The organism is Streptomyces sp. NPDC043853, assembly GCF_056436025.1.
Window position 1 is genome coordinate 1 of record NZ_JBWKDJ010000002.1, and the last position, 57429, is coordinate 57429.

A 57429-nucleotide genomic window follows, 5' to 3' on the forward strand; every position below is an offset into this window, starting at 1 on the left:
GTCGAGCAGGGCGAGTTTCCCCGAGCGGTGCGGGATGCGGGGCCGGTCCTCCTTCAGGAACTGCGCGGGATGGTTGCAGATCTGCTTCAGCGAGGCCAGCAACTTCATGATCATCCCGCGGCGTTCCATGCCTTCGCTGGTCTCGATCACCGCCATGGCCTCCTCCACCGCCGCCTGGTACAGCGAGGCCTGCTCGCGGGTGAGGGACACCGGGTGGTCCGTCTCCGTCTTCGGCGGGAGCTCGGGGACGATGCCGGGGTCGGACTTCCTGCGGCGCAGCAGGAACGGCCGGACCAGCGCGGCCAGACGGGCCACGGCCTCCTCGTTGCCGCCGTCCTCCTGCTGCTGCTGTTCCACGGCGCGGGCGTGCCGGGCCCGGAACGCGGTGAGCGGTCCGAGCAGGCCGGGGGTCGTCCAGTCGAGCAGGGCCCACAGCTCGGAGAGGTTGTTCTCCACGGGCGTGCCGGTCAGGGCCACCCGGGCCGGTGCGGGGATGGTGCGCAGTGCCCTGGCGGTAGCCGAGTGCGGGTTCTTGATGTGCTGGGCCTCGTCCGCGACCACCATGCCCCAGGTCTGGTCGGCCAGCCGGGCGGCTCCGGCGCGCATCGTCCCGTAGGTGGTGAGGACGAAACCGCCGGTGAGACCGGAGAGGGTGCGTCCGGCCCCGTGGTAGCGGCGCACCGGGACTCCGGGCGCGAACTTCTCGATCTCCCGCTGCCAGTTGCCGAGCAGGGAGGCGGGGCAGATGACCAGGGTCGGCGCGGGGTGGTCCCGGTGCAGGTGGAGGGCGATCAGGGTGACGGTCTTGCCCAGGCCCATGTCGTCGGCGAGACAGCCGCCGAGGCCGAGCGAGGTCATCCGGTCCAGCCAGGCCAGGCCGCGCAGCTGGTAGTCGCGCAGGGTCGCCTTGAGGCCGGGGGGCGGGGGCAGCGGGGCGAGTTCACCGGTGAGCCGGTCGCGGAGGGCGGCGAGCGCGCCGACCGGGACGGCGGGCACCGGCTCCGCTTCACCGGGGACCTCGGCGGTGCCGCCGAGGGCTACGGCCAGCGCGTCCACCGGGTCCAGCAGGCCGAGTTCGCGCTTGCGCGCCTTGCGGACGAGCTCCGGGTCGACCCGGACCCACTGGTCGCGCAGCCGCACGACCGGGCGGTGGGCCTGCGCGAGCGCGTCCATCTCGCCGGGGGTGAGCCGGTCGCCGCCGAGGGCGAGCTCCCAGGAGAAGGCGAAGAGGCCGGCGGCGTCGAAGAACGCGGTGCCGTCGGTGGCGGAGCCGGGCGCGGCCGGCCGTACGACGGCGGTCGCGGTCAGCGTACGGGCGAGCTCGCGGGGCCAGTGCACCACGACTCCGGCGGCGGCCAGGCGGGTGGCGGCCACGCCGAGGAGGTCTTCGAGTTCGCGATCGGAGAGCGGCAGCAGGTCGGGCACGGGCCGGTCGAGCAGGCGGAGCAGGGGCGGCCAGGTCCGGGCGGCGCGGCGCAGCGCGAGCACGGCGTCGATCCGGGCGCGCGGGCCGAAGCCGGCCGCGGCGGTGCCCGCCCACAGCCGGGCGGCGTCGGTGACCAGCGTCGGGTCGGCGAGGCTGTGCACCTGCACCACGGCGGCGCCCGCGTGACGGGTGTCCTCCTCCCCGGGGTCCGGTGTGTCGAACAGCAGGTACGAGGACAGGTCGAGCCGCAGCGAGATCCCGACTCCGGCGTCGGAGCCGGCCGCGACCTGCGCCGCCCACTCCTGTATCCCCGGCACCTGCTGCGGTTCGGCGGCGGCGAACGGCCGGCCGAGGGCGAAGGGGGCGGCCGGGGTCCGCGGGAGGGTGTCGGCGACGGCGTCGAGGAAGGCCCGGACCAGGGCCTCCGGCTCGGGAAGCTGGAGGGGGCGCCGGCCGGGCAGCGGGGTCGCGTACCCCTCGTGGGGGAGGGCGGCGGCGACGGCACGCAGATGGGCCATGTCCTCGGCGTCCAGCGGGCCGGCCCGCCAGGCGTCGTACCCCTCGGGGGTGAGGCCGGGCAGCAGCCGGCCCCGGGCGGTGAGCGCGAGGGCCTGCCGGGCGGCGGTGCCCCAGCAGCGGGTCGCCGGGTGGGCGGCGGGGTCCTGCGGGGCGGCGGCGAGCACGGGCAGTGCGTCGGCGAGGCCGAGCACGACGGCGGCCACCTCGCGGCTCCGCACCCCGGCCGCGCCGTGCGGCCGGACCACGGTGAGCAGCTCGGACGCACCGGGTCCGTCGGGTCCCTCGGGCCAGGGCTCCCCGTCGGGCGCCCAGAAGGCGACCCGGCCCTGCCGGGGCACCGCGGCGGGCAGGAACACCGCGGCCCGCCGCCGCAGCGAGGCGCCCGACGGCGGAAGCCCGGACCCGGTACGCGGCGAGGCCGGCGACCCGGCCCGGACGGCGGAACCGGGCAGCAGCGAAGCCCGGACGGCGGCGTCGGTCATCTCGGGCTCCCTTCTCCGGCTTCTCCGGTCTCCGGTACGGCGGCTCATCGGGTGGGTACGGCGGCTCGGCGAGGCGTCCCCGCCGCCGCTCGGGCCGACGCGACGACACGGCGGCCGTCACTCTCTGCGAGTCTAGTTCGGGCCACTGACAATGCGATTGACCTGCGGAAACGCGATAACGGGGTCACTCGCGCGACCAGCGGCCGAGCTCGGCCGCATAGCCGTAGCGCGGGCGGCCGCCGGAGGCGCTGGTGCGCAGGGGGCGGCCGTCGTCGTCGATCCGGGTCAGGCCCGGACCGGCCGGGCCGGTCCAGCGGATCTCGGCGTACCACTCGCAGTCGCAGCCCGAGGTGGCCGCCTCGATCCGCAGGACGACCGGGTCGGTGGCGGAGACCCGGAGGGGGAAGGCGGGCGCCGGGACCGGGTGTTCGCCGTCGTGGCCCGCGGCCGGGCGGGCCACCGGCCGCGGGGCGTCGAGGTTGACGGTGAACGCGGCCGGGGTGAGCGCGCCGCCGCAGCCCGGCGACATCAGGTGGACGTTCCACGACGGCGGCGTGCGCCGGGCAGTGACCCGTACGTCGACGCCCTCGATGACGATCGCCTCGCTGCCGGTGCCGTGCAGGGTGGCCTCGACGATCTGCTGCCCGGCGTGCACGGCACCCTGGGCCGCGGCCCAGCCGGGCGCGTCCGCTTCGACGGGCGGGGGCGGCACCGATTCGGGGCGCCGGCCGAGCAGGTACGCGTGGTCACAGCCGTTCGCCCAGACGTGCGAGCGTACGGCGGCACGGAGCCTCGGTGCGCTGCCGGCCGCGGGCGAGGAGGAACGCGGGCCCGGCGCGGGCGCGGTGGAGGTTCCGGTCTCCGGGCCGGCGGCAGACCCGCCCGGTGCGGACGCAGTGGGGCCGGGACCCGGGCTCGTGGTGGGGCCTGGACTGCCGCCGGCGTGCTGACTCGGGCCCGGGACGGGAGCGGTCGGCCTCGGCCCGCCGGCTCCCCCGCTCGCCCCCGCCCGCGGGGAGGGGGCGACCACGCTGCCGCCGGCCGTCCCGTCGGCACCCTCCTGCCCCAGGGGTCCGGCCACGGCCAGTCCGGTGACGGCCATGGCGACCGCCGCGACCCCCGTCACCGCGCCGGCGATCGCCCGACGCCTCCGGTACCAACGGTCTGCGGGGCTGTGGCCCGCGGCGGGCCCGGCCACCAGGGCCACGGCAGGCTCCGACTCCCGGCCCGCCCCGCCCTCGCCCCCCGGACCCGCCCCGGCGCTCCCCGACGTTCCCTCGGGGACCTGCCCGCGCGCAGGGTGCCGCTCCGCCCCCTGGGTCTCAGCCGCCGTGGGCGCAGCGGGCCCGTGGTCCACGGCCGGGAACCGGTCGCCGTCCAAGGACGCCTCCGGGACTTCGGCGGGACCGACCTCCGCAGCGCACTCCGGGCCGGTGGCCGGCAACGGCGCCGGCTCCGCTCCGCGCGACGCCTCCGCGCACTGTCCCTCCCCGGACGCTCCCCCGGGCCCGGGCCCGGGCCCGCACTCGGACTCGGGCTCCGGCTCGGGCTCCGGCTCCGGCTCCGGCTCGGGCTCCGGCTCCGGCTCCGGCTCCGGCTCCGGCTCCGGCCCCGGCCCCGGCTCCGGCTCGGGCCTCGTACCCGGCGCCGGCTCCGCCGTCGGGCCGGAGCCCACCCCGGAGGAAGCCGCGCTGCCGGCCGGAGCAGGGTCGGCGTGACCGGTCGGCGCCGGGGTTCCAGCCGGTGTCGCGCCCCGGCCGGCGCCGGGCTCCGCGGCGTGGGGCGCCGCGCGGCGTCGTGCGTCCGCCAGCAGCCACGCCCGGTGGAGTTCCAGCGCCTCCGCCGCCGTGGCCCCGCACGCGCGGGCGAACCGGTCCACCGCCGCGAACTCCGCGGGGAGCGCCTCGCCCTTGCAGTAGCGGTGCAGGGTGGACGTACTGGTGTGCAATGTGCGCGCGAGCGTCCCGTAGCTCAGCCCGGAACGCTCCTTCAGCTCCCGCAGCAGCCGCGCGAACCGCTCCGATTCGCCCCTGCCCGCCGTTCCCCCGGTCCCGCCCAACGCGCCCTCCCCCGCTCCCCGTCCCGCGGCGCCGTTCCACCCCGGGACGTTCCCCCAGGTGAAAGCACCAACTGCCGTTCCAGTGTCCCGGATGCGGCTCGATCCGTCGCCCGCCATCATGCGCCTGGGGAAAGCTGTTCTCGCTCCGGTACGACACCGGGCCGCACTCATGACAACGGGGAGAACGACCATGCTCAAGCGCCTCACCGCGACCCTCACCACCGCCCTCGCGGCCGCCGCCGCCCTGGCCCTCACCGCCTCGGCGACCGCCACCGCCGCGCCCACGGCCCCCGGCTTCATCGTCGGCAAGGACCTGCCGCCCCACCCCGGCTCCGCCTGGTACACCGGCAAGGTCACCAAGGGCCTGCCGGAGTGGCCGGTGTTCTGCCTGGAGGGGGCTCTCCCGAAGGCGAACACCTGGCACCGCACCTTCGGCACCGAGTTCGACACGGGCGCCCTGCAGATCTCGGTCCGTGCCGCCTCCGACGGGGCGGCTGCCAAGCTGGCCGCCGCCCTGGAGAAGAAGGTGGCCGGCTGCGCCGCCGACTGGCTGCGGGCACACCCCGGCGGTACCGCCTCCTGGCAGGACTACGGGAAGATCAAGGTCGAGGAGGGGGCGCACGTCTACGGGGTGCACACCTCCATCCCGGAGTCCGAGCCGGGCGTGAACCTGTTCGGCGTCGGCCGCGACGGCTCCACCGTGACCGTCGTGAAGTGGAGCCAGATGGGCCACCTGTCGGACGCCCCGGTCCCGGCCTTCAGGAAGACCACGACCAGCGCGGTCAACAAGCTCAACCCGTGATGCCCTGAGCCGGGCGGATCCCGTGATCCCCTGGCTCCCCGGTCCGGTGGGACCATGGAGCCAGGGGCCGCTCCAGGAGGCGAGGTCCATGCGTACCGGGAACGAGCCGGTGACCGCCCGCAGCCCGCTGCGCCTGCGGTTCTGGCTCGGGATGTGGGGGCTGCTCTGGGCTGTCGGCGGGACGGTCCTCTTCTCGCTGGCCGACCACCCCGGCTGGGCCGCCGCCTGCGCGGTGCTGTCGGTGATCGTGGTCGTGGACCTGTCCATGGTCGTGCACCACATCCACCAGGGCCCGCACTACCAGCCCGGCCCGGACATCCCCCCGTACGAACCTCCGAGGGCGAGGGGCTGACTGCCGGGCCGGGGGCCGCCTCACCCCTCGAACGCCGCCGCCTCCAGGTACTCCGGCTGGGGGTCCAGGGCCGCGGCCAGCCGGAAGTGCTTGCGCGCGGGCCCGTCCCGGCCCGCCCGCTGGTGGGTGCGGGCGAGCGCGAAGTGCGCGAACGCGTTGTCCGGCTCCCGCTCCAGCACCAGCTCGAACTCCAACACCGCGTGCCGCAGCTGGGCCGCCGCGAAGAAGGCGCGGGCCCGCAGCAGCCGGGCCGCCGTGTTCTCCGGGTGGGCCGCGATGACCGAGTCGAGCAGCCGTACCGCGCCCCGCGGGTCGCGGGCGGCCAGCAGCTGTTCGGCGGCACGGTAGTCGATCACGTGTGTCTCGGGGCTGGCCGACGCTCCGCGCGACGAGCCGATCGACGCACCGGTCGAGGACCCGTTCGCCCCGGCGTCCGACGGGTCGCCGGAGGACGGGTCATGCCGGGAGGGGTCGTGCGAGGACGGGTCCGGCGAGGACGGGTCCGTAGGCTTGGACACGGGCGGGCTCCTTCCCTCTACCGCGCGTACAACGGCTCCGCACCGACCGCTATTCCATGCACACGTCAGGTCGCCCCGCCGGGCCGCACCACCGGAGAGCGCCCTCGCCGCGGACGACGCCTTCCTCGGACGACCCGCTCAGCGGAACCCGCTCAGCCTCGCTCGCCCGCCGCCCGCCCGGTCAGCTCGTCCCACACCGCGCGGACCTGCGGCTCCAGCGCCTCCAGCGGCCCGTCGTTGTCGATCACGAGCGTGGCAACGGCCAGTCGCTGCTCCCGCGTGGCCTGTGCCGCCATCCGGGCCCGCGCCTCGTCCTCGGCCATGCCGCGCAGGCCGGTCAGCCGGGCGAGCTGCGTCCCGGGCGCCGCGTCCACCACGACCACCAGGTCGTACAGCTGCGCCAGCCCGTTCTCCGCGAGCAGTGGTACGTCGTGCACGACGATCGCGTCGGCTCCCGCGGCGGCCTCCAGTTCGGCCGAACGGGCACCCACCAGCGGGTGGACGATCGCGTTCAGGACGGCGAGCTTCTCCGGGTCGGTGAACACGATCGAGCCCAGTTTGGGCCGGTCCAGGGCGCCTTCCGGGGTCAGTACGGACTCCCCGAACGCCTCGACCACCGCCCGCAGTCCGGGGGTTCCCGGTTCCACGACCTCGCGCGCGATCCGGTCCGCGTCGACGACGACCGCCCCGTACCCCGCCAGCAGCCGAGAGACCTCGCTCTTGCCGGCCCCTATTCCACCCGTCAGACCAACGGTCAGCATGCCGACGCCTCCAGCTCTCATCCCCGCTGCCGCGGGGAGCAATGGCCGGCTCCGATTCCGCCGGTCAGCCCCACTGGAGCATCGCGCACAGTGCGCGGACCACGGCCGGACGTGCTGCTGCCCCGGACCAGATTAACGGATCAAGCGTCGCCCTCGCGCTCCGCGAGGAACCGCTCGAACTCGCGCCCCAGCTCCTCCGCGGAGGGGATGTCCGCGGGCTCCGCGATCATGTTGCCCCTGCTCTCCGCCCCGGCGGCCGCGTCGTACTGGTGCTCCAGGCCCTGCACCAGCGCGACGAGCTCCTCGTCGCCCTCGCGGATCTGCCGGTCGATCTCCGTCTGGGTGCGGTGGGCCTCGGTGCGCAGCGCGTGCGCGACGCCGGGCAGCACCAGCCCGGTGGCCGCGGTGATGGCCTCCAGGGCGGTCAGGGCCGCGTCCGGGTAGGGGGAGCGCGCGATGTAGTGCGGCACGTGCGCGGCGACACCGAGTACGTCGTGGCCGGCCTGGGCGAGCCGGAACTCCAGCAGCGATTCGGCGCTGCCGGGGACCTGGGCCTCGTCGAAGGGGCTGCGGTGGCCGGGCATCAGGTCGGTGCGGTTGCCGTGCGGGGTGATGCCGACCGGCCGGGTGTGGGGGACGCCCATGGGGATGCCGTGGAAGTTCACGGACAGCCGGACGCCGAGCCGCTCCACGATCTGCCGGACGGCGAGGGCGAAGCGTTCCCATTCGACGTCCGGCTCGGGGCCGGACAGCAGCAGGAAGGGTGCTCCGGTGGCGTCCTGGACGAGCCGGACCTCCAGCTTGGGTGCCTCGAAGTCGGTCCACCGGTCGCGCTTGAAGGTGAGCAGCGGGCGGCGGGCCCGGTAGTCGACCAGCCGGTCGGCGTCGAAGCGGGCCACGAGCTGGTTCGGGAGGGTGTCCAGGAGCCCCTCGACGATCTGCTCGCCGGTCTCGCCGGCGTCGATGTACCCCTCGAAGTGGTAGAGCATGACCAGCCCGGCCGAGTCCTGGGCGAGCGCAAGGTCGACCACTGCCAGGCCCTTCTCGTCCCACTCGTACAAACCCTGGGGATCCAGCACCGTCACCACTCCTCCTCGACGCGTTCTCTGATCAAGAACACCCGGGAGGGCCTGAACCATTCCCCGTTCGACGCGCCCGACACGAAAGCGTCATGTCCGCAGGCCGGGCAGCTCCCGCCGCCCGCGCGACCGGGCACCCGCGCGACCGCGCCCGGAACGTGCGGAAGGCCCGCCCCCCGAAGGGGACGGGCCTTACCGTTTCAGCTCTGCTCACGCCGGGGGCGTGATGCGCGCTGCGATCAGCTCTGGCCGCCGGCCAGCTTCTCGCGGAGCGCGGCCAGGGCCTCGTCCGAGGCGAGCGCACCGGCGCTGTCGTCCGACTCCGAGGAGTACGAACCGCCGGAGACGGCACCGGCACCGGCGGCCGGGGCGGCGTCGCCACCCTCGGCAGCGGCAGCGGCGTCGGCCTCGCGGGACTTGATGACCTGCGCCTGGTGCTGCTCGAAGCGAACCTGCGCCTCGGCGTACTGGCGCTCCCACTCCTCGCGCTGCTTCTCGAAGCCCTCGAGCCAGTCGTTGGTCTCGGGGTCGAAGCCCTCGGGGTAGATGTAGTTGCCCTGGTCGTCGTAGGACGCGGCCATGCCGTACAGGGTCGGGTCGAACTCGACCGACGCCGGGTCGGCACCGAAGGACTCGTTGGCCTGCTTCAGGGACAGCGAGATCCGGCGACGCTCGAGGTCGATGTCGATGACCTTGACGAAGATCTCGTCGTTGACCTGGACGACCTGCTCCGGGATCTCCACGTGGCGCTCGGCCAGCTCGGAGATGTGGACCAGACCCTCGATGCCCTCGTCCACGCGGACGAACGCACCGAACGGAACCAGCTTCGTGACCTTACCCGGGACGACCTGGCCGATCTGGTGGGTACGGGCGAACTGCTGCCACGGGTCCTCCTGGGTCGCCTTCAGCGACAGGGAGACACGCTCGCGGTCCATGTCGACGTCGAGGACCTCGACGGTGACTTCCTGGCCGACCTCGACAACCTCGGACGGGTGGTCGATGTGCTTCCAGGACAGCTCGGAGACGTGGACCAGACCGTCGACGCCACCCAGGTCCACGAAGGCACCGAAGTTGACGATCGAGGAGACGACGCCGGAGCGGACCTGACCCTTCTGCAGGGTGGTGAGGAACGTCTGGCGAACCTCGGACTGGGTCTGCTCGAGCCAGGCGCGGCGGGACAGGACCACGTTGTTGCGGTTCTTGTCCAGCTCGATGATCTTCGCCTCGAGCTCCTTGCCCACGTAGGGCTGGAGGTCGCGGACACGGCGCATCTCGACCAGGGAGGCCGGGAGGAAGCCGCGGAGGCCGATGTCGAGGATGAGACCACCCTTGACGACCTCGATGACGGTACCGGTGACGATGCCGTCCTCTTCCTTGATCTTCTCGATGGTGCCCCAGGCACGCTCGTACTGGGCGCGCTTCTTCGAGAGGATCAGGCGGCCTTCCTTGTCCTCCTTCTGGAGGACAAGGGCCTCGATCTCGTCGCCGACCTTGACGACCTCGTTCGGGTCGACGTCGTGCTTGATCGAGAGCTCGCGGCTCGGGATGACGCCTTCGGTCTTGTAACCGATGTCGAGCAGGACCTCGTCCCGGTCGACCTTCACGATGACGCCGTCGACGATGTCGCCGTCGTTGAAGTACTTGATCGTCTCGTCGATCGCGGCGAGGAAGGCTTCCTCGTTACCGATGTCGTTGACCGCAACCTGCGGAGTGGTGGCGGTGGTCTCGGTGCTGCTCGTCATGTGGGAAAGGGCTCCGGTTACGGACAGAAGGTCGTAGGTACTGCAACGCCGGGAGCCCTTATCGCCTCTGATACGCCGGACAGCCAAGGAGACCCCGATACCACCGGAATCCGGCGGGGGCCTCGAAAACCGAGGGGACTGCAACAGATGCGAGCGCAGCCTGCTAGGTCTGAGGAGCACAGGCTCGCAGCGCAACTTGTAGCATACGGGGGCAGCCGGACCGGGTCAATGCGCGAAGGCGCACACCGGGGGCGGAACGTCGCATACCCGGCACAACTCGTGGGTGGATGACCGCCACTGCCCCTCCGGAGCTGTTCCGCAGACTACGACGATGGGCCCCATGAACCAAGAGGACTACGCCCCCGAAGACGCGTACGACACGCACGAGGACGCCGAGGCCACCCGGCGTGACGCGGGGGACGCGGAGAGCAGCCGGGCCAGCCGCGGCTGGTGGGACCGCAACGCCGACGAGTACCAGAGCGAACACGGAGCGTTCCTCGGCGACGACCGGTTCGTCTGGGGCCCCGAGGGCCTGGACGAGGTCGACGCCGCCCTGCTCGGCCCGCGCGAGGGCCTCCGCGGCAAGGACGTGCTGGAGATCGGCGCCGGCGCGGCCCAGTGCGCCCGCTGGCTCGCCGCGCAGGGCGCCCGCGCGGTCGCCCTGGACCTCTCGCACCGCCAGCTCCAGCACGCCCTGCGCATCGACGGGGGCGCGGTCCCGCTGGTCGAGGCGGACGCCGGGGCGCTGCCCTTCCTGGACGGCTCCTTCGACCTGGCCTGTTCCGCGTACGGGGCGGTCCCCTTCGTGGCCGACCCGGTGCGCGTGATGCGCGAGGTCCACCGGGTGCTGCGGCCCGGCGGCCGCTGGGTCTTCTCCGTCACCCACCCCCTGCGCTGGGCGTTCCCCGACGAGCCCGGCCCCGAGGGGCTCTCCGTCTCCGCCTCCTACTTCGACCGCACGCCGTACGTCGAGCAGGACGAGCAGGGCCGCGCGGTCTACGTGGAGCACCACCGGACGATCGGCGACCGGGTCCGCGACGTGGTCGCGGGCGGGTTCCGGCTGCTCGACCTGGTGGAGCCGGAGTGGCCGGCCTGGAACAGCCAGGAGTGGGGCGGCTGGTCCCCGCTGCGCGGCAATCTGATCCCCGGCACGGCGATCTTCGTCTGCGAGAGGGACTGACCCCGAGGTGATCCGTTCCGCCGCCCTGGAGGCGCTGCCCGTACGCGAGGCCGTACCCGCCCTCACCGCGGCGCTGGCCGCGCACGGCACCGCGGTGCTGTGCGCCCCGCCCGGCACCGGCAAGACCACGCTGGTGCCGCTGGTCCTGGCCGGACTCGCCGGCGGGGGCCCGAGGCGCCGGGTCGTGGTGGCCGAGCCCCGGCGGATCGCGGCCCGGGCGGCGGCCCGCCGGATGGCCTGGCTGCTCGGCGAGCCCGTCGGCGCCTCGGTCGGCTTCACCGTGCGCGGGGAACGCGTCGTCGGCCCGGACTGCGCGGTGGAGGTGGTCACCACGGGTGTGCTGCTGCAGCGCCTGCAGCGGGACCAGGAGCTGGCCGGCACCGATGTGGTGATCCTCGACGAGTGCCACGAACGGCACCTGGACGCGGACACCGTGGCGGCCTTCCTGCTGGACGTACGGCAGACCCTGCGCCCGGAGCTGCACCTGGTCGCGGCGTCCGCGACCACCGACGCGGAGGGCTGGGCGCGGCTGCTCGGCGGCGCACCGGTGGTGGAGGCGGCAGGGGTCTCGCACCCGGTCGAGGTGGTGTGGGCCCCGCCGGCCCGCCCGGTGCGGCCACCGCACGGCATGAGGGTGGATCCCGGGCTGCTGACGCACGTGGCCTCGGTGACCGGGCGGGCGCTCGCGGAGCGGTCGGGGGACGTGCTGGTGTTCCTCCCGGGGGTCGGGGAGATCGCCCGGGTGGCCGGGCAGCTGGCCGGTGTGGACGTGGAGGTGCTGCAGATCCACGGGCGGGCCCCGGCCGCGGTGCAGGACTCCGTGCTGGCGGGCGGCACCGGCCGGCGGCGGGTCGTGCTGGCGACGGCCGTGGCGGAGTCCTCGCTGACCGTGCCGGGCGTCCGGGTCGTGGTGGACGCGGGTCTGGCCCGCGAGCCGCGGGTGGACCACGCGCGGGGGCTGGGCTCGCTGACGACCGTACGGGCGTCCCGCGCGGCGGCGCGGCAGCGGGCGGGCCGGGCCGGGCGCGAGGCGCCGGGCACGGTCTACCGCTGCTGGGCGGAGGCCGAACACGGCCGCCTGCCGGCCTTCCCCTCCCCCGAGATCAAGATCGCCGACCTGGCGGCCTTCGCACTGCAGGCGGCGTGCTGGGGCGACCCGCACGCGTCGGGCCTGGCCCTGCTGGACCCGCCGCCCGCCGGGGCGATGACGGCGGCGCGGGAGGTGCTGGCGGCGGTGGGAGCCGTCGACGGCACGGGCCGGGCCACCGGGCGCGGGCAGCGGATGTCCCGGCTGGGCCTGCACCCGCGGCTGGCCCGCGCCCTGCTGGACGGGCCGCCGGGGGCGGCGGAGGTGGTGGCGCTGCTGAGCGAGGAACCGCCGCGGGAGTACGGGGACGACCTGGCCGCCGCCTGGCGCACGGCCCGCCGCGGCGGCGACGCGTACGCGTCCCGCTGGCGCACCGAGTCCGCCCGGCTGCGGCGGGCGCTGGGCGCCCCGGCGGGAACGGATGCCGCTGCGCCGGGCCGTTCCCTGTCCGACGACGCCGTCGCGGGGCTCGTCGCGGCCCTGGCCTTCCCCGAGCGGGTGGCCCGGGCCAAGGGCGAGGGCGCGTACCTCATGGCGAACGGAACCGGAGCCGAGCTCCGTGAGGGGTCCGCGCTGCGGCACAGCGGCTGGCTGGCCGTCGCGGTCGCCGACCGCCCCTCGCACTCGGCCTCCGCCCGGATCCGCCTGGCCGCCGTCACCGACGAGCAGACCGCGCGCGAAGCCGCCGCCCATCTGCTGGCCGCAGGAGAGGAGGTGCGCTGGGAGGCCGGTGACGTCCTCGCCCGCGAGGTCGAGCGCCTCGGAGCGGTCGAGCTGACCGCCCGCCCGCTGCGCGACCCCGATCCGGGGCTGCTGCGCGAGGCCCTGCTGGAGGGCCTGCGCCGCGAGGGGCTCGGGCTGCTGCGCTGGACCCCCGACGCGACCGGGCTCCGCGCCCGCCTCGGCTTCCTGCACCGCACGCTGGGCGGCGACTGGCCCGACGTATCGGACGGGGCGCTGTCGGCGCGGGCCGCGGACTGGCTGGAGCCGGAGCTGTCCCGGGCCCGGCGCCGCGCCGACCTCGGCCGGATCGACGCCGGACAGGCACTGACCCGGCTGCTGCCGTGGGCGACCGGCGAGGCCGCCCGCCTCGACGAGCTCGCCCCCGAGCGGATCGAGGTGCCGTCCGGTTCCCGGATCCGGGTGGACTACACCGAAGGGCAGCCGGTGCTGGCGGTGAAGCTGCAGGAGCTGTTCGGACTGGCCCGGACCCCGCGGCTGGCCGGCGTACCGGTGCTCGTGCACCTGCTGTCGCCGGCCGGGCGGCCGGCCGCGGTCACCGCGGACCTGGCCTCGTTCTGGCGGGACGGCTACCGGGCCGTACGGGCCGAGCTGCGCGGCCGCTACCCGAAGCACCCGTGGCCGGAGGACCCGGCGACCGCCGAGCCCACCCGGCACACCAACGCCCGGCTCAGGCGGGGATGACCTCCGGGGCCGGGGTGCCGGTGCCCTCCGGGGCCCGCGGGCGCCGGCCCCGCGCTTCCAGCCACAGGGCCAGTCCGAACAGTACGAGCCCGGTGGCGCCGAGGCCGATCGGCGCGTAGGTGTGCAGGGCGAGCACCTTGGTGCGGTTCGCGGAGACCAGGTCCGCGGTGTGCCGGATGTAGTCCTCGCGCATCTTCACGTGCCCGGAGAAGGCGGTGAGCTTGCCGCCTTCCGCGGCGGCGGCGATGCCCCCGCGCATCTCCTGTTCCATGATCTGCTCGCCGTTGACCGGTGCCCCGGTGACCGGGTCGACCCAGAACATCCGCTTGGCGGTGTACCAGAGGGTGGTGCCCGTGGTCGCCTCGATGGTCGCCGGGTCGATGCCCTCGATCGGCATCTTCTTGGGCATGGGGACCTTGGTCCACGGCACGGTCTGCTCGAAGTAGTAGACGTCCATGCCGCGGAACTTCCGCGGGCCCACGTAGTGGATGGGCGCGGAGGTCCGGGTCTGGGCGTCGAAGTAGAGGTAGTCGCGGGGCTCGGTGAAGAAGGGGAACTTGAACTCGATGCCCTCGCGCTTGACCGGGTCCCCGTCGACCATCTCGCCGGTGGCGTGCACGGGCGCCTGGGTGTGCGCGTCGAAGATGTACCGCTCGGGGATCTGGGACACCATCTTCCCGTCCGGACCGGCGACGTAGGAGAGGGCGTCCCAGACGACCACGTCCTTGCCGGCGCTCGCCTCGATCTCGCGGGAGGCCTCCACGTTGCCCTTGAGGGTCTGGACGATGGTGACCTTGTCGACCTTCTTGGGCTGCATGCCGCCGGTGTAGTCGAGCAGGATCGCGCCCTTCGCCTCCAGGACCACCTCCTGGTACTGGCTCGGCGGGATCTTGGCGAGCCGTGGGTACGCGTACCAGCGGAGCAGTGGGGCGAGGGCGGTGCAGAACACCGCGAGGGCGAGGAGGACGAGTCCGGCTCTGCGTCGCACGGTCGGTGCCTCCTCTACTTTCCGGGTGCGGTGGGCGCGGTGGTGAGCAGCGGTTTGGGTGAGGTCCGGCCTTCCGGCACTCCCGCCGCCGTGATGGCGAGGACGAGGGCCAGCGCGGCGGCCAGCCCGATGGCGGCGGCGACGAGTGCGCGCATGCCGGTGCCTCCGGAATCTGATGTGGCGTCAGGTTCGGGGCACCGTAGCAACGGGCGGGTGAGATGAGAACCGTCTCGGCCCGTCTTGCCGGGCAGGTGGGTGGTCTGTTCCGATGGCGTCGGCTCGACGGAGGATGATCGGATTGCACGTCTACTGGGACCCGGTGCCGACGGCTCGGCGACTCGTCGGGAAGAAGCCCGTGCTGGAGGTGTTCACGGGAGTCTGGGCCGAACGGAACTGGCGCAACGTGCCGGGTCCGTTCTACGGCGCGGACACGGACTCGATGATGCTGGGCCGGGTGGACGCGCCGCGCCACGTCGCCTACGACGACGACTTCGGCGGCGGCTTCGGCAGGGAGTTCGTCTACCGCCAGCCCACCGACGAGGCGGAGACCGCCGACCTGGTGTCAGCCGCCCGGCTGGAGCTCTACAGCGCGTACGGCTGGGACGGGGACGACCACTGGACCCCCGGCACCGTACGGGAGTGGTGGCACAACCGGGGCCGGGTCCGCGAGTGGGCCCTGGCCATGGCGGCCGACTGGGGCGCCGATGAGCATCCCGGGTGGGGACACAATGCGGATCCCCGGTTCCGGGGGCACTACCAGGACGCCGCCCGGGGCCATCTGGACTTCGTGGCCTACCTGGACGACGGACTGGAGGGGTACCTCCGCGGCTATGTCTTCTGGCTGGACCAGCGGCGGGCCCCCCGGGAACGGGAGGCCCTGCCGGTGCTCTGACCCGCGGTCCGTGTCGCTAGGGGGTTCCCGTGGCGGTGGCGGTCGGCGACGGGGACGCCGAGGCGTCGCGGGTGGGCGGCTTCGCGGTGGCGCCGGGCGTCGCGGCGGGGGTGGGGGTCGGAGTGGGCTTCGGCTTCTGGGTCGGCTTCGGCTTCTCCGTCGGGGGCGGCGTCGGCTTGGGGGTCGGCGTAGGGGTGGGCTTCGGCGTGGGGGTCGGCTTCGGCGTGGGCGTGGGCTTGGGGGTGGGCGTCGGCTTCGGCGTGGGCTTCGGCTTCGGCTTCGGCTTCGGCGTGGGCGTGGGCGTCGGCTTCGGCGTGGGCTTCGGAGACGGGGTGGGGGTCGGCGTCGGCTTGGGAGTCGGCTTCGGCTTCCCCGGCTCGGGCTTCTCAGGCTTCCCGGGCTTCTGCGGCTGCTCCCCGCCGGGCCGGTTCGGGACCTCGTGCGCGCCGTTGCCGTAGTACGCGAACCAGGACCTGACCGTGGCGAGGTACTCGGAGGAGTGGTTGTAGGACAGGATCGCCCGGTTCAGGTCGCCGCCGTCCCTGAGGTCCCGGCTGCCGGCGCACAGATAGCGTCCGGCGGCCAGGGCCGCGTCGTACACGTTGTTGGGGTTCCGGCGGCCGTCGCCGTCCGCGTCCTGCCCCCAGCCCGCCCAGGTCGACGGGATGAACTGCATCGGGCCGACCGCCCGGTCGTACACGGGGTCGCCGTCGTACGCGCCGTCGTCGGTGTCGGAGATGTTCGCGAACCCGTTGCCGTTGAGGACGGGCCCGAGGATCGGGGTGAGGGTGGTGCCGCCGGCGTCCACCCGGCCGCCACGGGCCTGACCGGACTCCACCTTGCCGATCGCCGCGAGCAGTTGCCAGCGCAGTCCGCAGCCCGGATCGGTCGCCGCGACCTTCTGCTCCGCCTTCAGGTACGCCGCGAGCACGGTCGCCGGTATGCCGCGGGCGCCGCCCGCCACCAGCGCCGTGGGGGGCTGCGGAGCAGGGATGGCCGTCGGCACGGGTGCGGGTGTCGCGGACGGGGTGGGGGCGGGGGACGGCTGCCCCTGCCCTGGAGCGGGGACCACGGGCTCGGGGGTGACCAGGGGCGGCAGTTCGGTGAAGTACACCGAGTCGCCGCCGGCGCCCGAGCCGGTGCCGGAGCCGGCCGGTGCGGGCGCCCCGGCCGAGGGGCCGGGGCCGGCCGCACCGGCCGCGCGTATCCGGTCGCCGGGACCGGCGGGGCCCTGCGAGGCCGTCACCGCGGCCACCACGAGCGCCGACACCACGGCGGCCGCGCCACCCCGGCGGAACCTGCGCCCGTACCGAGCCGTCCTGGTCATTGGTGAACCCCTCCCCATCGGCGTCCGCGTGACTTTATGTCAACAAGGCGACAGACGAAACGCTGTGGCTCCGGGCGTTCACCGTTTGTCCACGACTCGGAGCGCCCCCGGCACCCCGGGCCGATCCGTCAAGTGGGAAAGTGGCCCGATGCCGTTCACTCTCAGCCATGCCGCCGCCGTACTCCCTGGTATCCGGAGGGACGGCGGCGGCCGGGGGCCGTTCCTCGCCTCCGCACTGGTCATGGGTTCCTTCGCCCCGGACATGACCTATTTCGCGGCGAGCGTGGTCCCCGGAGCGATGGAGTACGGCTCGGCCACCCACTCCCTCACCGGCGTGCTCTCGGTCGACGCCCTCATCACGGCCGTTCTGGTCGGCTGCTGGCTGCTGTTGCGCGAGCCCCTGGCGGCACTGCTGCCTGCGGCCTGGCGCTGCCGGGTGTACGCCCTGGCCCTCGGGGCGGGACGGCCGGGCGCCGCCGAGCGGCCGACGGCGGCGCGGGCGGCCGGCGCGTTCTACCTGTCGGCGGTCGTCGGGTCCCTCACGCACGTGGCGTGGGACAGCTTCACCCACCTGGACCGGTACGGGACGAACACCTGGCCCTGGCTCTCCTCGTACTACGGACCCTTCCCCCTCTACACCTACCTGCAGTACGGGAGTTCCGCGCTGGCGGCGGGCGCGCTGCTGTGGTTCCTGGGGACGGCTCTGCGCCGGCTCCCCGCCGGACCCGCCCCCGCGGCCGTGCCGGTGCTCGACCGTGCCGAACGGTGGGGCGCAATCGCACTGATCACCGGATGCGTCGCGATCGGCACGACGGTTCGGCTGGTTCGCCTGTTCGCGAAGTTCGCCGACCGGGTCCACAACCCGCTCGACGTCGTCCCGACGGTCTGCTTCGGCGCGGGCAGCGGGCTGATTGCGGGGCTCGTCCTGTACGCCGTGCTGCTGCGGCTGTGGCTGCGGTTCCGGCCCGGCACACGGAAGCCCGCCACCACCGGAGTGCGGTAGGGGCGGGCTTCCCGGCCGGGGACGCCGGCGGGTCAGTGCGCGGCGGACTCCCAGTCCGGGCCGACGCCCACCGACACGTCCAGCGGGGCACGCAGCTCGACGGCGGCCGCCATCTCGCGGCGGACCAGCTCTTCCACGCGCTCCCGCTCGCCCGGGGCGATCTCCAGCACGATTTCGTCGTGGACCTGCAGCAGCATCCGCGAGGTCAGCCCGGCCTCGGCCAGCGCCTTGTCCACCCGCAGCATCGCGACCTTGACGATGTCCGCGGCGGTGCCCTGGATCGGGGCGTTCAGCGCCATCCGCTCGGCGGCCTCGCGGCGCTGCCGGTTGTCGCTGTTGAGGTCCGGGAGGTACCGGCGGCGGCCGAACACCGTGGCCGTGTACCCGGTGGCGCGGGCCTCGTCGACGACCCGCTGCAGGTAGTCCCGGACACCGCCGAACCGCTCGAAGAACGTCTCCATCAGGCCGCGCGCCTCGGCGGGCTCGATGTTCAGCTGCTGCGAGAGACCGAACGCGGACAGCCCGTACGCCAGCCCGTACGACATCGCCTTGATCTTGCGGCGCATCTCGGCGTCGACCGCGGACCGCTCCACGCCGAACACCTGGGAGGCGACGGTGGTGTGCAGGTCCTCACCGGACAGGAAGGCCTCGATCAGCCCCTCGTCCTCCGACAGGTGGGCCATCACGCGCAGTTCGATCTGACTGTAGTCGGCGGTCATCAGCGACTCGAAGCCCTCGCCGACGACGAACCCGCGGCGGATGGCCCGGCCCTCGTCCGTGCGCACCGGCACGTTCTGCAGGTTGGGGTCGGTGGAGGACAGCCGGCCGGTGGCGGCCGTGGTCTGGCTGAAGGTGGTGTGCACCCGGCCGTCCGCGGCGATCGTCTTGACCAGGCCCTCCACGGTCACCCGCAGCTTGGCCTGCTCCCGGTGCCGGAGCATGATCACGGGCAGTTCGTGCTCGGTCTGGGTGGCCAGCCAGGCCAGCGCGTCCGCGTCCGTGGTGTAGCCGGTCTTGGTCTTCTTCGTCTTCGGCAGGTTCAGCTCGGCGAAGAACACCTCCTGGAGCTGCTTGGGCGAGCCCAGGTTGAACTCGTGCCCGACCGCCGCGTGGGCCTCCTTGACCGCCTGCTGCACGGCACCCGCGAACTGCTGCTCCATGGCCTCCAGGTGGTCCCGGTCGGCGGCGATGCCGTACCGCTCCATCCGGGCCAGCAGCTCCGACGTCGGCAGCTCCATGTCCTGGAGCAGCGCGGTCGCGCCGACCGCCTCCAGCTTCTCCGTGAACGCCTCGCCCAGGTCGAGGACGGCACGGGCCTGCGCCATCAGCGCCTCCGCCTCGGCGGTCTCGTCCGCGCCGAAGGCCAGCTGCCCGTCCGCCGCCGGCGGCGCCAGCTCACGGCCCAGGTACTCCACCGAGAGCACGTCCAGCGCGAAGGACCGGCGGCCCGGCTTGACCAGGTACGCCGCCAGTGCCGTGTCCATGGTCACGCCCGCCGGAACCGTCCAGCCGTGCTCGGGGAAGACCCGCCACAGGTTCTTGGCGTTGTGCACCGTCTTGGGCCGGTCCGGGTCGGCCAGCCACGCGGTGAACGCCTTCTCGTCGGCCTCGTCGAGCTCGGACGGCTGGAACCAGGCCGCGGCGCCGTCGGCCGCGGCCAGCGCGACCTCGCTCACGCTGCCCTGGCCCAGGGCCCACGCGTCGACGGTGGACAGGCCCAGCGGGCCGCCCGCGTGCGCTTCGAGCCAGGGGCCCAGCTCCCCGGCGGCCAGCACCGACCCGTCCAGCTCCACCCCGGCCGCCGGAGCCGGCGCCGCGGCCTCCTCCGCACCCGGGTCCACGGCCAGCAGCCGCTCCCGCAGCGAGGCGTTGCGGATCTCCAGCACGTCCAGCACGCCGGTCAGCGCGGACCGGTCGTACGGCTTGCGCTCCAGGTCCGCGGGGCCCCTGCCGAGCTCCACGTCCTTGACCATCTCGGTCAGGACCCGGTTCATCTTCACCGCGTCCAGGTGGTCGCGCAGGTTCTGCCCGGCCTTGCCCTTGACCTCCTCGACCCGCTCCACCAGCTCCGCGAACGAACCGAACTGGTTGATCCACTTCGCGGCCGTCTTCTCACCGACGCCAGGGATGCCCGGCAGGTTGTCCGACGGGTCGCCGCGCAGCGCCGCGAAGTCCGGGTACTGCCGCGGGGTGAGCCCGTACTTCTCCTCGACCTTCTCCGGCGTGAACCGGGTCAGCTCCGAGACGCCCTTCGTCGGGTACAGCACCGTGGTGTGCTCGGACACGAGCTGGAAGGAGTCCCGGTCACCTGTGACGATCAGCACCTCGTACCCGAGCGCCTCCGCCTGCGTGGCCAGCGTGGCGATCACGTCGTCGGCCTCGAAGCCCTCCACCGCGAACCGGGGCACGGCCATGGTGTCCAGCAGCTCGCCGATCAGCTCCACCTGCCCCTTGAACTCGTCGGGGGTCTTCGACCGGTTCGCCTTGTACTCCGGGAACTCCTGGGACCGCCAGGTCTTCCGCGAGACGTCGAAGGCCACGGCGAAGTGCGTGGGCGCCTCGTCGCGCAGCGTGTTCGCCAGCATCGACGCGAAGCCGTAGATGGCGTTGGTCGTCTGGCCGCTCGCGGTCGTGAAGTTCTCCGCGGGCAGCGCGAAGAACGCCCGGTACGCCAGGGAGTGCCCGTCCATGAGCATCAGGCGCGGGCGGTCCACTGCCTTGCCCGCAGGGTCTTTGTCTTCGGTCTTCTTCGATGCTGTCTCTGCCACGCCTCCGATCCTAGGCGGCCCCACCGACAAAACCGGCGTCGGCGATTTCCACCGGCCGTGACACCATCTGGGGAGCACGTATCGCGCAGCAGCTCGAAGGAGAGCGACGCCATGGCGACCAAGCCGCCCACAGGTGACCCGGTCCAGGACGCACCGCAGGTCGCGCCCCCCAAGAACGCCGCCGCCGGCCTGCCCGCCATCGGCCACAGCCTGCGCATCGCGCACGCGCAGATGGGCGTCCTGCGCACCGCGCAGACCCTCCTCAAGGTCAACCAGAAGGAAGGCTTCGACTGCCCCGGCTGCGCCTGGCCCGAAGGCGACAAGCGGCACACCGCCGAGTTCTGCGAGAACGGCGCCAAGGCGGTCGCCGAGGAAGCCACCCTGCGCCGGGTCACCCCCGCCTTCTTCGCCGAGCACCCGCTCTCCGACCTCGCGGCCCGCTCCGGCTACTGGCTCGGCCAGCAGGGCCGCATCACCCAGCCCATGCTCCTGGAACGCGGCGACGGACCCGGGGACGACCGCCGGTACGAGCCGGTCACCTGGGACCGCGCCTTCTCGATCATCGCGGAGGAGCTGAACGCCCTCGGCTCCCCCGACGAGGCCCTCTTCTACACCTCCGGCCGCACCAGCAACGAGGCCGCGTTCCTCTTCCAGCTGTTCGCCCGCGAGTACGGCACCAACAACCTGCCCGACTGCTCCAACATGTGCCACGAGTCCTCGGGCTCCGCGCTCACCGAGACCATCGGCATCGGCAAGGGCAGCGTCCACCTGGAAGACCTCCACCAGGCCGACCTGATCATCGTCGCCGGGCAGAACCCCGGTACGAACCACCCGCGCATGCTCTCCGCCCTGGAGAAGGCCAAGGCCGCGGGCGCGAAGATCATCGCGGTGAACCCGCTGTCCGAGGCCGGCACGACCCGCTTCAAGAACCCGCAGACCCCGCTCGGCATGCTCCGCGGCACCCCGCTCAGCGACCTCTTCCTGCAGATCCGCATCGGCGGCGACCAGGCCCTCTTCCGCCTCCTCAACAAGCTCGTCCTGGAGACGCAGGGCGCCGTGGACGAGGAGTTCGTACGGGACCACACCCACGGCTTCGAGGAGTTCGCGGCCGCCGCGAAGACCGCCGACTGGGACGAGACCCTCACCGCCACCGGCCTGGCCCGCCCCGACATCGAGCGCGCCCTGGCGATGATCCTCGCCTCCAGGCGCACCATCGTCTGCTGGGCCATGGGCCTCACCCAGCACAAGCACGCCGTCGCCACCATCCGCGAGGTCGTCAACCTGCTGCTGCTCCGCGGGGCCATCGGCCGGCCCGGCGCCGGCGTCTGCCCGGTCCGCGGCCACTCCAACGTCCAGGGCGACCGCACCATGGGGATCTTCGAACGCCCCGCACCGGCCTTCCTCGACGCCCTCGACGCGGAATTCCAGATCACCTCGCCCCGGCACCACGGCCTCGACGTGGTCCGCTCCATCGAGGCGCTCCGCGACGGCCGCGCCAAGGTGCTCTTCGCCATGGGCGGCAACTTCGTCGGTGCCACCCCCGACACCGAGGTCACCGAGGCCGCGATCCGCAAGGCCTCCCTCACCGTCCACGTGTCCACCAAGCTCAACCGCTCCCACGCGGTCACCGGCCGGCGCGCCCTGATCCTGCCCACCCTGGGCCGCACCGACAAGGACATACAGGCCTCCGGCAAGCAGTTCGTCACCGTCGAGGACTCCATGGGCATGGTGCACGCCTCCCGCGGCAACCTCCCCCCGGCCTCCCCGCACCTGCTCTCCGAGCCCGCGATCGTGGCCCGGATGGCCCGCGCCGTGCTCGGCACGGCCTCGAAGACCCCGTGGGAGGAGTTCGAGGGCGACTACGCCGCCATCCGCGACCGGATCTCCCGCGTGGTCCCCGGCTTCGAGGACTTCAACCGGCGCGTCGCCCGCCCCGGCGGCTTCACCCTCCCGCACGCCCCGCGCGACGAACGCCGCTTCCCGACAAAGACCGGCAAGGCGAACTTCACGGCCGCCCCGGTGGAGTACCCGCACGTCCCCGAGGGCCGGCTGCTGCTGCAGACCCTGCGCAGCCACGACCAGTACAACACCACCATCTACGGGCTCGACGACCGCTACCGCGGCATCACCGGCGGCCGCCGCGTGGTCCTGGTCAACCCGGCCGACGCGGCGCACCTCGGACTTGCCGACGGCTCGTACACGGACCTGGTGAGCGAGTGGAAGGACGGCGTGGAGCGGCGCGCGCCCGGCTTCCGGGTGGTGCACTACCCCACGGCCCGCGGCTGCGCCGCCGCCTACTACCCGGAGACGAACGTGCTGGTGCCGCTGGACTCCACGGCGGACGTCAGCAACACCCCGGCCAGCAAGTCCGTGATCGTCCGCTTCGAACCGACCCCCGAGCAAGCGCTCGCTCAGTAGGCTGATAGGAAGTGTGTTAACGAGCGTTGACTCAGGTCGCGGCTCACCGCGCCCCGCGACCGGGGCGCGGCGCGGCCCACTTCCCAGAACGGAGACGGCCCATGGGCGAGCAGCACGCGGTGAAGTTCCCGCAGGAGGTCCTCGACGAGTACACGGCCCTGGGCATCGACCTGCCCTCGCTGTTCTCGGCCGGACACCTCGGCGAGCGCATGGACATCCGCATCCTGGAGGCCGCGGCCGACAAGGTCGTGGGCACCATGCCCGTCGAGGGCAACACCCAGCCCTACGGACTCCTGCACGGCGGCGCCTCCGCCGTCCTGGCCGAGACCCTCGGCTCGGTGGGCGCCATGCTGCACGGCGGCCACACCAAGGTCGCCGTCGGCGTCGACCTGAACTGCACCCACCACCGCGGGGTCCGCTCCGGCCTGGTCACCGGCACCGCCACCCCGGTCCACCGCGGCCGCTCCACCGCCACGTACGAGATCGTCATCACCGACGAGGCGGGCAAGCGGGTCTGCACCGCGCGCCTGACCTGCCTGCTGCGCGAGATCGGCGACGGGGCGGCCGTCAGGGCCGGCGCCTGACGGCCACGCCCCTGCGCCCGCACACCCGCGCCCGTACGCCCCCGAGGGGCCGATTCCGGAGACCGCCCGGAATCGGCCCCTCCGGCACGATCCGCCCCAGGACGGTTGTGTCACCGAAGGTGACCACCTACCGTCCCCTCCATGGGGACATCGCCGCACGCTCCCGCCCGGCACCTGGCCTCCGCGGCCCTCGCCCTGCTGGCGCTGTCCGGTTGCTCCTCTTCCGCCCCGACCGCACGGCCCTCCTCGGCCACCCCCGCACCCACTCCTCCCTCGCCCGTCGAAACGTGCACAACTCTCGTTTCCTACTGGGCGAAAGAGACCCTCAAGGGCACCTACTGGTCCGGTCTGGACTGGGAGCAGAAGGGCCTCTCGAACGAGCAGTACGCGATCCACGAGGACGCGGTGGCCGCCGGCCGCGCCGAGGAGCGAACTGCCGGACGGGACAAGGCACTTGAGCTGATCGACCGGTTCACGGCGGAACGCTGCCGGGAGCGGCGCGGGGCGACCGGCAGCTCCGAGAACTGGCGACCGCCGAACTGACCCGACTCTCCGGATTCCCGAGCGCGCTGTCCGCCTTCCGGGCGCCCGGCCGCCCGCGGCCAAGCCGCAGGTGGGAGCGGTTTCAGCCCCCACCGTCGCGTTCAAGCCACCCAATCGATCATGAAGCACGCACTGCGGAATCATTACTCACAGTAATGCCAACAGGTGCGGAATCCCCCATTTCCGCCCGTCACGACCCACTCGGCGAAATCAATCGGACACATCCAGCCACCACGGGCGGAATTCGATCACAGACAGGACCATCAACACTCCAAGCCCCTTAGCGGAACAGGTAATTCTCAGAATGTGGTCACTCACCCCCGCCACTAAATGTCCGTTCTGCCCCCACTCCCGGCACGCATTCTTGGCCTTGGCATAACAAGACAGTCACATCCTCCTTTCCCCGCTCCCCGCGCTCGCCACCTCGGGCCTAGAGTCACGGCCAGTCACCGCGCCGCCGGGCGCGTCTCAGCACGGCCGTGTACCTCCCCCAGGTGCGGCCCGGCGACTAAACGGCACCTCACATCAGAGGAGGGCCGCGCCAGGGAAAGGATTAATCGTGCGCAACCGTTCACTGCTCGTCCTCACCACCGTGATCACCACGGGAGCACTGACCCTCACTGCCTGCGGTTCGCGCGACGAGGGCGGCAACAAGAACAATGGCGACAGCGGCAAGACCGTCGTCGTCATCGGTGTCGACGCCCCTCTGACCGGCTCGCTTTCCGCCCTCGGCCAGGGCATCAAGAACTCCGTCGACCTCGCGGCCAAGACGGCCAACAAGAACAACGAGGTCCCGGGCATCGAATTCAAGGTCGAAGCCCTCGACGACCAGGCAGTTCCTGCCTCCGGCCAGGCGAACGCCACCAAACTCGTTGGCAACAAGGAAGTTCTCGGCGTCGTCGGCCCGCTGAACTCCGGCGTGGCCCAGCAGATGCAGGGCGTCTTCGCCTCCGCCAACCTCGCCCAGGTCTCCCCGGCCAACACCAACCCCGCCCTCTCCCAGGGCGACAACTGGGGCAAGGGCGAGTTCAAGCGCCCCTTCAAGACCTACTTCCGCACCGCCGCCACCGACGTGGTCCAGGGCAAGTTCGCCGCCCAGTACCTCTACAACGACGCCGGCAAGCGCAAGGTCTTCGTCGTCGACGACAAGCAGACCTACGGCGCCGGCCTCGCGGCCATCTTCTCCGACGAGTTCAAGAAGCTCGGCGGCCAGATCGCCGACACCGACCACGTCACGGTCAAGGAGACCGACTTCTCCTCCACCGCCGACAAGGTCAAGTCCTCGGGCGCCGACGCCGTCTACTTCGGCGGCCAGTACCCCGAGGGCGGCCTGCTCTCCGACCAGATCAAGAAGACCGGCGCCAAGATCCCCACCATGGGTGGCGACGGCATCTACGACCCGGCCTTCATCAGCGCCTCCGCCGAGGCCAACGACGGTGACCTGGCCACCTCGATCGGCTACCCGGTCGAGAAGCTCGACACCGCCAAGAAGTTCATCGCCGACTACAACGCCGGCGGCTACAAGGACCCGTACGCGGCCTACGGCGGCTACTCCTACGACGCCGGCTGGGCCGTCGTCCAGGCCGTCAAGGCCGTCGTCGCCGCCAACGGCGGCAAGCTGCCCACCGACGCCCGCGCCAAGGTCGTCGAGGCCCTCGGCAAGGTCAGCTTCGACGGCGTGACCGGCAAGGTCGCCTTCGACGAGTTCGGCGACACCACCAACAAGCAGCTCACGGTCTACAAGGTCGAGGGCGGCAAGTGGATCGACGTCAAGAGCGACACCGTCAAGTAACACCGACGGACGGCAGGCCGGCCCCCGCCGGCCCCGCCACCCGCTCCTCGCGCTCCACCCCTGACTGACCAAAGAAACATGCCGCGCGAGGGCGCAAACAGCGCCCTCGCGCGGAGTCTTATCCGACACGCTCATCGGAGGCCCTGCGGTGCACGAACTGCCGCAACAGCTGGCCAACGGCCTTGCCCTTGGTGCCCTTTACGGCCTTGTCGCCATCGGGTACACCATGGTCTACGGCATCGTCCAGCTCATCAACTTCGCCCACGGCGAGATCTTCATGATCGGGGGCTTCGGCGCCCTCACCACCTACATATGGCTTCCTGAAGGAACCCCGCTCCTGGTGGCGATCCCGCTCATGATCATCGGTGGCGCGATCGCCTCCGTAGCCGTCGCAACCGCAGCCGAGCGCTTCGCTTACCGCCCGCTGCGCGGCGCCCCCAAGCTCGCCCCCCTCATCACCGCGATCGGCCTCTCGATCGCCCTCCAGCAGCTCATCTGGGGCTTCTACCCGAACGCCAAGGACAAGCGCAGCTTCCCCGAGTTCACCGGCGAAGCCTTCAAGATCACCGACAGCCTGATGATCCAGCGCGCGGACCTGTTCATCCTCGTCCTCGCCCCGCTGTGCATGCTCGGCCTCGGCATGTTCGTCTCCAAGAGCCGCAGCGGCCGCGCCATGCAGGCCACCGCGCAGGACCCCGACACCGCCAAGCTCATGGGCATCAACACCGACCGCATCATCGTCATGGCCTTCGCCATCGGTGCCGCGTTCGCCGCCGTCGCAGCCGTCGCCTACGGCCTCGAGCGCGGCCAGATCGGCTTCGAGATGGGCTTCATCCTCGGCCTCAAGGCCTTCACCGCGGCCGTCCTCGGCGGCATCGGCAACATCTACGGCGCCATGGTCGGCGGACTCGTCCTCGGCATCGCCGAATCCCTCTCCATCGCCTACATCGAAGAGATCCCCGGCATGGATCAGCTCGGTGGCGGCGCCTGGTCCAACGTCTGGGCCTTCGTACTCCTCATCCTCGTGCTCCTCGTGCGGCCCCAGGGCCTCCTCGGCGAGCGCGTCGCGGATAGGGCGTGAGAACCATGAGCGACACCACCTACGAGGCAGCCACCGAGACCACCTCGTCCGGCAAGCCCACCGCACTGCTCTACACGATCCTCGGCGGCAGCATCGCCACCGCGATCAGTGCCTTCCTCGCCTGGACCTGGACCACCGACTTCCCCGGCAACCTCACGATCTACGGCTACCCCGCCCCCCTCCAGGTCCTCACCCTGGTCGGCGCGATCGTCACCGCCGCCTTCGCCCTCTCCGCGCTCGGCATCAAGGGATTCGGCTGGCTCACCCCCACCGGCGCCCGCCAGGCCACCTGGTTCATGGCACTGGGCACCTTCGCCACCACCCTCTACACCGCGATCTCGATCATCGTCGAGCTCGGCGCCCTCGTGGACCTCGAGCCCGGCGCAGGCTTCGCCGTCGTCGCCGCCGCCATCCCCGCGATCGCCGCGTACCAGCTGCCCGACGACACCCGCAAGGCCGCCCCGGCCAAGAAGCTGCCGTCCTGGGCCGAAATCCTCGTCATCACCGCGGTCTTCGCCCTCGGCCTGTACGTCGTCACCTTCGGCATCGACACCGACGACAAAGAGCCCCAGCTCTTCATCGCCTACCTGATCCTGATCGTCTTCTCCACCCTGGCCGTCTTCAAGTCCGGCCTCGCCGACCGCCTCTCGGCGATCACCGCCAACAACCGCCAGGTCACCGTCACGGCCACCCTCGCCGCGGCGATCGCCTTCCCGTTCATCCAGCAGAGCGGCGACACCTACACGCTGATCGCGGTCAACATCCTGATCTTCGCGACCGTCGCCCTCGGCCTGAACATCGTCGTCGGCCTCGCCGGCCTCCTCGACCTCGGCTACGTCGCCTTCCTCGGCGTCGGCGCCTACACCGCAGCCCTGGTCTCCGGAGCCGCCTCCTCCGCCTTCGGCGTACAGTTCCCCTTCTGGGCAGCCGTACTCACCGGCATGGCAGCCTCCCTCGTCTTCGGCGTCGTCATCGGAGCGCCCACCCTGCGCCTCCGCGGCGACTACCTCGCCATCGTCACCCTCGGCTTCGGAGAAATCTTCCGCATCGCCATGGGCAACCTCGACGGCACCTCCGGCCCGAAGATCACCAACGGCCCCAACGGCATCCCGAACATCCCGCAGCTCGAGTTCTTCGGCTACAACTTCGGCGAGCCCCACACCATCCTCGGTGTCACCCTCGGCGCCTACGCCAACTACTACCTCCTGATGATCCTGGTCATGGCCCTGGTCATCGTCGTCTTCGCCCGCGCCCAGAACAGCCGCATCGGCCGCGCCTGGGTCGCCATCCGCGAGGACGAGACCGCCGCCACCGCCATGGGCATCAACGGCTTCCGCGTCAAGCTCATCGCCTTCGCCCTCGGCGCCGCGCTCGCCGGCCTCGCCGGCACCGTCCAGGCCCACGTCAACACCACGGTCGTCCCCGAGAACTACGTCTTCGCCGGCCCCGTGCCGCCGAACTCCGCGTTCCTCCTCGCCGCGGTCATCCTCGGCGGCATGGGCACCATCCGCGGCCCCATCCTCGGCTCCGCACTCCTCTTCCTCATCCCGGCCAAGCTGCAGTTCCTCCAGGACTACCAGCTCCTCGGCTTCGGCCTCGCCCTGATCCTCCTCATGCGCTTCCGCCCCGAGGGCCTCATCGCCAACAAGCGCGCGAAGCTCGAGTACCACGACGACACCGCCGACCAGGCCCCCACCGGCCCGGCAACGGCCAAGGCGGGTGCGTAACCATGACCACCACCACCGACACCACCACGGGCACGGGCACCACCGTCCTCGAAGCCAGCGGCGTCACGATGCGCTTCGGCGGCCTCACCGCCGTCAAGGGCGTCGACCTCAAGGTCAACGCGGGCGAGATCGTCGGCCTCATCGGCCCCAACGGCGCCGGCAAGACCACCTTCTTCAACTGCCTCACCGGCCTGTACGTGCCCACCGAAGGCACCGTCAGCTACAAGGGCACGGTCCTGCCGCCCAAGCCCCACCTGGTCACCCAGGCCGGCATCGCGCGCACCTTCCAGAACATCCGGCTCTTCCACAACATGACCGTGCTGGAGAACGTCCTCGTCGGACGCCACACCCGCACCAAGGAAGGCCTCTGGTCCGCCCTCCTGCGCGGCCCCGGCTTCAAGAAGGCCGAAGCCGCCAGCGAGGCCCGCGCCATGGAACTCCTCGAGTTCATCGGCCTGGAGCACAAGGCCCAGCACCTGGCGAAGAACCTTCCGTACGGCGAGCAGCGCAAGCTGGAAATCGCCCGCGCCCTCGCCAGCGACCCCGGCCTCATCCTCCTGGACGAGCCCACCGCCGGCATGAACCCCCAGGAAACCCGGGCCGCCGAAGAGCTCATCTTCGCCATCCGCGACATGGGCGTCGCCGTCCTCGTCATCGAGCACGACATGCGCTTCATCTTCAACCTCTGCGACCGCGTCGCCTGCCTCGTCCAGGGCCAGAAGCTCATCGAAGGCAGCGCCTCCGAGGTCCAGGGCGACGAGCGCGTCATCGCCGCCTACCTCGGCACCCCCTTCGAGGGCGCGCCCGGCGAGGAGGAGGCCGCCGAGGTCGAGGCGGCCGAGGCCCACGCGGCCGAGGCCGTGGCCGCGGCAGCGGAGGCTGAGGCCGCTGAGGCCGAGGCTGAGCCCGAGGCCGCTGAGGCTGAGGCCACCGACGCCGACGCCGCCGACGAGGCTGAGGCTGAGGCCGAGGCCCCCGAGGCCGACGCCCCGGAAACCCCCGCCGAGGAAGCCGCCACCCCGGCCGCCGACGAAGCGGACAGCACCACCAGCACCACCAGCACGGAAGGAGAGGCCAAGTGACCGCACTGCTCAAGGTCGAGGACCTCAAGGTCGCCTACGGCAAGATCGAGGCCGTCAAGGGAATCTCCTTCGAGGTCAACGAGGGCGAAATCGTCTGCCTCGTCGGCACCAACGGCGCCGGCAAGACCACCACCCTCCGCACCCTCTCCGGCCTCATCAAGCCCAAGGCCGGCAGCATCACCTTCGACGGCAAGCCGATCAACACCGTGCCGGCCCACAAGATCGTCTCCCTGGGCCTCGCCCACTCCCCCGAGGGACGACACATCTTCCCCCGGCTGTCGATCGCCGAGAACCTCCAGCTCGGAGCGTTCCTGCGGAGCGACAAGGACGGCATCGAGAAGGACATCCAGCGCGCCTACGACATGTTCCCCATCCTGGGCGAACGCCGTAAGCAGGCCGCCGGAACCCTCTCCGGCGGCGAGCAGCAGATGCTGGCCATGGGCCGCGCGCTCATGTCCCAGCCGAAGCTCCTCATGCTGGACGAGCCCTCCATGGGCCTCTCCCCGCTGATGATGCAGAAGATCATGGCCACGGTCGCCGAGCTCAAGGCGTCCGGCACCACGATCCTGCTCGTCGAGCAGAACGCCCAGGCGGCGCTCTCCCTGGCCGACCAGGCGCACGTGATGGAGATCGGCAAGATCGTCCTCTCGGGCACCGGCCAGGACCTCCTCCACAACGAGGACGTCCGCAAGGCGTACCTCGGCGAGGACTGACCCCTCGCCCACACACGGAAGGGCCCGCCTCCCTCGGGGGAGGCGGGCCCTTCGGCATGTGCGTGGGCGGTTACTGCTGCTTGTTGGCAGCGTTCTTCTTCTCCTCGGCGTCCTCGATGACCGCCTCGGCGACCTGCTGCATGGACATCCGCCGGTCCATGGAGGTCTTCTGGATCCACCGGAACGCGGCCGGCTCGGTCAGCCCGTACTGCGTCTGCAGCACGCTCTTCGCCCGGTCCACCAGCTTCCGCGTCTCCAGCCGCTGCGAGAGGTCCGCGACCTCCTTCTCCAACGCCTTCAGCTCCGAGAACCGCGACACCGCCATCTCGATGGCCGGCACCACGTCGCTCTTGCTGAACGGCTTCACCAGGTACGCCATGGCCCCGGCGTCCCGAGCCCGCTCGACCAGCTCGCGCTGCGAGAACGCGGTCAGCATCAGCACCGGGGCGATGGACTCCTGGGCGATCTTCTCGGCCGCGGAGATGCCGTCCAGGACGGGCATCTTCACGTCCAGGATCACCAGGTCCGGCTGGTGCTCCCGGGCCAGCTCGACGGCCGTCTGCCCGTCCCCGGCCTCACCGACGACGGTGTACCCCTCCTCCTCCAGCATCTCTTTCAGGTCGAGCCGGATGAGCGCCTCGTCCTCGGCGATGACGACCCGGGTCGTCAGCGGGGGAACATGCGACTGGTCGGCGTCGGGGTTCGGCGTCTCGGGGGCGGTCACGGGGGCTCCTCGTTGCGGGGCATAACTGCTCCCCTGAGCCTACCGAGCTCCTGTAAGGTGGTGGCACACAGGGTTCACGCGAACCTTCGTTTCCTAGGCCCCAGTACTCCAACTGGTCAGAGAGGCCGCTCTCAAACAGCGGACAGTGTGGGTTCGAATCCCACCTGGGGCACCTTTCCTTGAATTCCATGGTCGCAGCCGAATGGCCGCCATTCGTCAATTTGAGCGAACACACCGCCAAACGGTGCACGCAACGGCAAAAACTTCCTCAGCGTCGTGCTCATGTACGACCTGCAGACCCGCCAACTCGCACTGAGACTGCTCTCAGAAGGCCGCAGTCTGAATTCCGTGAGCAGGGAAACCGGAATATCCCGTGCCTCCATCCGCTCCTGGCGGCTCAGGCTTGAGCCCCTCCCTCGCATGCGGAACAGTCCCTGTTCGCACCCTGGCGACACGCCGTCGTACGCCTATCTCCTCGGCCTCTACCTAGGCGACGGCTGCATCAGCCCCCATCCGAACGGCGGCCAGCAGCTGCGCATCGCGTGCGCCGACGCCTGGCCCGGGCTCATCGACCTGTGCCGCGCGGCGATCCGGGCCGTGCGGCCCGTGGACTCGGTGTACGTGCTCCAGAAGCCTGGCTGCGTCGCCGTGACCAGCTACGGACGGCACTGGACGTGCATGTTCCCGCAACACGGCCCGGGCAAGAAACACGAGCGGCGCATCGTCCTGGAACCTTGGCAGCAGGAGATCGTCGACGCGCATCCGTGGGACTTCGTCCGAGGACTGATCCACTCCGACGGCTGCCGGATCACCAACTGGACCGTCCGCAACGGCAGGCGCTACGAGTACCCGCGATATTTCTTCACCAACAAGTCCGAGGACATCAAGCGGCTCCTGACCGACACCCTGGACAGGCTCGGCGTCGAGTGGGCCCACTCGAACGCAAACAACAACGTGTCTGTCGCTCGGAAGGCGTCCGTCGCGCTCATGGATGCCCATGTCGGGGAGAAGTTCTGAGCCCTAGGGGAGGTCGGAGTCGCCGCCCAGGTTGTGCACGATGCGGCGCAGGACGTTGAGGGCATCGGCGTAGTCGGCGGGGTCGATGCCCTCGTGCATGCGGGTGTGGACGGCGGCGTTGCGGGAGCGGGCGCGCTCTCGGCCGGCTTCGCCTTCCTCGGTGAGGGTAAGGGTGCCGTCGGGGGCTTCGGTGGTCCAGCCTCGGGTGGCGAGGTCGGCGTAGATCGCTTCGAAGTCGTGGTTCTGGTCGTCGAAGCGGGTGAGTTTGGCGGTGAGGGCGGGGCGGGTCCAGGTGCCGGGGGCGCCGGCGAGGTGGTTGAGGGTCCACCAGTGGGGCTGGGTGAGGTCTTCTTCGGCGAGGGCGGCACGGAGGCCGCCGACGGCGAGGCGGTACGTTTCGCCGCTCCAGTAGCCGATGGGCTGGGCGGCGAGCTCGTCCTGGGAGTAGTCCTTGATCGTCATGGTGTGAACGGTACGAGCTCAAGTGTGGTTGAGGTCAATGCCGTTCGGTGGAGGCTGCCATGAGGCCGTGCAGCACGGTGGTGGCGTGCGCTTCGGCGTCGGTGGGGTCGAGGGGGGCGTGGCCGGTGAGGAGTCGGTACCAGAAGGGGCCGAAGACGAGGTCGGTGGCGTGGGTGAGGTCGGTGGACGGGGGGATTTCCCCGCGGGTGATGGCGCGGGTGAGGAGGTTGGTGACGATGTCGCGGCGGGTGGCGATCCAGGCGCGGAAGGGTTGGGCGAAGGCGGGGTCGAGTTGGGCTTCGGCCATGAGGCCGGTGAGGGCTTTGGTGCGGGTGGGGTTGTTGCCGATGCGGTAGAGGTCGGTGAGGAAGGTGGTGAGGTCGCCGGCGAGGGTGCCGGTGTCGGGTTCGGGGACGCGGGTGGCGGTTTGGTGGGCGTAGGCGTCCATGACGAGGTCGGGCTTGGACTTCCACCAGCGGTAGATGGTGCTTTTGGCGACGCCGGAGCGTTTGGCGACGCCTTCGATGGTGAGGGGGCCGTAGCCGTTCTCGATGAGGAGTGCGGTGGTGGCTTCGAGGACGGAGTGGTGGGCGTCTTCGTTGCGGTTGCGGCCCCCGGTGCGGGGCCGGCTGGGTGGGGTCTCCGGGTTGGTTGACACGGGATCACGATAGTCCTAGCCTCAAATCGAAACGCTGCGTAGCGTTTCGATTGGTCGAGACGGCGGAAGACTCCTGCTGTCGAGTCTTTGGGGGGATGAGTCATGGGCAAGGTCGTGATCAACCACGGGTACGGGATGTCCGGTGGCGAGCACTGGTACGGATCCGTGGCGGGTGAGCTGTCGGCGGAGGGGCACGAGGTGCGGGTGCCGGACTTCCCGGAGCCGTTCGCGCCGGAAGCGGACGTTTGGCTGAAGGGTCTGCGTGCGGAGACCGAGGGTGCGCAGGCCGGGGAGACGGTGCTGGTGGGGCACAGCCTGGGCGGGGTGAATGTGCTGCGGTTGCTGCAGCAGCACGACACGGAGGCCGAGGGTCCGTTCGCGGGGGTGGTGTTCGTGGCGTCGATGTCCGGGGAGGTGGGGTACGACGCGCTGGCGGCGTTCTTCGAGCCGGAGTTCGACTGGGTGCGGATCCGTGCGGCGGCGCGGGAGTTCCGGGTGTTGCATGCCGCGGATGACCCGGTGACGGGTGGTCGGACGGCTGAGCATGTGATGCGGTTCGTGACGGAGTTGGGTGCGACGGCGACGGTGACGGCGGCGGGCGGGCATTTCCCGAGTACGGGTGAGAGCCGGTTGGAGCTGCCCGAGGCGCTGCGTCTCATACGTGAGGTGCTGTAGCGGGCCGCTGGGGTCCCGTGACCCTGGCCTTTCGCGGTCCCGGCCCCGCCTGGTGCGGTGTTGCCGCGGTGCGGGGCCGGAGGCTGTGGCCTGTTGGGCCGGTTGCGGTGAGGCGGGGGTCAGCGGAGGGGGTCGCCGATGTGGTGGACGCGGACGAGGTTGGTGGAGCCGGGGACGCCGGGCGGGGAGCCGGCGGTGATGACGACGGTGTCGCCGGGGGCGCAGCGGCCGATGCGGAGGAGTTCTTCGTCGACTTGGGCGACCATGGCGTCGGTGGAGTCGACGTGGGGGCCGAGGAAGGTTTCGACGCCCCAGGTGAGGTTGAGTTGGGAGCGGGTGGAGGGGTCGGGGGTGAAGGCGAGGAGGGGGATGGGTGAGCGGTAGCGGGAGAGTCGGCGGACGGTGTCGCCGCTCTGGGTGAAGGCGACGAGGAATTTGGCGCCGAGGAAGTCGCCCATTTCGGCGGCTGCGCGGGCGACTGCGCCGCCTTGGGTGCGGGGCTTGTTGCGTTCGGTGAGTGGGGGGAGGCCCTTGGCGAGGATGTCTTCTTCGGCGGCTTCGACGATGCGGGACATGGTGCGGACGGTTTCGATGGGGTGTTTGCCGACGCTGGTTTCACCCGAAAGCATGACGGCGTCGGTGCCGTCGATGATGGCGTTGGCGACGTCGGAGGCTTCGGCGCGGGTGGGGCGGCTGTTGTCGATCATCGAGTCGAGCATTTGGGTGGCGACGATGACGGGTTTGGCGTTGCGCTTGGCGCGTTTGACGGCGCGCTTTTGGACGATGGGGACTTGTTCCAGGGGCATTTCGACGCCGAGGTCGCCGCGGGCGACCATGATGCCGTCGAAGGCGGCGACGATTTCGTCGATGTTGTCGACGGCTTGGGGTTTTTCGATTTTGGCGATGACGGGGAGGCGGCGGCCTTCTTCGTCCATGATGCGGTGGACGTCTTCGATGTCGCGTCCGGTGCGGACGAAGGAGAGGGCGATGACGTCGGCGCCGGTGCGGAGGGCCCAGCGGAGGTCTTCGATGTCCTTGTCGGAGAGGGCGGGGACGGAGACGGCGACGCCGGGGAGGTTGAGGCCTTTGTGGTCGGAGACCATGCCGCCTTCGATGACGGTGGTGTGGACGCGGGGGCCGTCGATGGCGGTGACTTCGAGGGTGACGCGGCCGTCGTCGACGAGGATGCGTTCGACGGTGGTGACGTCGGTGGCGAGGCCTTTGTAGGTGGTGCCGCAGGTGTGGCGGTCGCCTTGGGTGTCTTCGACGGTGATGGTGAATGCGTCGCCGCGTTCAAGGAGTACGGGGCCTTCGCGGAAGCGGCCGAGGCGGATCTTCGGGCCTTGAAGGTCGGCGAGGATGCCGACGCTGCGGCCGGTTTCGTCGGATGCCTTGCGTACGCGGAGGTAGCGGTCCTCGTGTTCGGCGTAGGTGCCGTGGCTGAGGTTGAGGCGGGCGATGTCCATTCCGGCTTCGACCAGGGCCTTGATCTGGTCGTATGAGTCGGTGGCGGGGCCCAGGGTACATACGATTTTCGCTCGGCGCATGGGCCGAGCGTATGCCCTACCGGGGGGTAGGAAATGAGGTGTGGGTGGCTGCTCAACAACCGTTGGGCAAAAGCTTGTTGACAATTGTTGAATGGGCGCGGGGGTGCTCTGATGAGCACCCCCGGGGGCCGGGTTCGGTGGGGTTTTTCAGAGCTGTGGCGGGGTCATGGTGAAGCGTGCGTTGACCTGGGCGTAGACGGTCTGGCGCTGGGGTTCGAGGTCGAGGGGTGGGGCTCCGGCGTCCTCGGTTCCGTCGAAGGCCATGGAGCGCATCATGCCGGCGGGGGCGGCCATGGCGATGGGGGTGGCGTTCTCGGCGCCGAGGTCGGCGAGTTCGACGAGGGCGGCGAGGCGGGCGCCGAGTGCTTCGGCGTATTCGCGGGCGCGTTGGACGGCTTCGAGGACGGCTTGGCGGCGGGCTTGGCCGTGGGCCGGGGAGTCGGGGCGGAGGGCCCACCAGGGGCCGTCGATGCGGGTGAGTTCGAGGTCGGCGAGGCGGGTGGTGAGTTCGCCGAGGGTGGTGAAGTCGTTGAGTTCGGCGGTGATGTGGACGCGGCCGTGGTAGGCGCGGATGCGTTCGCCGCGTCCGTGGCGGGTGAGTTCGGGGGTGATGGAGAAGGCGCCGGTTTCGATTTTTTCGACGGGTTCGCCGTAGCTCTTGATGAGGTCGAGGACGGTGTTGTTGCGGCGGGTGAGGTCTTCGAGGGCGGTGCGGCGGTCGGTGCCGCGGGCGCTGACGGAGATGCCGATGCGGGCGATTTCGGGGTCGACTTCGAGGTGTGCTTCGCCTCGTACGGCGACGCGGGGCACTTCGGGGGTTCCGTAGGGCTGGGGTGCCGCTTCCTGAGTCATGAATCTCACTCTCGCACCGTCGCTCGTTCAGGTGCAGAATCTACGCGCGTTGTTGAGCCTCACAAGGGGAGATGGCATGGCGTTCGACCGTAGGACGTTTCTGGGCAGTTCGGCCGCGACGGGTGCGGCCGTGGCGTTGACGGGGGTCACGAGCACCCCGTCGGCGGCCGTGGAGCCGCAGCGGGCGGCGAAGCCGAGGACGTACGCGTTCACGGTGATGGGGACGACCGATCTGCACGGGAATGTCTTCAACTGGGACTATTTCACGGACAAGGAGTTCGACGACAAGGCGCACAACGACGTCGGTCTGGCGAAGATCTCGACGCTGGTGGAGCAGGTGCGTGCGGAGAAGGGCCGGGGCAACACCCTGCTGATCGACGCGGGTGACACGATCCAGGGCACGCAGCTGTCGTACTACTACGCGAAGGTGGATCCGATCACGGCCCGGCGCGGGCCGGTGCATCCCATGGCGCAGGCGATGAACGCGATCGGGTACGACGCGGCGGCGCTGGGGAACCACGAGTTCAACTACGGCATTCCGGTGCTGCGGAAGTTCCAGGAGCAGTGCGACTTCCCGCTGCTGGGTGCGAACGCGCTGGACGCGAAGTCGCTGCGGCCGGCGTTCCCGCCGTACAGCATGCACCGGCTTCGGACGCCGTGCGGGCGGGATGTGAAGGTGGCGGTGCTGGGTCTGACGAATCCGGGCATCGCGATCTGGGACAAGCAGAACGTCCAGGGGAAGATGACGTTCCCGGGTTTGGAGGAGCAGGCGGCGAAGTACGTGCCGCGGCTGCGGTCGATGGGTGCGGACGTGGTGATCGTGTCGGCGCATTCGGGGTCGAGCGGGACCTCGTCGTACGGGGACCAGCTGCCGTACGTCGAGAACGCGGCGGGTCTGGTGGCGGAGCAGGTGCCGGGGATCGACGCGATCCTGGTGGGTCACGCGCACACGGAGATCCCGGAGTACCGGGTGAAGAACAAGGCGACCGGCAAGGACGTGGTGCTGTCGGAGCCGCTGAAATGGGGGCAGCGGCTGACGCTGTTCGACTTCCAGCTGACGTGGGAGCGGGGCCGTTGGACGGTGTCGTCGGTGTCGGCGAAGGTGCTGAACTCGAACACGGTCGAGGAGGATCCGAAGATCACGCGGCTGCTCGGGGACGAGCACGAGAAGGTCGTGGCGTACGTGAACCAGGTGATCGGTACGTCGGTGCAGGCGATGTCCTCGGCGGACGGTCCGGTGAAGGACGTGCCGATCATCGATCTGATCAACCACGTGCAGGCGGAGACGGTCCGGGGTGCGCTGGCGGGCACGGAGTGGGCGTCGCTGCCGGTGCTGTCGCAGGCTTCGTGTTTCTCGCGGACGGCGGTGATCCCGGCGGGTCAGGTGACGATCCGGGATGCGGCGGGCCTGTATCCGTTCGAGAACACGCTGGAGGCGCGGCTGATGACGGGCGCGCAGTTGAAGGACTACCTGGAGTACTCGGCGAAGTACTTCGTGCGGACGGCGCCGGAGGTTCCGGTGGATCCGGCGAAGCTGACGAACGCGGAGGGTACGCCGGACTACAACTACGACGCGGTGTACGGGCTGACGTACGACATCGACATCGCGCAGCCGGTGGGGTCGCGGATCACCGGGTTGTCGTTCGAGGGGAAGCCGCTGGATCCGCAGGCGCGGTTCGTGCTGGCGGTGAACAACTACCGGGCTTCGGGTGGCGGGGCGTTCCCGCACGTTCCGGCGGCCCGGCAGTTGTGGGCGAATTCGGATGAGATACGCAACACGATCATCTCGTGGGTGAAGGCGCGGGGCACGGTGGACCCGGCGGAGTTCGCGTCGGTGGGCTGGCGGCTGACGCGTGCGGGGGCTCCGGTCTTCGCGTAGTGGTCTGACTGCCGGTCAGGGTTGTTCGACCAGTGGGAGCAGTTCGCCCGGGATGTGGGGGCGGGCGTGTTCCCGCTGGTCGAGGCCGAAGGTGGTGAAGGCGGTGCGGGCCGGCTGGGGGTAGGGGTTCTTGCCGGTGAGGGTGTTGAGGATGGTGGCGGCGCGCCAGGCGGCGAGGCCGAGGTCGGGGGCGCCGACGCCGTGGGTGTGGCGTTCGCCGTTCTGGACGAACACGGATCCGGTGATGGCGGGGTCGAGGACCATGCGGTGGTGTTCGTCGATGCGGGGGCGGCCGGCGGAGTCCTTGCGGAGGTAGGGGGTGAGGCCGGCGAGGAGTCCGCCCAGGGGGCGTTCCTTGTAGCCGGTGGCGAGGACGACGGCGTCGGTGGTGAGGCGGGAGCGGGTGCTCTGCTGGGTGTGTTCGAGGTGGAGTTCGACCTTGGTCGTGGCGATGCGGCCGGCGGTGCGGACGGTGACTCCGGGGGTGAGGACGGCGTCGGGCCAACCGCCGTGGAGGGTGCGTCGGTAGAGCTCGTCGTGGATGGCGGCGATGGTGGTGGCGTCGATGCCTTTGTGGAGCTGCCATTGGGCGGGGACGAGGCGGTCGCGGACGGGTTCGGGGAGGGCGTGGAAGAAGCGGGTGTAGTCGGGGGTGAAGTGTTCCAGGCCGAGCTTGGAGTACTCCATCGGGGCGAAGGCGGGGGTGCGGGCGAGCCAGTGGAGGCGTTCGCGGCCGGCGGGGCGGGCGCGGAGCAGGTCGAGGAAGATTTCGGCGCCTGACTGGCCGGAGCCGATGACGGTGACGTGGTGGGCGGCGAGGATGCGTTCGCGGTTGTCGAGGTAGTCGGCGGAGTGGATGACGGGGACGGTGGGGGCGTCGGCGAGGGGGCGGAGGGGTTCGGGGATGTTGGGGGCGGTGCCGATGCCGAGGGCGAGGTGGCGGCTGTGGGTGCGGCCGAGGGCTTCGGCTTCGCCGTCGGCGTCGAGTTGGGTGTAGTCGATTTCGAAGAGGTCGCGTTCGGGGTTCCAGCGGACGGCGTCGACCTGGTGGCCGAAGTGGAGTCCGGGGAGGCGGCCGGCGACCCAGCGGCAGTAGGCGTCGTATTCGGTGCGGTGGATGTGGAAGCGCTCGGCGAAGTAGAAGGGGAAGAGGCGTTCCTTGTGCTTGAGGTAGTTGAGGAACGTCCAGGGGCTGGCGGGGTCGGCGAGGGTGACGAGGTCGGCGAGGAAGGGGACTTGGAGGGTGGCGCCGTCGAGGAGGAGGCCGGGGTGCCAGTGGAAGTCGCGGGCCCGGTCGTAGAAGGCGGTGGCGAGGCCGCCGGGCACGCCGTCGGCGAGGGCGGCGAGGGCGAGGTTGCAGGGGCCGATGCCGATTCCGACGAGGTCGTGGGGTGCATCGAGCTGGGCGGTCATCGGTGGGTGCTGCCTTCCAGGAGGGTCACGAGGGCGTGGAGGTCCGCCTCCGTGGTGTGGGGGTTGAGCAGGGTGGCCTTGAGCCAGAGGCGGCCGGCGGCGGTGGCGCGGCCGAGGACGGCGTGGCCGCCGTGCAGGAGGGTGCGGCGGAGGGCGGCGAGGTCTTCGTCGGTGGTGCCGGTGGGGCGGAAGAGGACTGTGCTGAGGGTGGGCGCAGCGTGGAGTTCGAAGCGGGGGTGGGCTTCGAGGAGTGCGGCGAGCCGGTGGGCGGCTTCGAGGGTTCGGTCGAGGAGCTGGGTGAGGCCGTCGCGGCCGAGGGCGCGGAGGGTGGTGGCGATTTTGAGGGCGTCGGCGCGGCGGGTGGTGCGGAGGGAGCGGCCGAGGAGGTCGGGGAGGCCGGCTTCGGTGTCGTCGGCGGGGTTGAGGTAGTCGGCCTGGTGGCCGAGGGGGGCCAGGAGGCCGGTGTCGGGTACGGCGAGGAGGCCGGCGGCGACGGGTTGCCAGCCGAGTTTGTGCAGGTCGAGGGTGAGGGAGTGGGCCCGGTCGAGGCCGGCGAGGAGGGCCCGGTGGCGGGGATTGCCGCTGAGGGCGAGGAGTCCGCCGTAGGCGGCGTCGACATGGAGGTCGGCGCCGTGTTTGTCGCAGGTGTCGGCGATGGCGGGCAGCGGGTCGATGAGTCCTGCGTCGGTGGTGCCGGCGGTGGCGGTGACGAGGACGGGCCCGCTGAGGGTGGTGAGGGCTTCGTCGAGCGCGGCGGGGTCGAGGATCCCGTCGGGGGTGGGCAGTACGAGGGCCCGGGGGAGGCCGAGCAGCCAGGCGGCGCGGGGGATGGAGTGGTGGGCGTTGGCGCCGTGGAGGACGGTCGGGGGGTGGCCGTCGTGCCGTTCACGGGCGAGGAGTACGGCGAGCTGGTTGGATTCGGTGCCACCGGTGGTGACGACGGCGTCGGCGTGGTCGCGGCCGGGGTAGAGGTCGGCGGCGAGGGCCCGGGTCAGAAGGGTTTCGAGGGCCGATGCGGCGGGGGCCTGGTCCCAGGAGTCCAGGGAGGGGTTGAGGGCGGAGGCGGCGAGGTCGGCGGCCGCGGCGAGGGCGAGCGGCGGGGTGTGGAGGTGGGCGGCGCACCGCGGGTCGGCGGGGTCGGCGGCGCCTTCCGTGAGGACGCGGACCAGGGTGGTGAGGGCTTCGGTGGGGCCGGTGCCGTGCTCCGGCAGTACGCCGGGGGTGGTGAGCGCGGCGTCGACCCGGGCTGTCACGGCGTCCGGCCCGCCGGCGGGCAGGGGGCCGTGGCGTTCGGCTGCGCCCTGCTCCAGGGCGGCGAGGACGGTGTCGAGGAGGGGGCGCAGGGCGGCGGCTCCCGCGGTGCCGCCTGCGAGCGGCGGAAGCGGAGCCGCTGGGCGGTGGGACGGCGGGCCTGGCTCGGGCTGCGCGGGCATGGGGTCCTCGGGGGCCGGCGGGGTGGCCGGTGCGCCACCCCGCTCAGCCCAACGAGCGGACCCCGCCGGGGGTAACCGCCGCTTCCGGCCGGACCGCGGCTGCAACGACGGCCCCTCCCCCGCTGCTGCCGTTTGCCCGCCGGCCGTTGCCTCCCCTGTTTCCTCCGCTCCCGCTCGTTGCCGTCTCTGGCCGCTCCCCTGCTGACCTGGGCTGTCCGTCTCGGGTCCTTGGGCTGGGCTGCCCCTGCGCGCGTTCCCTCGGGGTCCCCACTGGGTGTGGTGGGTGCGGGTCAGGCCCAGTGGTCCTCGGTATCGTCGTAGTCGTCCTGGTTCACGTCTTCTTCGTCTTCTTCGTCGTCCTCGTCGGCTTGGGCGGGGCGGTTGTTGTAGATGATCGTGCCGAGTTCGCGGACCTCGTCGTCGAGGGACTGCCATTCGGGCTGTGATCCGAAGGGTTCCAGCGTGGTCTGTTTGGCTTCCGGTGTCCGGGCGTAGGCGAGGAGGTCTTCCAGCTTCTCCCGGGCCGCTTCGACCGCTGTGGTGAGGGCCCTGCGCTTCTGGTCGAGCAGTTCGCCGACGGTCAGGCTGTCGTGGGAGTTCTTGTCCTCCTCGCCCGCCAGCGACCGGGCGCGCACCGGGTCGGATGCTTCGACGAGGCGCCTGGGGGTGAGGGCCACGGCCGCCACACCTCCCTGGTCCTTGCGCAGACGGTCCGGGCGGTCGAGGTCGACGTCGGGGATGGTGTACATCTCCGACTTGTCCTTACCGAGCAGTTGGGTGGCGGAGAAAGAGTTCACGCATTCGCGCCGAGCGTCGAAGGCGTTGGCGGCCACGGCGAGCAGCCAGAGTCCCTCTTCGTGCTCGGCGAGGCCGGCCACCACCTGGTCGACATTGCTGCGCCACGGGACGGTGTTACCGACTGCGGACCCCACGTTCCGGGTGATCAGCTTGTCGGCGAGCAGGGCGGTTCCGCCGGCCACGGCGAGGGTCTGGCGGGCGTCGGTGTCCCCGTCGCGGGCGGGGGCGACGAGGTCGGTGAAGTCCTGGACGGGGATGGGGCTCCAGTGGCCGAAGACGGCTTTGGTGAGCACGCCGCCGTTGGCCCACGCGTTGCGGGCCTGCTTGAGGGAGGCGGACTTGGCGCCCCGCCAGGGCAGGTCGATGATCGGTCCGAGGATCTCGGCGTACCCCGCGGTTTTCATCTGGCGGGTGCCCTTGATGTCCTTGGCGTGCCTTTTGACCTCCTTGAAAACGTCGTACCTGGTCAGGTGGTGCACGAGGTAGACAGCCCGCCAGAGCGGGGTGCCGGGTATCCGGCGGTCTGCGAAGATCTCCGGAAGGGCTTCGGGGCCGCGTCGGCCGAGCGCGAGACCGACCACTCCGTCGAGGAGCCGGGTTTCGCTCTGGCCGTTGAGGTGGACCCGGCGTAGGGCCCGGGAGCCGACCTCCACGTTCTGGGCGGCAGGCTCCCATGCCTTGAACTCGACGTGCAGCGAGGCGAGGATGCTGCGCACCGCGTCGTCGAAGACCTCTTCGGGGGGCAGGGTGGTGGTGCCGTGGCGGCGGAGCCCGACGGTGATCTGGGCCGGAACCACGAGGGTCTGGCCCAGACGGACGGAGCGGTCGGCGGGCTGCCCGTCGCCGAGTCCTTGGTAGAACTCGGCACGGAGGTCGGCGAGGGCGTCGCGGCGACCGACGGCCATGCGCTGGCTGCGCGGCTTCTCGGCGCCGCGGCGTTGGGGCTTCTCGGAGAGCAGGAGGTCGCTGGCGGTACGGGCGATCCGGTCCGGGGCCGGGTTCTCCTCCCCGGTCAGGAGGGCCCAGGCGCTGGTCAGCCGGGTGATTCCGTCGCGTACGACGAGGACGTCGACCGGTTCGGTCCCATCATCGAATTCGAGGCGGGCCGGGTGGGCGATGACGGCGCGGGTGATCCGCCTGGCCAGGATCGACTGGTCGTACGGGTTCGGATTGGCGCGTCGGGTCTCCGCGATGGTCTGCCGCAGGTGGGCCCGTAGGTGTGCGACGTCGCGGTAGGTGTAGACGACGCAGGCCAGTGGCTCGCCGTCGTCCCCCAGGTCGCCGAGGACGAGCGGGTCGTCGACGGGGAGGGCTTCTTGTCCGGTACGGGGCTGGAGGCCGGGAAAGAGTTCGGTGAGCCAGGCGCGGGTGTGCAGGGAGCGGAGGGTGGCGCCTTCGACGTGCTCTTCGATGAGCGCGGAGAGCAGGCCCTTCTGGGCGCGGAGTTGGGCGGCGGCGGAGTCGGGGGCGACGACGGCCCGGGCGACGGCGTGCCAGGAGTCCTCGTCGAGGGTCGCGCCGGGTGAGTTGAGTCCGGCCCTGACGAGGGCTCCGCGGTCGGTCACGGAGGAGAGTTCGGGGAGGTCGTTCTCGAAACCGGAGACGGTGAATTCTTCCTCGCCGTAGAGGAAGGTGATGCTTTGGGGCCCTTGGGCTTCATGGCCTGCGGCAGGACGGGCACCCATCGAGGGTTCCTGGAATCCGGTAGGGACGGACAAAGTCACTCCTTAAGATGCAAGGCCCCAGGGGCATTGATCCCATTGATATACAGGTGGTTGCCCTGTGGTAAGGGTGGGTAGACTGTTGGTGTAGTCAGGACGCGCAGACACGCGCGTCAGGTCTGCTTTTACGGAAGCCCCGGCGAGCACGCCGGGGCTTCCGTGGTTCACGGCTCATGCCTCGCGCGGCAGCGGGAACTTCGACAGGTGCCGGGCGTGCCAGTGCCACATGAACTCGCGTTCGGGCTGACGGGCGACCGCCTGGCAGGCGGTGTGGGCGACCAGGTCCGCGACCTGGACCCAGAAGGACTCGTGGGCCGGCACCTGGGATGCGGGGCGGGTGATCCTGCTCGGGCGGACCGCCTCGTGGACCTCCGTGTAGAGGTGCTCGGTGCCGTCCCCGTCCACGGTGACCGCGGCGTACCGGCCGTCCGCTCCGAGCTGGGCGTCGAGCGCGCGGAGGAGGCCGCTGTAGGCGGCCCGCTTGGCGGCCCGGAAGTCGCGGTCGATCGAGTAGACGGAGTACACCGCGAGCCCCGGGAAGTCCCCGATGAGGTCGAGGGCGCTCTGGGCCATGCGGCGGCGGTCGGCCCGGCTGGGATTCACTCCGCCGGGTCGTCCCCGGCCGCCGAGGAACTTGGCGGTGTGGAGCTCGTACGCGACGGGGACGCCGTGCCGGCGCAACCAGTCGTTGCGCACGTCCGTCCACGCGGCTTCGAAATCCGCCGTGCGGTGGGTGTCGATGGTGATCGCGGAGAAGACCGCGAGGCCCGCTCCAGGTATGCCGGAATCGTCAATGTACGCGAGGCGATCCGTTAAGACGTAGGCGTTGATGGCTGCGAGGCCCTTCGCTGGATCCGGTTCAGGCTCGGGTGTCGTGCGGCAGCACCGCTCGACCCGGGGTGTGGATCCGCGATACGCGCTGCGTCGACCCGGAGAGTCGCTCGACGGACCTTCGCTCGCGTCCTTGCCCGCCCATGGTCGGGTGGCAAGGTCAGCTCAGGGCTCCCGCGGGAGCATCCGGCCGGTGCCGGATACCGCGTCACGTCTCACCAAGTGGCTCGTAACTCATTCAGCGTAACACCGGCCTGTCGAACCGTCAGTTCACTTCACCTCCAGCTGCCCCAACTCCCGCCCCTTCCAAGACATCTGAAAGGAGACGGGAGTCAACCCACGTGCCGTCAGCGGGTGTTGGGCATGCGCACACCGAGGGCGCGGGCGAGGTCGTCGAGTTGGTCGACGAGTTTGCGGCGGAGGAGGGGGAGGATGTCGTCCGCCTTGAGGCAGGCGTGACCGGCCTGGAGGTTGTCCTCGTCGATGGCGTACGCCGGGAACGCGTAGCGGCCTGCGGCCTCGGCGATGGCCGGCCCGCGCCGGGAGGCCACGGCGACCGCGTCCTGGTAGAAGCGGGGGACGTAGCCCTCGACGAGTTCGGCCTGCTCGGGCTGCCAGAAGCCCTGGGCGGTGGCGGAGAACAGGTAGTTGGAGAGGGTCTCGTCGTGGAACATGCGCTGCCAGGCGGTGGCCTTCGCCTCCGCGTCGGGCAGGGCGGCCCGGCAGCGGGCGGCGCCTTCCTGGCCGGCGGCGCTGGGGTCGGCGGCGAGTTCGGCGGCGATCTCGGGTTCGCCGACCGCGCCGAGGACGGCGAGGCGGGCGAGGATGCGCCAGCGCAGCTCGGGGTCGAGTTCCGGGCCGCCGGTGACGGTGCCGTCGGCGAACCAGGCGGCGATGGTGTCGGGCTGGGTGGCGCTGTCGATGAAGGTGCGTACGGCGGCCAGGCGCATCCCCGGGTCGGATCCGTCCTCGGTGCGGCGGATCAGGGCACGGGTCACGGAGGTGATGAGGGCGAGGGCGGCGGCGCGGTCCTCGGCGGGCACGTAGCGGTCGGCGATCTGGGTGCGGGCGAAGCCGAGGACGCCCTGCACGATGGCGAGGTCCGTCTCCTCGGGGAGGTGCGCGTGGGCGGTCTCCAGGTAGGCGGAGGGTTCGAGTTCGCCGTCGCGGACCATGTCGCGGAGGGCGTTCCAGACGACGGCACGGGTCAGCGGTGAGGGGAGGGTGGAGATGCCTCGGAGTGCGGCTTCCTCGGAGTTGGCGTCGAGGCGGACCTTGGCGTAGCTGAGGTCGCCGTCGTTGAGGAGGAGCAGGGCGGGGCGCGGTCCGGCGACGGAGACGACCTCGTCGGAGGGGATGTCGAGGGGGAGCCGTTCGCGGAGTTCGAGGGTGCCGTCGGCGGCGCGGTCGTAGAGGCCGGCCACGATGTGGTGGGGGCGGCTGCCGGCGCGGTCGACGGTGAGGGTCCAGCCGCCGGTGCTTTCCTGGACGGCGGGCGTGAGGGTGTCGATGCCGGTGGCGCGCAGCCAGGTGTCGGCCCAGGCGTGGACGTCGCGGTCGGTGTTCGCGGCGAGGGAGTCGACGAAGTCGGCGAGGGAGGCGTTGCCGAACTTGTGGCGGGCGAAGTGGGTGTTGATTCCGGCGAGGAAGTCCTTCTCGCCGAGCCAGGCGACGAGCTGGCGGAGGGCGGAGGCGCCCTTGGCGTAGGAGATGCCGTCGAAGTTGAGGAGGGCCGAGGCGGTGTCGGGGACGCCGTCGGGGTCCGGGGCGACGGGGTGGGTGGAGGGACGCTGGTCGGCGTCGTATCCCCAGGCCTTGCGGGTGACGCCGAACTCGGTCCAGGTGTCGGTGAAGCGGGTGGCTTCGGCGGCGGTCTGGTAGCCCATGTACTCGGCGAAGGACTCGTTCAGCCAGATGTCGTCCCACCAGCGGAGGGTGACGAGGTCGCCGAACCACATGTGGGCCATCTCGTGGGAGATGACCATGGCGCGGGTCTGGCGTTCGGTGTCGGTGACGGCGGAGCGGTAGATGAACTCGTCGCGGAAGGTGACCAGGCCGGGGTTCTCCATGGCGCCGGCGTTGAATTCGGGGACGAACGCCTGGTCGTAGGAGTCGAACGGGTACGGCTCGGTGAACTTCTCCTGGTAGCGGTCGAAGCACTGCCGGGTGACGGTGAGGATCTCGTCGGCGTCGGCGTCCATGTGGGGTGCGAGGGACTGCCGGCAGTGGATGCCGAAGGGGAGTCCGGCGTGTTCGGTGGTCACCGAGTGCCAGGGGCCTGCGGCGACGGCGGCGAGGTAGGTGGAGATGACGGGGGTGGGGGCGGTCTGCCAGATGCCGGCTCCGTCGGTATCGCGGGTGCCGGTGCGTTCGGCGATGCCGTTGGCGAGGACGGTCCAGTCCGCGGGGGCGGTGACGGTGAACTCGAAGACGGCCTTCAGGTCGGGCTGGTCGAAGGCGGCGAAGACGCGCTGCACGTCGTCCATGAACATCTGGGTGTAGACGTACGTCCGGCCGTCGGCCGGGTCGGTGAAGCGGTGCATGCCCTCGCCGGTGCGGGAGTAGCGCATCCGGGTGTCGACGCGGAGCTCGTGGGGGCCTTCGGTGAGGCCGGTGAGGGGGAGCCGGTTGTCGGTGAGGGTGGCCGGGTCGACGGGGTTGCCGTCGAGGATGGCGGAGCGCAGCTCCTCGGGTTTCAGTTCGACGAAGGTGTCACCCTGTGCGCGTGTGGTGAAGCGGATGAGGGTGGTGGAGTCGAAGGTGTCGTCGCCGCCGGTGAGGTCGAGGGTGACCGTGTAGCGGTGGACGTCGAGGAGGCGGGCGCGGGTCTGCGCTTCGTTGCGCGTCAGTACGGGCATGGGGCCATGCTGCCTCACCTGGCGGTTTTGCCGTAGGGGGCTGTGGTGCATTGGCTGGGGCCGCCGGGCCTGGCGGGGGTGGGGGCCTGGGGCCGGTCGGGGCTGGTGCCGGCCCGTCCCGGGGTGGGTCCGCCGTCCCGGGGTGGTCCCCCGTCGCGGGGTGGTTCCCCGTCCCGGGGTGGGTCTCCCGTCCCGGGGTGGGTCCCCCGTCGCGGGGTGGTGCCGGCCCGACCCGGGGTGGTGCTCCCCGTCCTGGGGTGCTGGCCCGGCTTGGGGTGCTGGCCCGGCTTGGGGTGCTGGTCCGGGGCCGTAGGGATCAGTCTTCGGCCGCGGCGATGGTCTCGTGGTGGCGGATGACCTCGGCGATGATGAAGTTGAGGAGCTTCTCGGCGAAGGCCGGGTCGAGCTTGGCGTTCTCGGCGAGCTGGCGGAGGCGGGCGATCTGGCGGGCCTCGCGGCCGGGGTCGGCGGGGGGCAGCTGGTGGCGTGCCTTGAGGTGGCCGACCTGCTGGGTGCACTTGAAGCGTTCGGCGAGCATGTAGACGACGGCCGCGTCGATGTTGTCGATGCTGTCACGGAGGCGGGCCAGCTCGGCGGCGGCCGCCTGGGCGGAAGGGTCCTCGGCGAGGGCTTCGGCGATCACGTCGTCGGCGGAGGCGTTCCCGGGGGCTTCCGCGGCGGGGGTCGCGGAGGTGTGCGGGCCGGGGGCGTTCTCGTCGATGTCGCTGCTGTTCATGGTCATTGAGCTTACGTGGCCGGGCTGGGGGATTCCTCGGGCCGACCGGTCCGTGAGACGGCACTCCGGGTGATTCCCGGCGCAGGTGGGCGGGCTGCGACTACCCGGCCGGGCCGGGCTGGGGCGGCTTCGGGTCCGGGGGTCACGGCCGTCGGGCGGGGGCGGGTGGGGCGGCTTCGGGTCCGGGGGCCGAGGGCTCCGGGTGGGGGCATCCGGGACGGCATGATTTACGGCGCGTTGCGCAGCATGCGGCTGCCGGGCGGGGGGCGCGCCACAAATCACGCTTGAGTGTCCCGGACACCCCCACCCTCCACCCCCGGCCCCCTACCGGCAGACTCCGGCCCTCCGGCGAGGTGTGGGCAGGCGTCCCGCCCGGCCGGCGCAGGGTGCGCAGCCGGGCCACCTCCCTCGGAAGCGGGCCCCGGTCAGGGGGCGGGCAGGGGGTGGGGTCATGCCTTGGTCCGGAGAGGTCGCTTTCCCAGGCCGGGGGCGGTTCCGGGCGCCGGGGCTTGGCCTGGGCGCAGAGGGAGGGGTCGGCGGTGCGGACCGCTTCAACCTGCATGGCCGGGCTCGCGTCTTTGAGGAGGAAGCCGGAGGCGAGTGCCGCGTGGGTGTACTCGTCGAGGTCGAGGGTGGTGACGACGGGGTGACTTCGAGGCCGTCGAGGAGGACGTGTGGTCGGGTCGGCGCTCCGGGGGCGTGCGGAATTCGGTCCTGGTCGTCGGTGGTCGGCGTGCGTCGCCTGCCGCGCTGTCGCCCGTCGGGTTCCGCGCACGGGAGCGGGGTGCGGTGCGGCCCGCCCCGTCCTTCCGGCCGGCTGTCGCGGGGCCGCCGGAAGGACGAGGGGCCGTACGGGGCACGTGGGCCGCATGTGCCGTACGGGGTGTGTGGTGCGCACCTGTCGTACGTGGTGTGCGGGGCGGCCGGGCCGGCGGTGCTACAGGGTGGCGGCCGCGTTCGTGATGGCCGTGGCGAAGGTGGAGACCTCCGTGTACACGCCCGGGTAGTCCGGGCGGGCGCAGCCGATGCCCCAGCTGACGATGCCGACCTGGATCCAGGCGCCGGCGTTGTCGCGGCGGAACATCGGGCCGCCGGAGTCGCCCTGGCAGGTGTCGACGCCGCCGACGTTGAGGCGTCCGGCGCAGATCTCCTCGCCGGGGATGATGTCGCCGCCGTAGGCCGCCTGGCAGTCGGCGTCGGAGACGAAGGGGACGGTTGCCTTCATCAGGTAGCGCTGCTGGGCGCCGCCTTCGCGGGTGGCTCCCCAGCCGGCGACGGTGAAGGTGCCGTTGTTGTACTGCGTGGTGTCGGCGATCTTGAGGGTGGGCAGGTTGATCGGCTGGGCGAGCTTGATCAGGGCCCAGTCCTTGCCGGAGCCGTTGTAGCCGGGGGCGCGGTAGACCTTGGTGGAGCGGACCTTGATCGCGCTGGAGCTGTTGAGGTCGACCACGCCGGCGGTGGCGGTGATCGAGGTGTTGTTGCCGGAGGCGCCGACGCAGTGGGCGGCGGTGAGGACGACCTGCGGGGTGAGCAGGGAGCCGCCGCAGCCCATGGAGAGGCGGACCATCCAGGGGAATTCGCCCTGGGCGGTGCGGGTGCCGCCGACGACGGGGGCGGGGGCGGCGTTCGCGGCCGGGGCGGAGAGGGTCTGGAGGCTGGCGGCGGCCAGCACGACGGCGCCGGCGGCGGCGGTGCGCTTCAGGGTGCGCTTGAGGTTCGGCTTCACGGACACGGTGAACACGCTGCCTTTCGTGGGGGGTTGGGCGGTGCGCGTCATCGGGTGAATGACCTGTCCATGTCACAACGGCGGTTGCCGGGACAACAAGACCGTGTTTTCGGCCAATTCGGCGGAAGGATTCCGGGACGGGGGGCGTCATGACGCAGAACCGCGCGCGGAACGGCCGCGTCGAGCACGGCTTTCCGCACCTGGCCACGGTCCGCGCGACCGTCACCGCCCTGCACCGGCAGCTGACCACCGCCGGCGTACGCTCCCACTCCCCCGCCCTCGCCCCCTCCGAGGCCGCCTTCACCGCGGCCGACGACCTGTTCCTCGGGGCCCAGCGGGTGGCCGCCGCGGTGGTCCGGCAACTGCGGCTGCCGGACGCCCGGATGATCATCTGCTTCCGGTCGATGGAGGACGCGGCCGTCATCGAACTCACCTCCGGGCCCGAGTACTTCATCGAGGTCGACGACAGCTTCCGGACCCACCGGCGGGACCTCGCGGCCGCCCTCGCCCACGAGGTCACCCATGTGCTGCTGCACCGGCTGGGGCTGCGCTTCCACGGCACGGAAGCCGACGGGGTCCCCTCCGACGAGGTGCTCACCGACACCACAGCCGCCTACCTGGGCGCGGGCTGGCTGCTGCTCGACGCGTACCGGGAGGACGCGCTCGGCCATCGGAAACTCGGCTACCTCACGCCCGAGGAGTTCGGCTACGTCCTGGCCAGGCGCGCCGCACTGCTGGGCGAGGACCCGTCCGTGTGGTTCACCAGCCCGCAGGCCTACGAGGCGTACGAACGCGGCCGCGAGGCCGCCCGGCAGGAGTGGCGGCGGGCCCCGCTGGCCGGGGCGGGGACCGTCGAGCGGGCCCGGTACGCCCGGGCTCGGCGGACCGGGACAGCCGGAGCGGATGCGGCGTACCGGTTCGAGACCGGGAGGGCGGGGGCGCGCGTCAGCTTCCCCTGCCCGGTGTGCGGGCAGCGGCTGCGGGTGCCCGTGCGGCGCCGGCTCACCGCACGCTGTGCGCTGTGCGCGTCCCTGCTGGAGTGCGAGACCTGACCGCTATGCCTCGCAGCCGCCTCCGAGGACGTCGTCGCAGTCGTGGCGGGCGATCCCGGCGTTCGGCGAACCCCGTTCGGTGGAGCGGGTGCTGCGGCAGGCGCGCCACGGCCCGCCGGGCCGTGGCGGTGTGGACGCGGCGACCGCGAACTGCCGCGGCCGGCACCGGTGATGGAGGTGTGCGTGCGAGCGGTGTGGCGGGAGTTGTACGGGGTGACGGCGGGGGCGGGGGAGATCCGGCCGGGCGAGAACATGATGGACTGGCTTCGGTTCAACGCAGGCCCGTAGTGGGTAGGAAACCCGTGTCGCACGAGTCACGGTCCGGGCCCGACCTCCCCGCCAGGAGGCCGGGCCCGCATCCTTGCTACTCCCCGGCGGCGGTGCCGGGCCTCCCCGTGCGGGCGGGACTACGGTCGCGTGCAGATGACCTGGGCCGTCAAGGCCCGCGGACAGGCCGTCGTGTCGGTGGCCCGGACCTCCCGGCCACGGCCGTCCACGCCGTGGAAGTTGGTCGTGCCCCCGTAGTGCCTGCCGAGCGGCCTGCGCCCAGAACCCCCGCAGGGCTCCGCCCCAGAGAGCTGCGGGCTCCGCCCACACCGCGGTAGTCCGGCTGCCCGTGTCTGGGGGCGGGTCATCACCCGCACCTCGCGCGTAGGTCGGTGTGTGCCGGGAGGGGGTCGGGGGTGGAGGGTGGGGGTGTCCGGGACACTCAAGCGTGATTTGTGGCGCGCCCCCCGCCCGACAACCGGACTCCGCGCAACGCGCCGTAAATCATGCCGTCCCGGATGCCCCCACCCGGAGCCCACGGCCCCCGCACCCGGAGCCGCCCCAACCGCCGACCCGGCCCGGCCCGGCAGCCAATACCCCCGGACCCGAAGCCGACTCAGCCCAGCCCGGCCAGGCAGTCAACGCCCCCGCACCCGAAGGCACCCAACACGCGTCCGGCCCGGCAGCCGTGGCCTCCGGGCACGAAGCCGGCCCCACCCCGCCCGGCCTACAAGGCCGACCGGCCCACGCCGACCCGCCCCCGCCCTCGGCCCGACCCCGCGCCCGAAGCCGACCCGGCCCGCCCCCGGCCCGGGTCGCTTCAGTTCGCCCCGTACACCGGTCGTGGGACCTCCGCCGCCGCGAGGAGTTTCAGGGCCGCTTCTCCCGCCTCTGCCGGGGTCCAGCGGGAGCCGCGGTCGGTGGTGGGGCCCGGGCGCCAGCCCTCCATGACGGTGATGCGGCCGCCCTCCGTTTCGAAGACCCGGCCCGTGACCCCCGCCGAGGCCGTCGAGCCGAGCCAGACGACCAGCGGGGAGACGTTCTCCGGAGCCATCGCGTCGAAGGCGCCGGCCTCCGGGGCCGCCATGGCCTCCGCGAAGGTCTGCTCGGTCATGCGGGTGCGGGCGGCCGGGGCGATGGCGTTGACCTGGACCCCGTACCGGCCCATCTCCGCCGCCGAGACCAGGGTCAGCCCGACGATGCCGGCTTTCGCGGCGCTGTAGTTGCCCTGGCCGACCGAGCCCAGCAGTCCCGCCCCCGAGGAGGTGTTCACCACCCGCGCCCCGGGCCTGCGGCCGGCCTTCGCCTCGGCCCGCCACCACGCCGCCGCGTGCTTCAGCGGCAGGAAGTGGCCTTTGAGGTGGACCCGCATCACCGCGTCCCAGTCGTCCTCGTCGAGGTTGACGAGCATCCGGTCGCGCAGGAAGCCCGCGTTGTTGACCAGGGTGTCCAGCCGCCCGTACGTGTCCAGCGCACAGCCGACCAGGGAGGCGGCGCCGGAGGTCGTGGCGATGTCTCCGGTGTGGGTGACGGCCTCGCCGCCCGCGGCGCGGATCTCCGCCGCCACCTCCTCGGCGGGCGAGGCCGAGGCGCCCGCCCCGTCCGGCCCCACCCCGAGGTCGTTGACCACGACCTTCGCGCCTTCCGCCGCGAACGCCAGCGCATGGGCCCGGCCCAGGCCCCGTCCCGCGCCGGTGATGACGGCCACCCGGCCCTCGCACAGTCCTGCCATCTCCATCACTCCTTGTCCGTGTCTGCCGCATGCGCCGCGCCGGTGCTCCGGTTGGCCGTTGCCGCGTCCAGGAACGCCGGGCGTTCCCCGCCCCCGTGCACCAGCAGGCCGGCGCCGCTGACGTAGGCAGCCCGGTCCGAGGCGAGGAACACCGCCGCCGCCCCGACGTCGGCCGGTTCGGCCAGGCGGCCCATCGGCACGGTGGCGCCGACGGCCGCCAGGCCGGTCTCGTCCCCGTAGTGCAGGTGGGAGAGTTCCGTCCGGACCATGCCGAGGACCAGCGTGTTCACCCGGACCTCGGGTGCCCATTCCACGGCCATCGAGCGGGCCAGGTTCTCCAGTCCCGCCTTGGCGGCCCCGTACGCCGCACTGCCCGGTGAGGGGCGGGTGCCGCTGACGCTGCCGATCATGACGATCGAGCCGCGGACCGCGCTCAGGTGGGGACGGGCGGCCAGCGAGGCCGTCAGCGGGGCCAGCAGGTTGAGTTCGAGGACCCGCGCGTGCCGTTCCGGTCCGCCGTCCGCCAGCAGGCGGTACGGGGTGCCGCCGGCGTTGTTGACGAGGGTGTCCAGCCGCCCGTGGTCGGCGGCGAGGGCGTCGAAGAACTCCGGTACGGCGGCTGGGTCGCGCAGGTCGAGCGGGCGGTACTCGGCCGTGCGGCCGTCGTGCGTCACGGGTTCGTCCGGCGGCCGGCGCGCGCAGACGACGACCCGCGCACCGGCGGCGAGGAACGACCGGGCGATGCCGGCGCCGACGCCCCGGGTTCCGCCGGTGACGACGACAACCCTCCCGTCCAGCTCCATGGGCTGCTACCTTCCTGACCAACACCTGACCTAACAAACGTTTGGTGGAAAGGTAGCTGATTCACTCATGGGTGTCTCCACTTCCGGCCCGGACAAGGGCGTCGCACTGGTCACCGTCGACTTCCCACCGGTCAACGCCGTGCCCGTACGGGGATGGTTCGAGCTGGCCGACGCCCTGCGCGCCGCCGGGCGCGATCCCGGCACGCGGTGCGTGGTGCTGGCCGCGGAGGGGCGCGGCTTCAACGCCGGCGTGGACATCAAGGAGATGCAGCGGGACGGCGGCCACGACGCCCTGATCGGCGCCAACCGCGGCTGCTACGAGGCCTTCGCCGCGGTGTACGAGTGCGAGGTGCCCGTCGTGGCGGCGGTGCACGGGTTCTGCCTGGGCGGCGGCATCGGACTGGTCGGCAACGCCGATGCCATCGTGGCGAGCGAGGACGCCGTCTTCGGGCTGCCGGAACTGGACCGGGGCGCGCTGGGCGCGGCCACCCACCTGGCCCGGCTGGTGCCGCAGCACCTGATGCGGGCCCTGTACTACACCTCCCGTACCGCGACCGCCGCCGAACTGCACGCCCACGGCTCGGTCTGGCAGGTGGTGCCGAGGGAGGCGCTGCGCACGGCGGCCCTGGACCTGGCGCGGGAGATCGCGCTGAAGGACGGCTACCTGATCCGGCTGGCGAAGGCCGCGATCAACGGCATCGACCCGGTGGACGTGCGCCGCAGCTACCGCTTCGAGCAGGGCTTCACCTTCGAGGCCAACCTGAGCGGCGTGGCCGACCGGGTCCGCGACACCTTCGGGAAGGCGGGAGAAGACCGATGACGGGACCGATGACGGGACCGACGGCGGCATCGACGGCGGCGACGGCGGGACCGATGGCGGAGACGACGGCCGGCGAAGCGATGGCCCCCGACAAGGTGATGACCCCCGACGAGGTCGCCGGGCGGCTGCGCAGCGGCATGACGGTCGGCATCGGCGGATGGGGTTCGCGCCGCAAGCCGATGGCCCTGGTACGGGCCCTGCTGAGGTCGGACGTCACCGACCTCACCGTGGTCTCGTACGGCGGACCCGATGTGGGCCTGCTGGCCGCGGCCGGGCGGATCCGCCGGCTCGTCGCCCCGTTCGCCACGCTCGACTCCGTTCCGCTGGAGCCCAACTTCCGCGCCGCCCGCGAGTGCGGTGCGCTGGAGCTGACCGAGCTGGACGAGGCCATGTTCATGTGGGGGCTGCACGCGGCGGCGAACCGGCTGCCGTTCCTGCCGGTGCGGGCCGGGCTCGGCTCCGACGTGATGCGGGTCAACCCCGGGCTGCGCACCGTACGGTCGCCGTACGCGGACGGCGAGGAGTTCGTCGCGGTGCCCGCCCTGCGCCTGGACGCCGCCCTGGTCCACCTCAACCGTGCCGACCGGCTGGGCAACGGCCAGTACCTGGGCCCCGACCCGTACTTCGACGACCTGTTCTGCGAGGCCGCGGACGCGGCGTACGTCTCCTGCGAGGCGATCGTGGACACCGCCGAACTGACCCGGACCGCGGGCCCGCAGACGCTGCTGGTCAGCCGGCACGCGGTGACCGGCGTCGTGGAGACCCCGAACGGCGCGCACTTCACCTCCTGCGTGCCCGACTACGGCCGGGACGAGCCCTTCCAGAAGCTCTACGCGACCACCCCCTGGCCCGAGTTCTCCGCACGCTTCCTCTCGGGTGCGGGCGAGGAGGACTACCGGTCCGCCGTGCAGGCCTGGCACAAGGAGCAACGATGACGACCACCCCGGGCACCGGGAGCACCCCGGCCGCCACCCCGGCCGGCGGCCCCGCCACCCGCGCCGAGTACTGCGTGATCGCCTGCGCCGAGGCCTGGCGGGGCAACGGGGAGGTGCTGGCCAGCCCGATGGGGGTGATCCCCTCCGTGGGCGCCCGGCTGGCCCGGCTCACCTTCTCGCCCGAACTGCTGCTCACGGACGGGGAGGCGATGCTGGTCGGGCCGGACGGCACGGTGGAGGGCTGGCTGCCGTACCGGCGGCACCTGACCATGGTCACCGGCGGTCGGCGGCACGTGATGATGGGCGCCAGCCAGATCGACCGGTACGGCAACCAGAACATCTCCTGCATCGGCGACTGGGAGCGGCCGGCCCGGCAGCTGCTCGGGGTGCGCGGCGCCCCGGTGAACACGCTGAACAACCCGGTGAGTTACTGGATCCCGAGGCATTCGCCGCGGGTGTTCGTGGAGCGCGTGGACATGGTCAGCGGGGTGGGCCACGACCGGGCGGCGGCCGCCGGCCCGTCCGCCGCGCGCTTCCACCGGATTCCGCGCGTGGTCTCCGACCTGGGCGTCTTCGACTTCGATACGCCGGACCGGAGCATGCGGCTGGCTTCCCTGCACCCGGGCGTCACCGTGGAGGAGGTCCTGGCGGCCAGCGGGTTCGAGCCGGTGGTGCCCGAGGAGGTGCCGTACACCCGCGAGCCCACGGCGGCGGAACTCCGTCTGATCCGTGAGGTGATCGATCCGGACGGGCTGCGGGAGAAGGAAGTGCGGTCCTGATGGAGACGGCGCTGACGAAGCTCACCGGGGTCCGGTATCCGCTCGTGCAGACGGGGATGGGCTGGGTGGCCGGGCCCCGGCTGGTCTCGGCCGCCGCGAACGCCGGTGCGCTGGGCATCCTGGCTTCCGCCACCATGACCGTGGACCGGCTGCGTGCGGCGGTCCGCGAGGTCAAGTCCCGTACGGACGCGCCGTTCGGGGTCAATCTGCGGGCCGACGCCGGGGACGCGGGCGAGCGGGTCCGGCTGATCATCGACGAGGGGGTGAAGGTCGCCTCCTTCGCGCTCGCGCCGTCGAAGGAGCTGATCGGCGAGCTGAAGGCGGCGGGCGTGGTGGTGATCCCGTCGATCGGGGCCAGGAGGCACGCCGAGAAGGTCGCGGCCTGGGGCGCCGACGCGGTGATCGTGCAGGGCGGCGAGGGCGGCGGGCACACCGGCGACGTCGCCACCACCGTGCTGCTGCCGCAGGTCGTGGACGCCGTGGACATCCCGGTGGTCGCGGCGGGCGGCTTCCACGACGGGCGCGGGCTGGCCGCGGCGCTCTGTTTCGGCGCGGCCGGTGTGGCCATGGGCACCCGCTTCCTGCTGACCTCGGACTCCACCGTCCCCGACCCGGTGAAGGCCCGCTACCTCGCGGCCACGGTGAAGGACGTCACCGTCACCACGGCGGTGGACGGGCTGCCGCACCGGATGCTCCGTACCGAGCTGGTCGATGCCCTGGAGCGGGCGGGCCGCGTCCGGGCGCTGGCCCGGGCGGTCCGGCACGCGGCCGGCTTCAGGAAGGTCTCCGGCCTGTCCTGGACCCGGATGGTCCGGGACGGCATGGCGATGAAACACGGCAAGGACCTGTCCTGGAGCCAGGTCCTGCTCGCCGCCAACACCCCCATGCTCCTGAAGGCGTCCATGGTCGAGGGCCGCACCGACCTCGGAATCATGGCATCCGGCCAGGTCGCGGGCGTGATCGAGGATCTGCCCTCGTGCGCGGAGCTCGTCGACCGCGTGATGGCCGAGGCACACGCGGCGCTGGAGCGCCTGCGTTCGCTCGACGCCCTGCCTCCACCAGGGTGATCCCCTTCTCCGCGAGGAGTCGCACACGATGAGCCGTGCCCGAATCCGCCTGGCGTCCGCGGTGCTGCTGTCCGCGCTGGCCGTCGGGACCGTTCCCGCCCACGCGAGCGCCGGCCCGCCGGTGCCGGCGGCCGCGTCCGATCGCGCCGTCGGGCGGCAGAACCCCCGCCAGCACGGGGCCGAAACGATGCGTCAGATCCCCCTCCAGGGCGCGGTCAACGTCCGCGACCTGGGCGGCTACTCCACCTACACCGGCGGCCGGGTGCGTACGGGCTTGGTCTACCGGTCCGACGC

Annotated in this window: 47 protein-coding genes and 1 tRNA gene (1 of these 48 only partly in view); 24 read left to right on the plus strand and 24 right to left on the minus strand. The window is 71.8% G+C overall.

Going from position 1 to position 57429, the window contains the following annotated elements:
* Together AC067U_RS05290 and AC067U_RS05295 are read right to left on the minus strand one after the other, a co-directional pair.
* Positions 1-2427, minus strand: a 2427-nt coding sequence (locus AC067U_RS05290) for a DEAD/DEAH box helicase (protein ID WP_478828301.1), incomplete at its 3' end; no start/stop codon positions are given.
* 184 nt (positions 2428-2611) lie between these two features.
* Entirely contained in the window at positions 2612-4486 is a 1875-nt protein-coding gene (locus tag AC067U_RS05295; protein ID WP_478828302.1) for a helix-turn-helix domain-containing protein, read from the minus strand.
* A gap of 190 nt (positions 4487-4676) precedes the next feature.
* Between AC067U_RS05295 and AC067U_RS05300 the strand changes: the two genes are divergently transcribed.
* Both AC067U_RS05300 and AC067U_RS05305 read left to right on the plus strand, forming a co-directional pair.
* Positions 4677-5288 (plus strand): hypothetical protein, encoded by a 612-nt coding sequence (locus AC067U_RS05300; protein WP_478828303.1) that lies wholly within the window; start codon positions 4677-4679, stop codon positions 5286-5288.
* Between the two features lie 88 nt (positions 5289-5376).
* Complete coding sequence (locus AC067U_RS05305) at positions 5377-5640, plus strand: DUF6343 family protein (RefSeq protein ID WP_478828304.1); 264 nt, start codon at positions 5377-5379, stop codon at positions 5638-5640.
* Positions 5641-5660: 20 nt separating this feature from the next.
* On the opposite strand, the gene AC067U_RS05310 is transcribed toward AC067U_RS05305, so the two are convergent.
* The 4 genes from AC067U_RS05310 to rpsA form a co-directional block, all read right to left on the minus strand.
* Positions 5661-6038, minus strand: coding sequence for a tetratricopeptide repeat protein (locus AC067U_RS05310; RefSeq protein WP_478828908.1), 378 nt, complete (start codon positions 6036-6038; stop codon positions 5661-5663).
* A gap of 272 nt (positions 6039-6310) precedes the next feature.
* A complete protein-coding gene (coaE, locus tag AC067U_RS05315) occupies positions 6311-6919 on the minus strand; it encodes a dephospho-CoA kinase (protein WP_478828305.1) in 609 nt (202 codons plus the stop codon).
* Positions 6920-7059: 140 nt separating this feature from the next.
* Positions 7060-7998, minus strand: a complete 939-nt coding sequence (locus AC067U_RS05320) for a PAC2 family protein (RefSeq protein WP_478828909.1) — start codon at positions 7996-7998, stop codon at positions 7060-7062.
* 239 nt (positions 7999-8237) lie between these two features.
* Positions 8238-9740 (minus strand): 30S ribosomal protein S1, encoded by a 1503-nt coding sequence (gene rpsA, locus AC067U_RS05325; RefSeq protein ID WP_478828306.1) that lies wholly within the window; start codon positions 9738-9740, stop codon positions 8238-8240.
* 331 nt (positions 9741-10071) lie between these two features.
* Here rpsA and AC067U_RS05330 point away from each other — a divergent pair, with 331 nt between their 5' ends.
* Both AC067U_RS05330 and hrpB read left to right on the plus strand, forming a co-directional pair.
* Complete coding sequence (locus tag AC067U_RS05330; protein ID WP_478828307.1) at positions 10072-10920, plus strand: class I SAM-dependent methyltransferase; 849 nt, start codon at positions 10072-10074, stop codon at positions 10918-10920.
* Positions 10921-10927: 7 nt separating this feature from the next.
* Positions 10928-13432, plus strand: a complete 2505-nt coding sequence (gene hrpB, locus AC067U_RS05335) for an ATP-dependent helicase HrpB (RefSeq protein ID WP_478828308.1) — start codon at positions 10928-10930, stop codon at positions 13430-13432.
* Here the strand turns inward: hrpB and pgfA are convergent.
* Together pgfA and AC067U_RS05345 are read right to left on the minus strand one after the other, a co-directional pair.
* A complete protein-coding gene (gene pgfA, locus AC067U_RS05340; RefSeq protein ID WP_478828309.1) occupies positions 13419-14420 on the minus strand; it encodes a cell envelope lipid trafficking protein PgfA in 1002 nt (333 codons plus the stop codon). The genes hrpB and pgfA overlap by 14 nt on opposite strands.
* Positions 14421-14434: 14 nt before the next feature.
* Positions 14435-14575 carry an SPW_0924 family protein gene (locus AC067U_RS05345; protein WP_478828310.1) on the minus strand — a complete coding sequence of 47 codons (141 nt, stop codon included), beginning with the start codon at positions 14573-14575 and terminating at the stop codon, positions 14435-14437.
* Positions 14576-14709: 134 nt separating this feature from the next.
* On the opposite strand from AC067U_RS05345, the gene AC067U_RS05350 reads away from it, so the two are divergent.
* Positions 14710-15312: a ferredoxin gene (locus AC067U_RS05350; RefSeq protein WP_478828311.1), complete on the plus strand. Its 603-nt coding sequence runs from the start codon at positions 14710-14712 to the stop codon at positions 15310-15312.
* 16 nt (positions 15313-15328) lie between these two features.
* On the opposite strand, the gene AC067U_RS05355 is transcribed toward AC067U_RS05350, so the two are convergent.
* The gene (locus tag AC067U_RS05355) at positions 15329-16639 is read right to left on the minus strand and encodes a lytic transglycosylase domain-containing protein (RefSeq protein WP_478828312.1); all 1311 of its coding nucleotides are present in this window, start codon (positions 16637-16639) and stop codon (positions 15329-15331) included.
* A gap of 148 nt (positions 16640-16787) precedes the next feature.
* Here AC067U_RS05355 and AC067U_RS05360 point away from each other — a divergent pair, with 148 nt between their 5' ends.
* Complete coding sequence (locus AC067U_RS05360) at positions 16788-17642, plus strand: DUF4184 family protein (protein ID WP_478828313.1); 855 nt, start codon at positions 16788-16790, stop codon at positions 17640-17642.
* Positions 17643-17674: 32 nt separating this feature from the next.
* Here AC067U_RS05360 and polA read toward each other — a convergent pair whose 3' ends face one another.
* A complete protein-coding gene (polA, locus tag AC067U_RS05365; RefSeq protein ID WP_478828314.1) occupies positions 17675-20410 on the minus strand; it encodes a DNA polymerase I in 2736 nt (911 codons plus the stop codon).
* 111 nt (positions 20411-20521) lie between these two features.
* Here polA and AC067U_RS05370 point away from each other — a divergent pair, with 111 nt between their 5' ends.
* From AC067U_RS05370 to AC067U_RS05405, 8 genes are all read left to right on the plus strand, one after another.
* Positions 20522-22828, plus strand: a complete 2307-nt coding sequence (locus AC067U_RS05370; RefSeq protein ID WP_478828315.1) for an FdhF/YdeP family oxidoreductase — start codon at positions 20522-20524, stop codon at positions 22826-22828.
* A 101-nt stretch (positions 22829-22929) separates the two neighbouring features.
* On the plus strand, positions 22930-23412 hold the full coding sequence (locus tag AC067U_RS05375) for a PaaI family thioesterase (RefSeq protein ID WP_478828316.1): 483 nt from the start codon (positions 22930-22932) through the stop codon (positions 23410-23412).
* Positions 23413-23553: 141 nt separating this feature from the next.
* Complete coding sequence (locus AC067U_RS05380) at positions 23554-23955, plus strand: hypothetical protein (RefSeq protein WP_478828317.1); 402 nt, start codon at positions 23554-23556, stop codon at positions 23953-23955.
* A gap of 559 nt (positions 23956-24514) precedes the next feature.
* On the plus strand, positions 24515-25747 hold the full coding sequence (locus tag AC067U_RS05385; RefSeq protein ID WP_478828318.1) for a branched-chain amino acid ABC transporter substrate-binding protein: 1233 nt from the start codon (positions 24515-24517) through the stop codon (positions 25745-25747).
* Positions 25748-25895: 148 nt separating this feature from the next.
* The gene (locus AC067U_RS05390) at positions 25896-26828 is read left to right on the plus strand and encodes a branched-chain amino acid ABC transporter permease (protein ID WP_478828319.1); all 933 of its coding nucleotides are present in this window, start codon (positions 25896-25898) and stop codon (positions 26826-26828) included.
* A gap of 5 nt (positions 26829-26833) precedes the next feature.
* Positions 26834-28555, plus strand: a complete 1722-nt coding sequence (locus AC067U_RS05395; protein ID WP_478828320.1) for a branched-chain amino acid ABC transporter permease — start codon at positions 26834-26836, stop codon at positions 28553-28555.
* 2 nt (positions 28556-28557) lie between these two features.
* Entirely contained in the window at positions 28558-29637 is a 1080-nt protein-coding gene (locus tag AC067U_RS05400; protein ID WP_478828321.1) for an ABC transporter ATP-binding protein, read from the plus strand.
* Positions 29634-30350, plus strand: coding sequence for an ABC transporter ATP-binding protein (locus AC067U_RS05405; protein WP_478828322.1), 717 nt, complete (start codon positions 29634-29636; stop codon positions 30348-30350). The genes AC067U_RS05400 and AC067U_RS05405 overlap by 4 nt, the downstream gene beginning before the upstream one ends.
* Before the next feature lie 70 nt (positions 30351-30420).
* On the opposite strand, the gene AC067U_RS05410 is transcribed toward AC067U_RS05405, so the two are convergent.
* Complete coding sequence (locus tag AC067U_RS05410; protein ID WP_478828323.1) at positions 30421-31074, minus strand: ANTAR domain-containing response regulator; 654 nt, start codon at positions 31072-31074, stop codon at positions 30421-30423.
* Between the two features lie 97 nt (positions 31075-31171).
* Here AC067U_RS05410 and AC067U_RS05415 point away from each other — a divergent pair.
* Positions 31172-31246, plus strand: a tRNA-Leu gene (locus AC067U_RS05415).
* 110 nt (positions 31247-31356) lie between these two features.
* On the plus strand, positions 31357-32091 hold the full coding sequence (locus tag AC067U_RS05420) for a transcriptional regulator (protein WP_478828324.1): 735 nt from the start codon (positions 31357-31359) through the stop codon (positions 32089-32091).
* A 3-nt stretch (positions 32092-32094) separates the two neighbouring features.
* On the opposite strand, the gene AC067U_RS05425 is transcribed toward AC067U_RS05420, so the two are convergent.
* Together AC067U_RS05425 and AC067U_RS05430 are read right to left on the minus strand one after the other, a co-directional pair.
* On the minus strand, positions 32095-32553 hold the full coding sequence (locus AC067U_RS05425) for a MarR family winged helix-turn-helix transcriptional regulator (protein ID WP_478828325.1): 459 nt from the start codon (positions 32551-32553) through the stop codon (positions 32095-32097).
* A gap of 34 nt (positions 32554-32587) precedes the next feature.
* Positions 32588-33211 carry a TetR/AcrR family transcriptional regulator gene (locus AC067U_RS05430; RefSeq protein ID WP_478828326.1) on the minus strand — a complete coding sequence of 208 codons (624 nt, stop codon included), beginning with the start codon at positions 33209-33211 and terminating at the stop codon, positions 32588-32590.
* Positions 33212-33313: 102 nt separating this feature from the next.
* Here AC067U_RS05430 and AC067U_RS05435 point away from each other — a divergent pair, with 102 nt between their 5' ends.
* A complete protein-coding gene (locus AC067U_RS05435) occupies positions 33314-33886 on the plus strand; it encodes an RBBP9/YdeN family alpha/beta hydrolase (protein WP_478828327.1) in 573 nt (190 codons plus the stop codon).
* Positions 33887-34005: 119 nt separating this feature from the next.
* On the opposite strand, the gene pyk is transcribed toward AC067U_RS05435, so the two are convergent.
* Both pyk and AC067U_RS05445 read right to left on the minus strand, forming a co-directional pair.
* On the minus strand, positions 34006-35433 hold the full coding sequence (gene pyk / locus AC067U_RS05440; RefSeq protein WP_478828328.1) for a pyruvate kinase: 1428 nt from the start codon (positions 35431-35433) through the stop codon (positions 34006-34008).
* Positions 35434-35580: 147 nt separating this feature from the next.
* A complete protein-coding gene (locus AC067U_RS05445) occupies positions 35581-36285 on the minus strand; it encodes an SIMPL domain-containing protein (RefSeq protein WP_478828329.1) in 705 nt (234 codons plus the stop codon).
* A gap of 76 nt (positions 36286-36361) precedes the next feature.
* Here AC067U_RS05445 and AC067U_RS05450 point away from each other — a divergent pair, with 76 nt between their 5' ends.
* Positions 36362-38164: a 5'-nucleotidase C-terminal domain-containing protein gene (locus tag AC067U_RS05450; protein WP_478828330.1), complete on the plus strand. Its 1803-nt coding sequence runs from the start codon at positions 36362-36364 to the stop codon at positions 38162-38164.
* 15 nt (positions 38165-38179) lie between these two features.
* Here the strand turns inward: AC067U_RS05450 and AC067U_RS05455 are convergent, their stop codons facing one another.
* The 7 genes from AC067U_RS05455 to AC067U_RS05485 form a co-directional block, all read right to left on the minus strand.
* Positions 38180-39577: a lysine N(6)-hydroxylase/L-ornithine N(5)-oxygenase family protein gene (locus AC067U_RS05455; protein WP_478828331.1), complete on the minus strand. Its 1398-nt coding sequence runs from the start codon at positions 39575-39577 to the stop codon at positions 38180-38182.
* On the minus strand, positions 39574-41010 hold the full coding sequence (locus AC067U_RS05460; protein WP_478828332.1) for a pyridoxal phosphate-dependent decarboxylase family protein: 1437 nt from the start codon (positions 41008-41010) through the stop codon (positions 39574-39576). Before AC067U_RS05460 ends, AC067U_RS05455 begins: the two co-directional genes overlap by 4 nt.
* A 290-nt stretch (positions 41011-41300) precedes the next feature.
* Complete coding sequence (locus AC067U_RS05465; RefSeq protein WP_478828333.1) at positions 41301-43493, minus strand: hypothetical protein; 2193 nt, start codon at positions 43491-43493, stop codon at positions 41301-41303.
* A 207-nt stretch (positions 43494-43700) separates the two neighbouring features.
* Complete coding sequence (locus tag AC067U_RS05470; protein WP_478828910.1) at positions 43701-44360, minus strand: DUF3800 domain-containing protein; 660 nt, start codon at positions 44358-44360, stop codon at positions 43701-43703.
* A gap of 347 nt (positions 44361-44707) precedes the next feature.
* Positions 44708-47218 carry an aminopeptidase N gene (gene pepN, locus AC067U_RS05475; RefSeq protein WP_478828334.1) on the minus strand — a complete coding sequence of 837 codons (2511 nt, stop codon included), beginning with the start codon at positions 47216-47218 and terminating at the stop codon, positions 44708-44710.
* A 316-nt stretch (positions 47219-47534) separates the two neighbouring features.
* The gene (locus AC067U_RS05480; RefSeq protein ID WP_478828335.1) at positions 47535-47954 is read right to left on the minus strand and encodes a chorismate mutase; all 420 of its coding nucleotides are present in this window, start codon (positions 47952-47954) and stop codon (positions 47535-47537) included.
* 937 nt (positions 47955-48891) lie between these two features.
* Positions 48892-49731 carry a serine protease gene (locus AC067U_RS05485; protein WP_478828336.1) on the minus strand — a complete coding sequence of 280 codons (840 nt, stop codon included), beginning with the start codon at positions 49729-49731 and terminating at the stop codon, positions 48892-48894.
* A 98-nt stretch (positions 49732-49829) separates the two neighbouring features.
* On the opposite strand from AC067U_RS05485, the gene AC067U_RS05490 reads away from it, so the two are divergent.
* A complete protein-coding gene (locus AC067U_RS05490) occupies positions 49830-50732 on the plus strand; it encodes a hypothetical protein (protein WP_478828337.1) in 903 nt (300 codons plus the stop codon).
* Between the two features lie 1087 nt (positions 50733-51819).
* Here the strand turns inward: AC067U_RS05490 and AC067U_RS05495 are convergent.
* On the minus strand, positions 51820-52731 hold the full coding sequence (locus tag AC067U_RS05495) for an SDR family oxidoreductase (RefSeq protein WP_478828338.1): 912 nt from the start codon (positions 52729-52731) through the stop codon (positions 51820-51822).
* Positions 52732-52736: 5 nt separating this feature from the next.
* The gene (locus AC067U_RS05500) at positions 52737-53534 is read right to left on the minus strand and encodes an SDR family oxidoreductase (protein WP_478828339.1); all 798 of its coding nucleotides are present in this window, start codon (positions 53532-53534) and stop codon (positions 52737-52739) included.
* 67 nt (positions 53535-53601) lie between these two features.
* On the opposite strand from AC067U_RS05500, the gene AC067U_RS05505 reads away from it, so the two are divergent.
* The 5 genes in view from AC067U_RS05505 to AC067U_RS05525 are tightly spaced (at most 53 nt apart) and all read left to right on the plus strand, a layout consistent with a single transcriptional unit that may run on beyond the window.
* Positions 53602-54354 carry an enoyl-CoA hydratase family protein gene (locus AC067U_RS05505; protein ID WP_478828340.1) on the plus strand — a complete coding sequence of 251 codons (753 nt, stop codon included), beginning with the start codon at positions 53602-53604 and terminating at the stop codon, positions 54352-54354.
* Between the two features lie 53 nt (positions 54355-54407).
* The gene (locus AC067U_RS05510) at positions 54408-55289 is read left to right on the plus strand and encodes a CoA transferase subunit A (protein ID WP_478828341.1); all 882 of its coding nucleotides are present in this window, start codon (positions 54408-54410) and stop codon (positions 55287-55289) included.
* The gene (locus tag AC067U_RS05515; protein WP_478828342.1) at positions 55286-56068 is read left to right on the plus strand and encodes a CoA-transferase subunit beta; all 783 of its coding nucleotides are present in this window, start codon (positions 55286-55288) and stop codon (positions 56066-56068) included. Before AC067U_RS05510 ends, AC067U_RS05515 begins: the two co-directional genes overlap by 4 nt.
* Complete coding sequence (locus AC067U_RS05520; protein WP_478828343.1) at positions 56068-57135, plus strand: NAD(P)H-dependent flavin oxidoreductase; 1068 nt, start codon at positions 56068-56070, stop codon at positions 57133-57135. Before AC067U_RS05515 ends, AC067U_RS05520 begins: the two co-directional genes overlap by 1 nt.
* 28 nt (positions 57136-57163) lie before the next feature.
* Positions 57164-57429: the 5' portion of a tyrosine-protein phosphatase gene (locus AC067U_RS05525; RefSeq protein ID WP_478828344.1), read on the plus strand. Its footprint extends 682 nt past the window's final position; 266 of the gene's 948 nt are visible here — the first part of the coding sequence; its start codon is at positions 57164-57166; its stop codon lies beyond the right edge, outside the window.

Bases quoted from the DNA above. Each gene is read 5' to 3' on its own strand.
- AC067U_RS05360 (WP_478828313.1), top strand. From the start codon at position 16,788: ATGCCGTTCACTCTCAGCCATGCCGCCGCCGTACTCCCTGGTATCCGG.
- AC067U_RS05375 (WP_478828316.1), top strand. From the start codon at position 22,930: ATGGGCGAGCAGCACGCGGTGAAGTTCCCGCAGGAGGTCCTCGACGAG.
- pepN (WP_478828334.1), bottom strand. From the start codon at position 47,218: ATGCCCGTACTGACGCGCAACGAAGCGCAGACCCGCGCCCGCCTCCTC.
- AC067U_RS05435 (WP_478828327.1), top strand. From the start codon at position 33,314: ATGGGCAAGGTCGTGATCAACCACGGGTACGGGATGTCCGGTGGCGAG.
- AC067U_RS05515 (WP_478828342.1), top strand. From the start codon at position 55,286: ATGACGACCACCCCGGGCACCGGGAGCACCCCGGCCGCCACCCCGGCC.
- coaE (WP_478828305.1), bottom strand. From the start codon at position 6,919: ATGCTGACCGTTGGTCTGACGGGTGGAATAGGGGCCGGCAAGAGCGAG.
- AC067U_RS05445 (WP_478828329.1), bottom strand. From the start codon at position 36,285: ATGACTCAGGAAGCGGCACCCCAGCCCTACGGAACCCCCGAAGTGCCC.
- AC067U_RS05480 (WP_478828335.1), bottom strand. From the start codon at position 47,954: ATGAACAGCAGCGACATCGACGAGAACGCCCCCGGCCCGCACACCTCC.
- AC067U_RS05355 (WP_478828312.1), bottom strand. From the start codon at position 16,639: ATGACCAGGACGGCTCGGTACGGGCGCAGGTTCCGCCGGGGTGGCGCG.
- AC067U_RS05425 (WP_478828325.1), bottom strand. From the start codon at position 32,553: ATGACGATCAAGGACTACTCCCAGGACGAGCTCGCCGCCCAGCCCATC.
- pyk (WP_478828328.1), bottom strand. From the start codon at position 35,433: ATGCGCCGAGCGAAAATCGTATGTACCCTGGGCCCCGCCACCGACTCA.
- AC067U_RS05505 (WP_478828340.1), top strand. From the start codon at position 53,602: ATGGGTGTCTCCACTTCCGGCCCGGACAAGGGCGTCGCACTGGTCACC.
- AC067U_RS05370 (WP_478828315.1), top strand. From the start codon at position 20,522: ATGGCGACCAAGCCGCCCACAGGTGACCCGGTCCAGGACGCACCGCAG.
- AC067U_RS05380 (WP_478828317.1), top strand. From the start codon at position 23,554: ATGGGGACATCGCCGCACGCTCCCGCCCGGCACCTGGCCTCCGCGGCC.
- AC067U_RS05485 (WP_478828336.1), bottom strand. From the start codon at position 49,731: ATGACGCGCACCGCCCAACCCCCCACGAAAGGCAGCGTGTTCACCGTG.
- AC067U_RS05400 (WP_478828321.1), top strand. From the start codon at position 28,558: ATGACCACCACCACCGACACCACCACGGGCACGGGCACCACCGTCCTC.
- AC067U_RS05465 (WP_478828333.1), bottom strand. From the start codon at position 43,493: ATGGGTGCCCGTCCTGCCGCAGGCCATGAAGCCCAAGGGCCCCAAAGC.
- AC067U_RS05450 (WP_478828330.1), top strand. From the start codon at position 36,362: ATGGCGTTCGACCGTAGGACGTTTCTGGGCAGTTCGGCCGCGACGGGT.
- AC067U_RS05510 (WP_478828341.1), top strand. From the start codon at position 54,408: ATGGCGGAGACGACGGCCGGCGAAGCGATGGCCCCCGACAAGGTGATG.
- AC067U_RS05300 (WP_478828303.1), top strand. From the start codon at position 4,677: ATGCTCAAGCGCCTCACCGCGACCCTCACCACCGCCCTCGCGGCCGCC.
- AC067U_RS05490 (WP_478828337.1), top strand. From the start codon at position 49,830: ATGACGCAGAACCGCGCGCGGAACGGCCGCGTCGAGCACGGCTTTCCG.
- AC067U_RS05350 (WP_478828311.1), top strand. From the start codon at position 14,710: ATGATCGGATTGCACGTCTACTGGGACCCGGTGCCGACGGCTCGGCGA.
- AC067U_RS05520 (WP_478828343.1), top strand. From the start codon at position 56,068: ATGGAGACGGCGCTGACGAAGCTCACCGGGGTCCGGTATCCGCTCGTG.
- AC067U_RS05395 (WP_478828320.1), top strand. From the start codon at position 26,834: ATGAGCGACACCACCTACGAGGCAGCCACCGAGACCACCTCGTCCGGC.
- AC067U_RS05305 (WP_478828304.1), top strand. From the start codon at position 5,377: ATGCGTACCGGGAACGAGCCGGTGACCGCCCGCAGCCCGCTGCGCCTG.
- AC067U_RS05345 (WP_478828310.1), bottom strand. From the start codon at position 14,575: ATGCGCGCACTCGTCGCCGCCGCCATCGGGCTGGCCGCCGCGCTGGCC.
- AC067U_RS05455 (WP_478828331.1), bottom strand. From the start codon at position 39,577: ATGACCGCCCAGCTCGATGCACCCCACGACCTCGTCGGAATCGGCATC.
- rpsA (WP_478828306.1), bottom strand. From the start codon at position 9,740: ATGACGAGCAGCACCGAGACCACCGCCACCACTCCGCAGGTTGCGGTC.
- AC067U_RS05495 (WP_478828338.1), bottom strand. From the start codon at position 52,731: ATGGCAGGACTGTGCGAGGGCCGGGTGGCCGTCATCACCGGCGCGGGA.
- AC067U_RS05420 (WP_478828324.1), top strand. From the start codon at position 31,357: ATGTACGACCTGCAGACCCGCCAACTCGCACTGAGACTGCTCTCAGAA.
- AC067U_RS05500 (WP_478828339.1), bottom strand. From the start codon at position 53,534: ATGGAGCTGGACGGGAGGGTTGTCGTCGTCACCGGCGGAACCCGGGGC.
- AC067U_RS05460 (WP_478828332.1), bottom strand. From the start codon at position 41,010: ATGCCCGCGCAGCCCGAGCCAGGCCCGCCGTCCCACCGCCCAGCGGCT.
- AC067U_RS05330 (WP_478828307.1), top strand. From the start codon at position 10,072: ATGGGCCCCATGAACCAAGAGGACTACGCCCCCGAAGACGCGTACGAC.